Below are 57100 nucleotides of genomic sequence, written 5' to 3' on the forward strand. Positions count from 1 at the left end.
GAGGTACGCTGACCTGGAATATCGCGTCGAACGCAGATCATGAAAAGCCCAGTGATCTGCTCCCTCTCCTCGGGGAGAGGGCTGGGGTGAGGGGTGGGCTCACCTCGGTGACCGGTCAGACCCGGAACTGGCGCAGCAACCCGTTGAGCTGTTCGCTCAGTTGCCCAAGGCGCAAGCTGGCTGCACTGGATTGCTCAGCCGCCAACGCGGTGCTATGGGAAAGCCCGGCCGCCTGGGTCACGTTCTGGTTGATGTCCTCAACCACCTGCGCCTGTTGCAAGGTAGCGCTGGCAATCGACGCATTCAGGCCATTGAGATTACGCAACGCCTGGCCAATTGCATTAAGGCTCGCCCCGGCCAGTCCCGCCTGCTCGATGGTCAATTGCGAGGCCTTGCTGCTGTCGCCGATCACCTTCACCGCAGCCTCCGAGTGATTCTGCAAACGCTCGATCATCGACTGAATTTCAGCGGTCGATTTCTGCGTACGCTGAGCCAGCAAGCGCACCTCATCGGCGACTACGGCAAACCCGCGACCCTGTTCCCCCGCGCGCGCCGCTTCAATGGCCGCGTTCAAGGCCAGCAGGTTGGTCTGCTCGGCAATCGAGCGAATCACTTCCAGCACGCTGCCAATCTGCGTGCTCTCCGCCGCCAGGGTGCGGATCACTTCCACCGCCTGATCGATCGTGCCGGAGAGCTTGTCGATCTGTTGCAGGCTGCCGTCAATGTTGATCTGGCCCTGTTGCGCCTGCGCTTCGGCATCACGCATTTCGACGGCGGCGTGTTCGGCGTTTTTCGCCACGTCCTGCACGCCGTAGGTGACTTCGTTGATCGCCGTGGCGACCAGTTCCATCTGCTGCGATTGCTGCTGACTGCGCTGCTGCGCTTGCGAGGCATCGTTGCCCAGCTCACTGGACGACTGACCCAAAGCGCTGGCCGAGACCTGCAGATCACCAATCACTCGGCGCAATTTGGCGGTGAAGGCATTGAAGTGATGGGCCAGTTCAGTGACCTCATCCTTGCCGTGGGTATCAAGGCTGCGGGTCAGGTCGCTCTCGCCGCTGGCGATGTTGGCCATCGCATTCACGGTCTCCTGCAACGGACGGACGATGCTGCGTGCGATCAGGATCACCAGCAGCGCCATGATCAGCGCAATCGCCAGGCCGATCGCCGACGCCTTGATCATTTGTCCCTGAAATTCCGCCTGAACATCGTCGACGTACACACCGGAACCGATCACCCAGCCCCACGGCTCAAACAGCTTCACATACGAGGTCTTGGCAACGGGATCAGTCGCCCCCGGTTTCGGCCAGCGATAATTGACCATGCCCGCGCCTTTGGCCTTGGCGATGGCGACCATCTCGTTGAACACCGCAAAGCCGTCCGGGTCGCGGATCGCCGAAAGATTCTGGCCTTCGAGCTTGGGATTGGTCGGGTGCATGACCATCACGGGCGTGAGGTCGTTGATCCAGAAGTAGTCGCTCTGGTCGTAGCGCAGGCCACGGATCGCGGTCAGCGCCTGCTTTTGCGCGGCATCCCTGGTCAGGGTGCCGGCGGTTTCCAGGCCGTGGTAATAAGTCAGCAGGCCACTGGCGGTCTGCACCACGTGCTGGGTTTTCTGCGCCTTGGCGTGGTAGAGGTCGTCGTGGATCTGCTTGAGCATCAGCACGCCCAAGGTCAGCAACATGACCACCGCCACGATCAAGATGAGCCACAAGCGTCGGCTGATCGACACACTGCGCAAGCTGTTCATAACGCTGTCACTCCGGATTCTTGTTCTTGTAATAAACGATCGCCAGCATCCAGCCACAGCTGAGTGCCCGGGACTACCATCCAACGCGCAGAGCGCTTTTGAGGCTTGTCTGTTAGGATTTCGGCCCCGCGCGCGAAAACCTGAATCCGGTTTTGATATTTCACGGAATTTTTACCGTTTCGTGTAGATCCTGTGCGCGCGGAATCGATACAGCTTTAACCCGCTACGCTGAACGCAGTGAACGCTAAAAATACTATCGGGGCATGCCGCGCGCATCGCTCTTTGGGGGATTGATGGATCTTTGGACTGCCTTGCAGGCACTGATATTAGGCGTTGTAGAAGGGCTCACGGAGTTTTTGCCCATTTCAAGTACCGGACACCAGATCATCGTCGCCGACTTGCTGAACTTCGGCGGCGAACGGGCCATGGCGTTCAACATCATCATCCAGCTCGGCGCGATCCTCGCGGTGGTCTGGGAATTTCGGCGCAAGATCCTCGACGTGGTGATCGGCCTGCCGACCCAGCCGAGCGCCCGGCGTTTCACCGCCAACCTGCTGATCGCCTTTCTCCCGGCGGTGGTACTGGGGGTGATCTTTGCTGACCTGATTCACGAATACCTGTTCAACCCGATCACCGTGGCGGCGGCGTTGGTCATCGGCGGCATCATCATGCTGTGGGCCGAACAGCGCGAGCATGAAGTCCACGCCGAAACCGTCGATGAAATCCGCTGGACCGACGCCTTGAAAATCGGCTTCGCGCAATGCCTGGCGATGATTCCGGGCACCTCGCGTTCCGGCTCGACGATCATTGGCGGCTTGCTGTTCGGTCTGTCACGCAAGACCGCCACCGAGTTCTCGTTTTTCCTCGCCATGCCAACCATGGTCGGTGCGGCAGTGTATTCGGGCTACAAATACCGCGACCTGTTCGTGCCGGCGGATTTCCCGGTGTTCGCCATTGGTTTCGTCACGGCGTTCATCTTCGCCATGATCGCTGTACGCGGCCTGCTCAAGTTCATCGGCAGCCACAGTTATGCAGCGTTTGCCTGGTACCGGATTGCGTTCGGCCTGTTCATTCTGGCGACCTGGCAGTTCGGCTGGGTGGATTGGTCGGCAGCGAAGGCATGAATGATCCGCGCACGCCCCGCCCTGAGGGGCGGCCTTCAGGCGGGCGCGTTCAGCATCTGAAATTGAAGCTCGTGGTGTTGCTGATCGTCTGCGCGCTGCCGCTGTTCGGCTCGCTGTCGATGTGGCTCAGCGGCATCTCGCGGGTGCCGCTGGCGGCGTACGGGATTGTCAGTGTGCTGGCGTTCTTTCTGTACTGGGCCGACAAACGCAAGGCCCGCGCCGATGCCTGGCGCACCCCGGAAAACATCCTGCATGCGGTAGAACTGGCGGGCGGCTGGCCAGGAGCTTTGATTGCGCAGCAGGTGTTTCGGCACAAGACGCGCAAGGTGTCGTTTCAGATTCTGTTCTGGGCGATCGTGTTGTTGCATCAGGTGTTCTGGATTGACCAGATTTTTCTCGGATCGAACTTGCTGTCGCTGATTTAACGTCCATCGAAAATCCCCTGTGGGAGCGAGCCTGCTCGCGAAAGCAATCTCATCCTCGCTGATGAGTCGCCTGACAAACCGCCTTCGCGAGCAGGCTCGCTCCCACAGGATTTGCGTGCTTACAAAAGCAGGCCGATTTGAGTCTTCTTGGGCGACTTGCTCACCACCAGTTGATGCGATCGCTGCAACAAACCCTGCAATTCCTCGGCTCTCAGCGGGTAGGGCGGGTGCATGATGATCCACTGCGCCCGCGCCAGATACGGCGCCGGATGAATCCCCGGGCGGTCGCAATGGCCGAGGAACAGATCCTTGTCGACCTTGAACGCCAGCGAATCCCCACGTAATCCCTGCAAGGCAAACATCTTGTTGCCGGCAATCGAGAACACCCGCACGCCGCCCCATTTGTAATCTTCCCGGGCGCCGGGCAGGGCCAGACAAAACTCGGCGACCTCGGCTTCGCTCATTCTTCCCTGTTTCATAGAAATCTATCCCCGCAGGCATTGAACGATTCGACCAAGTGATCGATCCATGCGCGCACCGCCGGCATTACCCCGCGCCGGTGCGGATACACCGCTTGCAACCAGCCGCCGGGCAATGACCATTCCGGCAGCACTTGCACCAGCGTGCCGTTACGCAATTCGGTTTCGCAGAACATCATCGGCAGCACGGTAAAACCCTGACCGGCCAGGACGCAGGCCTTGCGCACCACGAAGTCATCAATGCCCAGCCGCGCTTCCATGCTCAGATCAACACTCTTGCCCTGCTGATCGAGCAGGCGCACATGCACCATGCGATCGGCTTCCAGCGCGCCCAGTACCGGCAGGGTTTTCAGGTCCTGCGGATGATTGATGGTCTTGCCTTGCATGAACGCCGGGCTGGCGATCACCACCGCCTGGGCCTGACGCAAGCGGCGGGTGACCAGCAACGGGTCTTCATCACCGTGATCGCGCACACGCAAAGCGACATCGATGCCTTCGGTGACCAGATCGACCCGGCGATTGAGCAGCACGACCTCCAGCTGCACCTGCGGAAACTTGCCGAGAAAATCGCTGATCACCGTCGGCAGCATTTCATGGGCAAGCCCGGTCGGGCACGACACCCGCAAGCGCCCGCGCGGTTCGCTGGACATGCTCGCCACCGCTTCGTCAGCCATTTCCGCTTCCAGCAACATCGCCTGACAGTGGCGCAAATAGCGTTCGCCAACGGCGGTGAGATTGAGTTGGCGGGTGGTGCGTTGCAGCAGACGTGCGCCGAGTCGGTCTTCCAGTTCGGCAATTCTTCTCGAAAGCCGTGACTTGGGAATACCGAGCAAGCGCCCGGCGGCGGCAAATCCGCCGGCTTCAACCACTTTGGCGAAATAGTAGAGATCGTTGAGGTCCTGCATGCGCGTTTCCAGTCGTTCTATCAATGGGACGAACTATCGCATTGTCGGCGACTAATCAGCCATTGGTTTGTTGCGTAGGATTGTCCCCATTCCGTCGCCGCCGGCGATTCTTTCAGGAGAACCCACATGAAACTGTTGCACATCGATTCGAGCATTCTCGGCGACAACTCGGCTTCCCGTCAGTTGAGCCGTCAAGTCGTCGACGCCTGGCAAGCCGCCGAGCCGAGCGCCGTAGTCACCTACCGCGACCTGGCCGCCGACGCGATCAGCCACTTCTCGTCGACCACACTGGTTGCCGCCGGCACCACCGCCGAACTGCGCGACGCTGCGCAACAGCACGAAGCCGAGCTGAGCGCTTCGACCCTGGCCGAATTCATCGCTGCCGACGCCGTGGTGATTGCCGCGCCGATGTACAACTTCACCGTTCCAACCCAACTGAAAGCGTGGATCGACCGCGTCGCCGTCGCTGGCCAGACGTTCCGCTACACCGAAGCCGGCCCTGAAGGCCTCTGCGGTGGCAAGAAAGTGGTGATCGTGTCGACTTCCGGTGGCATCCACGCCGGTCAGGCCAGCGGCATCGCTCATGAAGAATATCTGAAGCTGGTACTGGGCTTCCTCGGCATCACCGATATCGAAATCGTCCGCGCTGAAGGTCTGGCCTATGGCGAAGAAGTGCGCAACAACGCCATGAGCGCTGCGCAAGCGCAGATCAGCGAGCAACTGTTCGCCGCCGCATAAGGCTTGCGTAAAGAACAGCTGATGTTCAGGTAATCCCCCAAAAACTCTGTATTCTGGTTCCGCAAGGGCCGAATACGGAGTTTTTTGTTTCTGGCTGTTACATAATCTGGCCCGGGTTATGCAGTTTCAGCACATCCGACGATGTGGTCCGACAGGGTAGGGCATTCATGAGGCATCTTTGTGCACTGTTGCTGATTTGCCTGCTGGGCAGCCTGAATTCAGTGCAGGCCGCACCGGGGCGCCACCCTGTCTGGAGCGTCGGTTATCACGAGATGACCTTTCTCGACCCGCTCGATCTGCAACCGATGCGCGCCATCGCTTTTTACCCGTCCAGTGACCGCGAGCACATGAGCTTGCTTGAGGGCTATTCGGTCGAGGCTGGGGAAGACACCAAAGTCGCGATCGGCCGCTTTCCGATGTTGATGCTGTCCCACGGCAACACCGGTACGCCGCTGGCTCTGCATGATCTGGCCACTTCACTGGCGCGCAAAGGCTTTGTCGTGGTTGCGGTGATTCATCCCGGCGACAACTGGCGCGACCATAGCCGACTTGGCACTTTGAGCAATCTCTACGGCCGGCCAATCCAGATTTCCCAAGCGATCACCGCCACCCTCGCCGACAACATGCTGGCGCCGTTCGTCAACGCTGAACAGGTCGGTGTGATCGGTTATTCGGCCGGTGGCGAGACCGCGTTGATTCTTTCCGGGGCGCAACCGGATCTGGATCGTCTGCGCCGCTATTGTCAGGAACGCCCGGACGATCACGACGCCTGTAACACCCAGGGCGAGCTGATTGTCGATCGCGATGACTTGCAGCCGGTGGCCGATCCACGGGTTCACGCGTTATTGCTGATGGCCCCGCTGAGCCTCAAGTTCGGCCGCCACACCCTCGCCGATGTGCACGTACCGGTGCTGCTCTATAGCGGCGACGGCGACAAACTGGTGGCCTTCGATAAAAACGCTGCGGCCCTGGCGCGCAAACTGCCCACCGCGCCGGACTTCAAACTGCTGGCCGGAGCAGGGCACTTCGTGTTCATGGCGCCGTGCACCGAAGAGCAGATCCGCGCCATGCCTGCGTTGTGCACCGATGCCGACGGGGTAGATCGCGAGGATATACACCGCAACCTGATCTCCGAGGCCGGACGTTTTTTTGCTCATGCACTAGGCAGATCGACACGGGCCGGGATGCAGACGGCGGATCAATAACTCAAACACCGCTCCCACGGGAAATTGAATTGTCTGCTTTCAGGAAAGTGCGCGGCGCTTGAGCAACAAGGTCAGGCCCAACCCGGTCACCGATAACAATGCCGCGCTGAAGAAAATCCACGAATAGCCCAGATTCAACGCCACCGCGCCCATCAATGGCCCGGCAATCGCCAGTGCCAGATCGAAGAACACCGCATAAGCCCCCAACCCTGAACCACGGCTGGAACTCGGCACCTGTTTGATCGCTTCCACCCCCAGAGACGGATACACCAGTGACAGCCCGAACCCGGCCAGCCCTGCGCCAATCAACGCATACGCAGTGGAGGGCGCCAGCCACAACATCACCAGGCCGACGGTTTCAACCGACATGCAAACGATGGCGGAGGCAAACCCGCCAAAGCGGGCGATGGCCGAAATAAACAGCAATCGCGACAGAATGAAACACACGCCAAACACGGTCAGGCAGTACGCCGCGCCGGTCCAGCCTCGGTTGAGGTAATAAAGGGTGATGAACGTGGTCAGCGTGCCGTAGCCGATCGAGGCCAGCGTCAGGCTGGTGCCGTACGGCGCAATCTTGCCGAACACCGCCCAGAACGACAGGCGCTCGCCACGAATCACCGGCACCGAAGGCTTGTTGCGGATCAACCACAGCGCACCGGCCGCCAACGCCGACAGCGCGAGGCCAAGGCTGACAAAACCATATTCGGCAACCATCACCACGCCTAACGGCGCGCCAATGGCAATTGCGCCGTAAGAGGCGATGCCGTTCCAGCCAATGGATTTCGCGGTGTGCTCGACACCGACCTGGCCCATGCACCAACTGATGGTGCCGACGCCGATCAGGCCTTGGGCGATACCGAGCAACAAGCGCCCGGCAATCAGGATCAACAGGCTGGTCAGCGGAAAGCTTTGCAGCAAGGTCGACAGCAACGTCAGCGCGCCACTGAGGACAATCCCCCACAAGCCATAAATGATCGCCCGTTTGGTGCCGAGCGTGTCCGACATGCGCCCGGCCATTGGCCGACTGAGCAGGGTGGCGAGGTACTGCGAGCCGATCACCAGGCCGGCAATGATCGCGCTGAAACCCAGTTGCTCATGGACGTAACCGGGTAACACCGCAATCGGTAACCCGATGCAGAGGAAGGCAATGAAAGTGTAGAAAACGATGGAGACGATCTGCAGGGTGATCGCCAAGGAGCTTTGCGGTGGCAGTGGCTGCGCAGACATGAGCACTCGTTCGCGGGCGGCGGTGGAAGAGTTGCCGACATCATGGCGCGGGGCCGGGATAAAAGAAAGCAGGCTAACTACTTCGCCTTATTGATCGTTCCCACGCTCCGCGTGGTAACGCCGCCATGGACGCTCTGCGTCCGCTGTTGGGACGCGGAGCGTCCCGGGCTGCATTCCCACGCGGAGCGTGGGAACGATCAATGTGGGAGCGAGCCTGCTCGCGAATATCTGCGCACCCACCATTCCCAAACGCCGAATGCAAAAAGCCCCGTCACACGGACAGGGCTTTTAACTTGCAGCTTGCAGCTTGCAGCTTGAAACTAAAAGCTGCTCTTAGAAAACGACGCCCTGGCTACGCAGGTAGTCGTCATAAGTGCCGCTGAAGTCGGTCACGCCGTTCGGGCTCAGCTCGATGATGCGTGTGGCCAGGGACGATACGAACTCACGGTCGTGGCTGACGAAAATCAGCGTGCCCGGGTAGTTTTCCAGCGCCAGGTTCAGCGCCTCGATCGATTCCATGTCCAAGTGGTTGGTCGGTTCGTCCATGATCAGCACGTTCGGCTTTTGCAGGATCAGCTTGCCGAACAGCATGCGGCCTTGCTCACCACCGGAGATGACCTTGACCGACTTGAGGATCTCGTCGTTGGAGAACAGCATCCGGCCCAAAGTACCGCGAATCATCTGCTCGCCCTGGGTCCACTGACCCATCCAGTCGAACAGGGTGACGTCGTCTTCGAAGTCGTGAGCGTGGTCCTGAGCGTAGTAGCCCAGCTCGGCGGCGTCGGTCCATTTCACGCTACCGGCGTCCGGGGTCAGTTCGTTGACCAGGGTGCGCAGCAGGGTGGTCTTGCCGATACCGTTCGGGCCGATGATCGCAACGCGCTCGCCGGCTTCAACCTGGAAGCTGAAGTCCTTGAACAGTGGCTTGCCATCGAAACCCTTGGCCATTTTCTCGACCATGACCGCCTGACGGTGCAGCTTCTTGTTCTGCTCGAAACGAATGAACGGGCTGACGCGGCTGGAAGGCTTGACCTCGGCCAGCTGGATCTTGTCGATCGCCTTGGCGCGGGAGGTGGCCTGCTTGGCTTTCGAGGCGTTCGCCGAGAAGCGGCTGACGAACGATTGCAGCTCGGAGATCTGCGCTTTCTTCTTGGCGTTGTCCGACAGCAGTTGCTCGCGGGACTGGGTCGCCACGGTCATGTACTCGTCGTAGTTGCCCGGGAACAGACGCAGCTCGCCGTAATCCAGGTCAGCCATGTGCGTGCACACGCTGTTCAGGAAGTGACGGTCGTGGGAGATGATGATCATCAGGCTGTTGCGCTGGGTGAGGATGTTTTCCAGCCAGCGAATGGTGTTGATGTCCAGGTGGTTGGTCGGTTCGTCGAGCAACAGCACTTCCGGATCGGAAAACAGTGCCTGCGCCAGCAATACGCGCAGTTTCCAGCCTGGCGAAACTTCGCTCATCGGGCCGAAATGCTGTTCCAGCGGAATGCCCAGACCCAGCAACAGTTCGCCGGCGCGGGATTCGGCGGTGTAGCCGTCCATCTCGGCGAACTCGGTTTCCAGCTCGGCAACGGCCATGCCGTCTTCTTCGGACATTTCCGCCAGCGAATAGATGCGATCGCGCTCGGCCTTGACCTTCCACAGCTCTTCGTGACCCATGATCACGGTGTCGATCACGGTGAATTCTTCGTAGGCGAACTGATCCTGGCGCAGCTTACCCAGACGCACGTTCGGCTCGAGCATGACCTGGCCACCGGACGGATCGAGATCGCCGCCGAGGATTTTCATGAAGGTCGACTTGCCGCAACCGTTGGCACCGATCAGGCCGTAGCGATTGCCTGCGCCGAATTTGACCGAAACGTTTTCGAACAGCGGCTTGGCGCCAAACTGCATCGTGATGTTAGCTGTGGAGATCAATTACCTTACCTATCAATGGGTTAGAGCTGGTCTGTGGTGCCTGGTACCGGACTTGAATACCAATCTGGAGCTTTTCCAGCTCCCCCCAGTCTGTGCTTGAGTTGAGCCAACGCGCATAAGCCGTCCGCAACTGGGGCCGTTGAAGGCAAGCTGCTGAGCGACGAGTACGGGGTTCTTGTTGGACATTGGCGCGCATTGTCGCATAACTCAGACGGCAGTTATATGGCAGGCAAACGGGCGTACGCATCGGCTCGTCCGAGAAGTCACCGATATCCGCTGATCAAAATCTCGAAAACCCGAATGAACTCACTCGGCCATTTTCACTTCGGAAAGTGGAGCAGTAGCCATTTTCGTTCAAACGAGTGAGGACCAAGCCATGCGAGCAATGACCTATCACGGCGCCCATGACGTGCGCGTCGAAACCGTACCGGACCCGAAACTTGAAGCCGCCGACGACATCATCCTGCGCGTCACCGCTACCGCCATCTGCGGATCGGACCTGCACCTGTACCGAGGCAAAATACCCACCGTCGAGCACGGCGATATCTTTGGCCATGAGTTCATGGGCATCGTCGAAGAAACCGGCCCAGCCGTCACGGCCGTGCAGCGCGGCGACCGCGTGGTAATTCCGTTCGTGATCGCCTGTGGCGATTGCTTCTTCTGCCAGCAAGAGCTTTACGCCGCCTGCGAGACCACCAATGAAGGTCCCGGCGCGGCGCTGAACAAGAAAATGATTCCGCCGCCAGCAGCGCTGTTCGGCTACAGCCGTCTGTATGGCGGAATTCCCGGTGGCCAGGCGGAACTGGTGCGGGTACCGAAAGCCAATACCGGGCCGTTCAAGGTGCCGGGCACGCTGTCGGACGAGAAAGTACTGTTTCTCTCTGACATCCTGCCGACTGCCTGGCAAGCCGTGATCAACGCCGGCGTCAAACAGGGCTCGAGTCTGGCCATCTATGGCGCCGGGCCGGTCGGTTTGCTCACCGCAGCCTGCGCCAGAATGCTCGGTGCTGAGCTGATCTTCATGGTTGATCACCATCAGTACCGCCTCGATTATGCCCAGCGCACCTACGGCGTGATTCCGATCAACTTCGATGAAGACGATGACCCGGCCGACACCATTACCAGCCAGACTCCCGGCCATCGCGGCGTCGATGCCGTGGTCGATGCCGTCGGCCTTGAAGCCAAGGGCAGCACCACCGAAACGGTCATGGCTACACTCAAGCTTGAAGGCAGCAGCGGCAAGGCCTTGCGCCAGTGCATCGCCGCTGTACGCCGTGGCGGCGTGGTCAGCGTTCCGGGGGTGTATGCCGGGTTTATCCATGGCTTTATGTTCGGCGACGCTTTTGACAAGGGCCTGACCTTCAAAATGGGCCAGACTCACGTACAGCGTTTTCTGCCGGAGCTGCTTGGCTACATTGAAACCGGCAAGTTGCAGCCCGAAGCGATCATCACTCACAGGCTGTCGCTGGAGCAGGCGGCCGAGGGCTACAAGATCTTCAATAAGAAGCAGGAAGAATGCCGCAAGGTGATTCTGACCCCGGGTGGCAGCGATGTTCCGCTGGCGCAGCTGGATGAAACCACGCCGTTCGCACCGGCCACCTGAAATTGAGGAGTTTTCATGGCGCTACCGTCATCTTCGTTCGCCGCCCCCGTGCGCGCATGGCTCGTCAGCCTTTCGCGTACGGGCTGGGGAGGGCGCATTTTCTGGCTGACCCTGGTCGGTGTAACCGTGTTGCTCTTGATCAGTGGCTACACCGGTCTGGTCAGTACGGGCCGCGACACCTTGCGCCTCGCCACACTTGGCGGGCTGTCGGGTTTCGCGGCCACGGCAGTCGGTGCGTTATTGGCCCTGGCGCTGCGGGCGATTACTTCGCGAACCCAGGACACCATGCTCGGTTTCGCGGCGGGGATGATGCTGGCTGCCAGTTCCTTTTCATTGATCCTGCCGGGCATTGCGGCGGCGAAGGAGGCGGTGAGCAGTCCCATGCTCGCCGCTGCCGTCGTTGTGGCAGGCATGGCCTTGGGCGTGGCGTTGATGGTCGGCCTCGACCGCTTCGTTCCCCACGAACATGAAAAGAGCGGCCGGCGCGGCCCGGAAGCCAAGCGCTTCAATCGGGTCTGGCTGTTCGTGCTGGCGATCACCCTGCACAACCTGCCGGAAGGCATGGCGATCGGCGTCAGCTTCGCCACCGGCGACATGAAAATCGGCTTGCCGCTGACCACTGCGATCGCCATTCAGGACATTCCAGAAGGACTGGCTGTGGCGTTGGCGCTGCGGGTAACCGGCATTTCTGCAGTGCGTGCGGCATTGATTGCCGCCGCTTCAGGATTGATGGAGCCGTTGGGCGCGATCATCGGTTTGGGCATCACCAACAGCTTCGCGCTGGGCTTCCCGGTGGCGATGGGCCTGGCTGCGGGTGCGATGATCTTCGTGGTATCCCACGAAGTGATTCCGGAAACTCACCGCAACGGCCACGAAACACCGGCCACGCTCGGGCTCATGCTCGGCTTCGGCGTGATGATGTTTCTCGACACGGCTTTGGGTTAGCCAACCGACGCACACCACTGAGCGCATCGCCCCGCACAAAAAAGGAATTTTTTTCAGCGCCAATCACTCTTTCGTTTATAGGCAATGCCAATAACGCAGGGGAATGAGTCATGTCGCTGATCGAAATCCCGACCAGGAAGTCTTCGGGTAAAACATCCACGCCGGCGGATACCGAGCGCCGGCTCTACGACCGATTGCTGGCGGAAGACCCAACGGTTGATCGTGCGGCACTGGACTTTCTGCGCCGGCAACTGAGCAAGGCGGCTGCGCTGTCTGACGATTTGCCGGCCAGCGCCGAAGAGCTGCTGCAATGGTCGGAAACCCGCTGCGCCAGCGTGGCGGCCGAGTACGCCGATTACCTTGAGCAACGTCAGCAGGGCGCGCCGCGCCGCTATTTCCGCAACAAATCCCACGCGCTGTATTTCATTCTGCATGTGGCACCGACCAAAGAGGTCGATGGCGCCTGGTTGGCCGGGCTGTTGCCGCAGTGGCAGGACCCGCGTTTCGACGATTTACTCGATACCTATCTTGAAGAGCTGGGCGAGGGCGTGCCACGGCAGAATCATGTGGTGATCTATCGCAAGCTGCTCGCCGAGCATGACTGCTCCGATCTGAGCGGTCTTGCTGACGAGTACTTTTTGCAGGGCGCGGTGCAGTTGGCACTGGGACGTTTCGGCGGGCAGTTTTTGCCTGAAGTTATCGGTTTCAATCTCGGCTACGAACAACTGCCTCTGCATCTGCTGATCAGTGCTTATGAATTGGCAGAGCTGGGCATCGATCCGCACTATTTCCGCCTGCATGTGACCATCGACAACGCCAGTACCGGGCACGCGCGCAAGGCTGTGCAATCGATGCTCGAGCTGATGCCGTTGGGAGAAGAGCGCGATGAGTTCTACCGGCGCATGGCTGTTGGTTATCGCCTCAATGATGTCGGCAAGGGCACCACCGCCGTGATCACAGAGTTCGATCTGGACCATGAAGTCATCGCCATGCTTGAGCGCAAAGCTGTTTTTGGCCGGCACATGCATTCCGATTACTGCCGTATCGAAAACCGCACCATCAACCAATGGCTGGCCACGCCGGGGCAAATGGGCGAATTCCTCGCAGCTCTGGAGCGCAAGAGCTGGATCAAGCGCGGCGAGGCGGTGGAAGAAAGTCGTTTCTGGCGTTTGATCGACGGCAGCGATGCGGCGATGTTCGGTGTGTTCAACGGCTATGAAAAACAGCTGCTGCGCGACTGGATCACTCAGGATTGCCCGGCATCCCGGCCTCGGCCTTATGTGCGCCGGGAAGCTGCCGTCGAAGAAAACTTTGACGATGACGCCGATCTGCTCAATCTGGAAGCGGCCCTGGCTGACAAACCTGCCGCCGAGCAAATGGCGATGTTGATGCCGTGGCTGCAACCGCAGCGGCATTGGCGCCCGGCCGGACTTTTCGCGACGCGTCGCTTCATCCAACTGCGCGCCCGCTTGCGTTGAAACAAGGAGGCTTCATGTCGGCACAAGAAACATCGGACAGAGCGCTGCTCGAGCTGGGCAATCGTCTGCTCGACAGCGGTTATCACTTCATTACCCCAACGCCATTGACTCACGAACGATTTCTGCAGCGCTTTGCCACGCCTTTGGCCAAGGATCTGCGCGATGTGTTTGGTTGGTCGATGCCGTTTCCTTCAGAGCTATTTCGCGCAGAGGAACTGGCCACGCTGGAGCAGGCCGGCGTAGTCGAACGCGATGGCGCGGTGTGGCGCAGCCATGTGCGCTGGTCGACCTTGAATGACCGGTTGTTCGCCCACTCGGCGTTCCCGACGACGGCGAGTGACGCGGTGTTCTTCGGCCCCGACACTTATCGCTTCGCCCAGGCCATCGAAGCGCAATTGCAGCAACGCTTTTCGCCGATCAGACGCGCAGTGGACATCGGCTGTGGCAGTGGCGCCGGTGCGGTGGTCATGGCCAAGGCTCGTCCTGATGCCGACGTGCTGGCGGTCGACATCAATCCGCGCGCGCTGCGCATGAGTGCGGTTAACGCCGAGCTGGCGGGCGCAAACAATGTGTCGGTGTATCACAGCGACCTGCTCGCCAGTGTCGAAGGGCAGTTCGATCTGATCATAGCCAATCCGCCGTACATGAACGACGAACAACAGCGCGCCTATCGCCACGGCGGCGGGGCGCTGGGTGAGGGTTTGTCGGTGCGGATCGTGCGTGAGGCGTTACCGCGTCTGGAAGTCGGCGGCACGTTGCTGGTGTACACCGGCGTGGCGATCGTCGCCGGGCAGGATCCGTTCCGCGAGGCCGTGGCACCTCTGCTCAAGGGCGAACGTTTCGGCTGGACTTATCGCGAACTCGATCCGGATGTGTTCAGTGAGGAACTGCTCAAGCCGGAATACGAGCGCGCCGAGCGCATCGCCGTGGTCGCACTGACGGTAACCCGCGAGCAGTGACCGATAGTTGGGCCACTGCTCGCGCGGTGGCCTTCAGCGATTTCTGATGCGCGAGATCGTCAGCAGGCAAACCCCTACCAGCATCGCAGCCCCGGCTACCAATAGCGGCGAAGGGCGTATCGGCTGCCGCGAGATACGCTCGATGCGCCCGGCGACGGAAGCGCGCACTGGCGCAGCAGGTTCCGCCAGATAAGGCGCTTCTTCGATCTCCAGCCGTAAGCCGTCCGGCATCACCAGCGTCAGCCCTTCTATCGTGCCGGCAATTCTGCCCGGATAAACCGGCTCACCGGTCGGGTCGAGCTGGTCGTAGAAGAATATTTGCCCTTCAAGCCAGCCGATGGCCGTCTGCAACTCAGGTCCCAGGTAATACTTTCCATCGAGAAAAAAGCCAGAGAATTGCGGCGCGCGCTCGACGCTTTCAATTCGATAGCGCTGACCTGGTTTCATACCGGTTTCTGGGGCGATCATGGGGGTTCCTCCGTTATTGGTAAGCGATAGAGGAGCGCGTGCCAAGCGTGGTTCCATCGAAATGAGCAACGGGCGTTTGTATGGATTCAAGTGTGCTGGAGCTTCACACGCAAACGCGCAAGACAGTTTTTCACAGTTGAGGGTTCACTATCGGTTACGAACTGTGGCTAAAATGCCACCCTTTCACCGAGCGCCCGGAAACGGCGCGGGCCAAGGACGCGCCCTGTGCATCAAGACCGCTGCATAAGACGCTGGGCCTCAGGTCGCCACGCGCGCAGTTTGTTCACTTTTGACGTGTGACCCTTTTCCGTGAAACTCATCATTGCCGCTGTTTATGCCATCTCCATTGCTTACGTTCACTTGCGTGGGCGCGTGCGCCACAAACTGGGGCGGCAATTGAGTGACCACTCGACGTTCCTCGCGCCGATCAACTGCTTCCTCTATCTGTTTTCCAGGATGCCGAACAAGCCGTATCTGAACCCGGCAGACTTTCCCGATCTGAGCCCGTTGCAGGCGCATTGGGAAGAGATTCGCGAGGAAGGCCAGAATCTGTTGCGTGCCGGCGAGATCAAGCGCTCGAATCAGTATGACGATGTCGGCTTCAATTCTTTCTTCAAGACTGGCTGGAAGCGCTTTTATCTGAAGTGGTACGGCGACAGCCATCCATCGGCGATGAAGCTGTGCCCGCGCACCACCGAACTGGTGCAAAGCATCGGCTCGATCAAAGCGGCGATGTTTGCCGAGCTGCCACCGGGCTCGAAACTGGTGCGCCATCGCGATCCGTATGCGGGTTCCTACCGTTATCACCTGGGCCTGGATACGCCGAACGATCCTGACTGCTACATCAACGTCGACGGCGAGAACTATCACTGGCGCGATGGCGAAGCGGTGATGTTCGACGAGACGTTTATTCATTACGCCGAAAACACCACGGACCAGAATCGCATCATTCTGTTCTGTGACATTGAGCGGCCGCTGAAATACCGCTGGGCCGCCGCGTTCAACCGCTGGTTCAGCCGCACCGTGATGTCAGCGGCAGGCGCGCCGAATGATGCGGGGGACAAGACTGGTGGCATCAACCGCTTGTTTACCAAGATCTACAAGATCCGTTTGCGCGGCAAAGAGCTGAAGAAGCGCAACCGTACGCGGTATTACCTCGAGAAATGGGCGATTTTTGCGGCACTGCTGGCGATCTTTATTCTGATCTGAAGATTTAAGGTGTCAGTACCGGGCTCTTCGCGAGCAGGCTCGCTCCCACAATTTGGAATGCGTACCCCTGTGGGAGCGAGCCTGCTCGCGAAGGCGGTTTCACTTCCAACATACCTCTATCTGGCCCAACGCTTACTCCCCAGACGCCTTCCGAGCCTTCTTCGCCGGCGCCGCCTTACTGGTTGATTTGGCTTTGGACTTGGCCGGTGCCTTGCCACCGAGGCTGCGTTTAAGCAGTTCGGTCAAGTCGATAACATCGGCAGTCTTGCGTTCTTCCTCGCCAGTGGCGGTCTCGACGTCCTCGATCTTGCCTTCGTGGGCTTTCTTCTCGACCAGCGCCATGATCTTGTCTTCGAACTCGTCCTTGTAGTCCTCAGGCGACCACTCTGAGGTCATGTCTTCAACCAGACGTTTGGCCATGTCCAGCTCGCCCTTGGCCAGTTGCGGCTTGGTCACTTCGCTGCCCAGCGCCAGTTCATCAAGGCTGCGCACTTCCTGCGGCCAGCGCAGTTTGACCAGAACCAGCGCCGACTCCAGCGGCATCAACGCAGCCAGGTATTGACGGGTATGCAGGACAACGCGGGCGAGGGCGACCTTGTTGGTTTTGCTCAGGGTTTCGCGCAGCAACGCGTAGACCTTGCCGCCGCGCTTGTCTGGCGCCAAATAGTAGGGCGTATCGATGTTCTGCAGCGGAATCTGTTCGGCGTCGACGAACGAAAAAATGTCGATGGTCTGCGTGGAAACCGGGTGCGCCGAGCGGATTTCTTCCTCGCTGAGCACCACATATCGGCCCTTTTCGTAGGCCACGCCTTTGACGATGTTCTCTTTGGTGACTTCCTTGCCGGTGACCTTGTTGATGCGTTTATAGCCCACTGGGTCCATGCTGCGGCTGTCGAGCCAATCGAAGTCCACGCCTTGGGACGACGTCGCTGAAACCAGCGCCACGGGGATGTGTACCAGTCCAAAACTGATTGCGCCTTTCCAGATTGCCCGAGCCATGACCTGTCCTCCGAGTGATGATCAGGTGACCCGTGGCGCGGTGAGAAAGTTTCCAGTGATTGCGCGGCGTCCAGCGGTACGGTCAAGCCGTGTTACATGTTGTTTAAGGCGCGAGGGTTAACAAATCCGAACCCACGGCGTAGCGTGGGCTCCAAGGCTCTAGTCCACGCACATCGAGAGGTATTTCCCATGAACCGGTTTCTGATTGGCATCGCCGTCCTCGCCCTCAGTGGTGGCCTGGTTCATGCCGATGTCGTGCTGGCGCAAAGCCCTACCGGCAACAGCAACAATCCCTACAACAGCCCGATCCGCCGGGCCAATCCCAACAGCATGCAGGGCACCCAGCCCAGCGCTCCGCCCCTTCGCGGGCCGAACACCGTTCCCGTGCCACGTCAGCCGACCGTTGAAAATCGCGGCATCGGCAATGGCCAGCCAATTCGCTCGGTGCCGAGCAATCCGCCAACCTTCATTCCCAACCCGCCCCCACGGGGCACCGGCAGCAACCGTTGAACGGCAGGACTGATGTTCTGTCAGCCTTTCACACGAACAAAAGGAATCGTGCATGTTGCTTAAAACCCTACTAGCCACCTGCTGCGCCGCCGCGCTGATCAGTGCCCCGGCATTCGCCGCCGCGCCCAAGGAGCTGAAAAGCGAACAGGGCATTCTTGAAGTCACCACCATTGCCCAAGGCCTGGAACATCCGTGGGCGCTGGCATTTCTGCCTGATCAGAAGGGCATGCTGGTGACTGAACGCCCGGGTCATCTGCGCGTCGTCAGCAAGGACGGCAAACTGTCGGAGCCGATCAGTGGCGTGCCGCAGGTCTGGGCCAAAGGGCAGGGCGGTTTGCTTGATGTGGCGCTGTCGCCGGACTTCAAGCAGGACCGCATGGTCTACCTGTCGTACGCAGAAGGCGGCGGTGAGGGCGGCAAGGCTGGTACGGCGGTAGGGCGCGGACGGCTTTCCGATGACCTGAAGACGTTGAAGGACTTCAACGTGATCTTCCGTCAGGAACCGAAACTCTCAGTGAGCAACCACTTCGGTTCGCGGCTGGTGTTCGACCGCGACGGGTATCTGTTCATCACCCTCGGTGAAAACAACGATCGGCCGACTGCGCAGGATCTCGACAAGTTGCAAGGCAAAGTCGTACGCATCTTCCCGGATGGCAAGGTGCCGGACGATAACCCTTTCGTCGGCCAATCCGGTGTCAGGCCTGAAATCTGGTCCTATGGCCTGCGCAACCCGCAGGGCGCGGCGCTCAATCCGTGGACCGGCACGCTGTGGGAGAACGAACACGGGCCACGTGGGGGCGATGAAGTGAACATCATCGAGCGCGGCAAAAACTACGGCTGGCCGTTGGCGACCCATGGCATCAATTACTCGATGCAGCCGATTCCAGAGGCCAAGGGCAAAACTGCTGAAGGCACCGTGGCGCCGCATCATGTCTGGGAAAAATCCCCCGGGGTTACCGGCATGGCGTTCTACGACGCCGATCGCTTCACCCCGTGGCAGCACAACGCGTTTATCGGCGCACTGGTGTCCCAGGAGCTGATTCGACTGCAGTTCGATGGCGACAAGGTCGTGCATGAAGAGCGTCTGCTGGGTGAGTTGAACAAGCGGATACGCGATGTGCGCCAAGGGCCGGATGGCTATCTGTATGTGCTGACGGATGAAGAGAATGGCTCGCTGTACAGGCTGGGGCTGAAATAAGCCAATCGATCGTTCCCACGCTCTGCGTGGGAATGCAGCCCGGGACGCTCTGCGTCCCAAAAGATCGCAGCCTTCGGCTGCTCCCCAATGAGCCGCGCCAGTCAGTCCCGCATTTGGCCGAACCGCCGCCCCGTTGCCTTGTTATAGTTCGGGCCTTATTTCCCAGCCCGGTAAAGGATCACTGCCATGACTCAATACTCCGCCTTCAGCGTCGAACTGGTCGATAACATCGCGCATGTGCAGATCAATCGCCCGGAAAAGATCAACGCGATGAACGCGGCGTTCTGGAGCGAGATTGTCGAGATCTTCCAATGGATCGACGATACCGACGAAGTCCGCGTGGTAGTCCTCAGCGGTAACGGCAAGCATTTTTCTTCCGGCATCGACCTGATGATGCTTGCCGGCGTCGCCAATGAGCTGGGCAAGGACGTGGGCCGCAATGCGCGCCTGCTGCGGCGCAAGATCCTCAATCTGCAAGCCTCGTTCAACGCCGTCGACAACTGCCGCAAACCGGTACTCGCTGCGATTCAGGGCTATTGCCTGGGCGGGGCGATCGATCTGATCTCGGCTTGTGATATGCGTTATGCCGCCGAGGACGCGCAATTTTCCATCAAGGAAATTGACATCGGCATGGCCGCTGACGTCGGTACGCTGCAACGGTTGCCGCGAATCATCGGAGACGGCATGCTGCGTGAACTGGCTTACACCGGTCGCACCTTTGGCGCCGAGGAAGCGCGCAGCATGGGCCTGGTCAATCGCGTCTACAGCGACAAGGACACGCTGCTCGAAGGCGTGTTCGGCATTGCCCGCGACATCGCGGCGAAGTCGCCGATTGCCGTGACCGGCACCAAGGAAATGATCAGCTACATGCGCGACCATCGCATCGACGATGGTCTCGAATACGTTGCCACCTGGAACGCCGCCATGCTGCAATCCACCGATCTGCGCGTGGCCATGGCCGCCCACATGAGCAAACAGAAACCCGAATTTCTGGATTAAGTTAACCATGACCTCTCGCTGGACCACTGCAGTACTCGACACCGATCAACCCGGCGGCTGGGCCGTAGCGCGCAGCCCGGAAGGCTTTCTGTTCGATGACAACGGCGCGCTGTTCCCGCGCGAATGGCTCAAGCGCCAGGACCTTTCAGTCCTCGCCGAGCATGGGATTGGTCATCTGGATGGCGAGCCGGTGTATCTGCTCGAGTTGCGCAGCGTCAGCGAAGTGCCCGGATGCGGCTGGAAAGGCTTACGAGCGTTCATGCTCGAAGGCGATCACACGCTGTACAAAGTGCTCGGTTATGCCGCACAGATCGGCACTTGGGCTCGCGAGCATCGCTTCTGCGGCAACTGTGGCCAGCCGATGACACAAGTACCGCGTGAACGAGCGATGTATTGCCAGCCGTGCGAGCTGCGCAGTTATCCGCGCATTTCACCGAGCATGATCGTGCTGATCACCCGTGGCGACGAAATCCTTCTGGCGCGCTCGCCGCGTTTCGTCACCGGGGTTTACAGCACGCTGGCCGGCTTCGCCGAGCCGGGGGAATCGGCCGAGGAGTGCCTGATTCGCGAAGTTCGCGAGGAAGTGCAGATTGAAGTGAAGAACATCCAGTACATCGGCAGCCAGTGCTGGCCGTTCCCGCATTCGATGATGCTCGGCTTCCATGCCGAATATGCCGGTGGCGAAATTGTCTGTCAGGAAGACGAGATCGAAGACGCCCAGTGGTTCAACGTGCATGACCTGCCGCCGTTGCCGGCATCGCGTTCGATTGCCCGTTATCTGATCGACGTCTATGTGGCGCGGCGCTTAGGCCACGCTGAACCAGTGTTGCCAGGCTAAGCGCACAGTCAGCCCGAGCACGACGGTGATGAACACTGGACGAATGAATTTGGCGCCGCCGCTGATCGCGGTGCGCGCGCCAAAGAAAGCCCCGACCATCACCGACAGGCCCATGCACAAGCCAATGATCCAGTCGACTTGTCCGGAGAAGATGAACACCGACAGCGCCGCGATGTTGCTGACAAAGTTCATGCTTCGCGCCACGCCGCTGGCCTTGACCAGATCGATCGGGTACAGCAGCAGACTGCTGACTGTCCAGAACGCGCCCGTGCCGGGGCCGGCCACGCCATCGTAGAAGCCGAGGCTGAAGCCTTGGGTCGATTGCCATTTCTTTTTGATCGGCGCGTCGCTGTCCAGCGGCGCTTTCGGCGTGCCGCCAAACAGCAAATACAGGCCACAGGCGAAAACGATCACCGGCAGCATCTTGTTCAGCCATTCGGCCGGCAGGTAATGCGCAACCACCGCGCCAGTCAGCGCGCCGACCAAGGTGCCGACAATGGCGTGGGTCCACTGACGTGGGTGGAACAGTTTGCGCTTGTAGAAGGTGAAGCTGGCGGTCGCCGAACCGAAGGTCGAGCTCAGCTTGTTGGTGCCCAGCACCAGATGCGGCGGCAGGCCCGCCGTCAGCAGCGCTGGCGTGGTCAACAGACCGCCACCGCCAGCGATGGCATCGATGAAACCGGCAAGGAAAGCAACAGCAGCCAGAATGGCCAGGGTGGTGAGGTCAACGCTGAGTTCGAAAGGCATGGAGTCGGCTTATTCGGCAAGGCGCAGAACGTGGGCTGCGGGGAGGGCGGTTATGTTACCTGTATCGAACTGTTGCGGCGAGCCAGAGCATGCCGTCGTCAATTACAGTGTGGAATACATTCCTGTGTAGGAGCTGCCGAAGGCTGCGATCTTCCGGGACGCAGAGCGTTCCGGCTGCTGCGCATGGGAACGATCAAATCAAGATCAAAAGATCGCAGCCTTCGGCAGCTCCTACACAGGGGTGGGTTGGCTTTAGAGACCGAGTTCACTCAGCCCCGGATGATCATCCGGCCGGCGGCCCAGCGGCCAGTGGAATTTGCGCTCGCTTTCCTTGATCGGCATGTCGTTGATGCAGGCATAGCGCTGGAACATCAGGCCGTTGTCATCGAACTCCCAGTTCTCGTTACCGTACGAGCGGAACCAGTTGCCCGAATCGTCGTGCCATTCATAGGCGTAACGCACCGCGATACGCGTATCGGAGTAAGCCCAGAGTTCTTTGATCAAGCGATAATCGAGTTCCTTCGCCCATTTGCGCGTCAGAAACGCCTTGGCCTCTTCGCGGTTGTTGGCGAACTCGGCGCGATTGCGCCACTTGGTATCGAGGGTGTAAGCGAGCGACACCTTCTCCGGATCGCGGCTGTTCCAGCCATCCTCGGCCAGACGCACCTTCTCGATCGCTGACGCATGGTTGAATGGCGGCAATGGCGGACGTACCTGGGCTGCAGTCGACATGTTCAATCTCCTGATTCATTTGATGTATGAACAACAAGTCCGGCTTATTAAGAGTTACAGGCCCAATAACTTTCGCGCCATGCATTGCGCATTATCGGCGGCACTGTGATCACCCATCACAAGCGCTACGGTAATGGCGCCTTCAATCAGGATCAGCAACTGCCTGGCCAATAGTTGCGGATCCTCGGCACCATATTCGGTACACAGCTTGCTCACGTAGTCGAGCAGCTTCTGTTTATGTTCTTTGGCCACCAGCCGCACCGGATCCTGCGGATCACCGGTTTCGCCGCTAGTGTTGATAAAGGCACAGCCGCGAAAGCCTTCCGAGTCGAACCAGCCCTTGAGCACGGTAAACAGGTTGAGCAGGCGATCAACCGGGGTTTCGGCCTGATCGACAGCATGTGTGAACCAGTGCATCCAGCGAACATCGCGTCGCTGAAGCGCTGCGACAACCAGTGCGTCCTTGTCGGCAAAGTAACGGTAAATGCTTTTTCTGGAGACGCCGGCGGTCTTCACCAGAAGATCCATGCTGGTGGCAGCGATGCCACTTTTGTAGATCAACTTTTCGGTGACATCCAGAATGATGTCGCGTGTCTCATTGCTGATTGATTCGTTCATGTGGCGAACAGTAGAACGAGTGTTCTCCTTGGTCAAGCAAATTTCTTCAGCGTGTGTGAAAACGCTTTCGCGAGCAGGCTCGCTCCCACAGGGAAATGCATTTCAACGGTGGGAGCGAGCCTGCTCGCGAAGGGGCCATTACGGACACTGACAAGACCCGGCGCAGACGATGGTGTAAGCTCTCAAACTCTTCGGAATCGAACCTTGCGAGCCTTATGCCGTTGCTTTTCAAACGTTCTCTGCTGCCTAAACTGCGCAGCTTCGCGCTGACCGCCGAGGCGGTGAGCATTCTGTCCAGTGCTGCCGAATTCCGACGCTGCCTGCTCGAGCAAATCGCCGCAGCGACCCAGCGCATCTACATCGTCGCGCTGTATTTGCAGCAGGACGAAGCCGGTCAGGAAATCCTCGATGCCCTGCACGCGGCCAAGCTCAAGCGTCCCGAGCTGGAAATCGCCGTGGTGGTCGACTGGTTGCGCGCCCAGCGCGGTTTGATTGGCGCCGGTAAGCAGCCGGGCAACGCCGCCTGGTATCAGGACATGACCCGCACGCACCAGAGCGAAGTACCGATCTACGGCGTGCCGGTGCAGACCCGCGAGCTGTTCGGCGTGCTGCACCTCAAAGGCTTCGTGATTGACGACAAGGTGGTCTACAGCGGCGCCAGCCTCAACAACGTCTATCTGCACAAACTTGACAAGTACCGTTTCGACCGTTACCACGTGCTGCACAGTCGCGAGCTGGCGGATTCGATGCATCACCTGGTCAAGCATGGCCTGATCGAATCGAAAGCCGTGCACCGTCTCGACCTGCCCAACCTGCCGACTACCCGCAGCCTGCGCAACGACATCGGCGACCTGCGCAGCCGTCTCAAATACGCGACTTACGACACCGGCGCCGGCAGCACCAGCCGAGAAGGTCTGTCGGTCACGCCACTGCTCGGCGTCGGCAAGAACAACCCGCTGAACCGGGCGATTCTCGAACTGATCGCCAGCGCGCAAAAGCAGCTGACCATCTGTACGCCATACTTCAACCTGCCACTGGGCGTGATCCGTGAGATCAACCGCGCGCTGGCCCGTGGCGTGAAGATCGATATCGTGGTCGGCGACAAGACTGCCAACGATTTCTACATTCCGCCGAGCGAGCCGTTCAAGGTGATCGCCGCGCTGCCGTATCTGTACGAGATCAGCCTGCGCCGCTTCGCCAAACGCCATCAGCACAGCATCGACAGCGGCCAATTGAACCTGCACTTGTGGCGCGACGGTGACAACACCTATCACCTCAAAGGCATGTGGATCGATCAGCGCTACACCTTGCTGACCGGCAACAACCTCAATCCGCGCGCGTTCCGCCTGGATCTGGAAAACGCGCTGCTGATCGAAGACCCGAAAGGCGAATGGCTGGAGCCACGGGCGAAAGAGCTGGAAAACATCTTCCGCCATACCACGCGGATCGACAGTTTCCAGACCCTGGAGACACTGCCAGATTACCCGGCAGGGGTTGCGAAGTTTCTCAAGCGGGTGAGTCGGGTGAGGATTGAGCGGTTGCTCTACCGGATTCTCTAGCGCTGCTGAAATCGCTATCGCGGGCAAGCCCGCTCCCACAGTGTTCGATGTCGTTCACAAAGCCTGTGCACACCTAGATACCTGTGGGAGCGGGCTTGCCCGCGATGAGGCGCTGAAGATTTAATTCAGACCCAACTTCCCGCGCATCATCGAAAGATCCTCCGCCAGCGTATTCACCGGCCCGACCAGCGCTTTGCGGTCGTTGTCCTTGACCTTGTCATAGGTCTCAAACCCGCCATCCGCAGTCTTGTACTTGGCCAGAATCCTGTCGACCGTGGCGAAGTTCTTGTCGACCTTCGCTACGAACGTCTTGTCCTGCTGTTCGATCTGCGGGCGGAACAGATCGACGATCTTCTTCGCGCCGTCGATATTGCCCTGGAAGTCATACAGATCGGTGTGGCTGTAGCGGTCTTCCTCGCCGGAAATCTTCGTCGCCGCCACTTCTTCCAACAGCGCAGCAGCGCCGCCAACGACTTTCTCCGGCGGGAAGGTCAGACCGGCCACACGGGTTTGCAGATCCTGCACGTCTTTGTTCAAACCGTCGGCCAATGCGTCCAGGCCTTGGGTGGATTTCTCCGCGAACAACGAATATTCGATCCGGTGAAAGCCAGTGAAGTCCTCGGCCTTTACGCCTTTTTCGTGATCGTCGACACGCGAGTCGATGGACGCATCGAGATCGCTGAACAGCTCGGCAATCGGCTCGATCGACTCGTAATACACCCGCGTCGGCGCGTAGAGCTTCTGCGCGGTGGCCAAGTCGCCTTTCTTCACTGCGTCGGTGAACTGCTGGGTGTGGCTGGCCAGTTCATCGAGCTTTTCGGTGACGTAAATCTTGTAGTCCGACACCGGTCCCACCAGATCCAGCGGTGCAGTCGCGGCAAACGCCGCCAGCGGGGTGTTGAGCAAACCAAGGGTCAGCAATAACGCGAGTGGCGTCTTTTTCATGGGGCGGCTCCAGTGTCGGTTGGGTGTCATGCGGTTTTGTTTTGAGAGGTCGCAGCGAGTAACGAGCGACCGATGAAATCGTCATCGCCGGTCACGCCGGGCAGGGTGAAGAAGTAACCGCCGCCGACCGGTTTGAGATATTCCTCAAGCGGCTCGCCATTGAGTCGGGTTTGCACGGTGATAAAGCCTTTTTCCAGATCGGCCTGATAGCAGATGAACAGCAGGCCCATGTCGAGCTGGCCGTTCTTGTTGACGCCGTTGGAGTAGTTGAACGGCCGGCGCAGGATCAGATTGGCCTGGGTCGCGGCGGTGCGCGGGTTGGCCAGACGAATGTGCGCGTCGAGCCTGGTCAGCTTGCCGGCCGGGTCTTTGCTGTAATCCGGCACTTCGCTTTCCTTGTGGCCGCCGATGGGCGCGCCGCTGCTCTTGACCCGGCCGAGAATGCTTTCCTGTTCCTGCAACGGCGTGCGATCCCAGCGCTCGACGAAGTTGCGGATGATGCGCACCGCTTGATAACTGCCGTGGGCAGCCCAGGCCGGTTCGTCACTGTCCGGTTGTACCCAGACAATCCGCTCCATGGCCTTGGCGTCGTTGGAATCGGGGTTGGCCGAGCCATCGCGAAAACCGAGAAAGTTGCGCGCCGACTGCGCCGGTACACCGGGTTTGGCCGGGGCTTGCGGCGGGACGCTGCCTTCCTGTTTCCAGCGCACCAGCAACAGATCAGGAAGATTCTTGACGATGTCGCGCAGGGCGTGAATGTTGGTGTCGGCGGTGTTGGCGCAGAACTGCAGACTGAGGTCGCCATGGCAGCAATCGGCGTCCAGCGCATCATTGGGAAAGCCGACCATGCGTTGCAGACGCCTGGGCTTTGCCGCCGCCAGACCGAAGCGCTCGTCGAACAGCGAATCGCCGACGGAAACGGTGATGGTCAGGTTGTCCGGGGTGACCACCGGGCCGAGGATGCCGGAGTCCAGCGGTGGCAGTTTCGGGTCGACCTGCGCGACCGGGCCGCCCTTCATCAAAAACGCGATGCGTTCGTTGAGGGTGCGGAACAGCCGCTCGAGGTCTTCGCGATCGCTGGCCAGCACATCGAACGCCACCAGCATCCCGGAGGCCGGGCGCGGGGTGACGATGCCGGCCTGGTGCAGACCGTGGAAATCGTGGCGGTCTTCGGTCTTGTCGCTGCTGGGTGCTTCGGTGACTTGTGCAGGCTGCGCGGCCATGGCCGGGCAGCTCAGCGCCGATCCGGCAAGGGCGACACCGGCGGCGCCCATGCCCATCAGCACGCGACGTCGTTGCAGGTTGAGAGGTTCTGAATCGTTCATCTGTCGTGGTCTTCTGCTTACAGGCCGGAAAGGCCGAGGGCGGGGTCGATGCCATCCATTGCCGCGGCCAGAGCCTTGGCTTTGGCGGCGATCTGCTGGCGTTGCGCGGCGGTCACGGCGTCGTAACTGACGTAGCCATCGGCGGATTTGAACGCGTTGAGCTGGTTGTCGAAGTCACTCATGGCCTGGTCGACATTCGCCAACACGTCAGCGGCGGATTTGCTCAGCATCGGCCGCAGCAGGTCGACGACCTTGCGCGCAGTCTGCGTGTTGGCGGCGAAACCGTTGAGATCGCTGTGGCTGTAGCGTTCCTCTTCGCCGCTGCCGGCGCGCACATCGGCGAGGCTGTTGAGGTTGCGCACGAGGATGCTGACCAATTGCTCCGGCGGCAGCGACTGCGCGAGCAACTGTTGCTTGAGGACGGTGACGTCAGCGAGCAAGCGCTGGGCAATCGGCGCGACATCGTCGAGTTTGCGTTGCTGGAACAGCGCGTATTCGAGGCGATGGAAACCGACAAAGGCCGGATCCTGCTCGCGCTTTTCGAAATAATCGGCGCGGGCATTGATTCGATTGTCGAGCTCGGCCAGGCGCTGCGCCGCCGGCGCCAGGCGCTGATAAGCGGCACGCGCCGGCAGGTACAACGCTTGCGCCTGCGCCAGATCACCACTGGCGATCGCCTGGTTCAGCGCCGTCGCCGCTTTGATCAACGCGCTGCCCTGAACGGCCAGATACACGCGAAATTCCGACAGCGGCCCGACGAACGCCACCATCGAGGGCTTGGCCTTGGCGGCGGCATCGGAAGCGGCCGTCGGTGTGACGTGCAAGGTGCCGCGCGGGTTGCTGAGCAAGCCGCAGGTGATCGCATAGTCGCCCGGTTGCAGGTTGGCGTTGATCACTTGGCTCAGGCCCGGCGCGATGTTTTCCCGCTCTTCGACCACCAGCACGCCGTCGAGAATTTCCCACTCGACCGCACGCTCGGAGCGGTTGACGATGCGGAAACTGGCGCGGCCGGCCGGCACCGTCAGGGCATTCGGCTCGCAACTGTGCGGGTGGATGTTGACGACGATTTCGTCATGGTTGTGCTGACGCTTGGCGGCGGCCATGTTCGAGGCGTACCAGAACAGCCCGCCGGCGGCGATCATCAGCAGCACCGAGCCGGCCAGCGCCCAACGCAGGGCCGGAGGGGTTTGGGTAGTAGACATGAAGGGCCTTATTGGCTGGAAACGGAAGTGGTTGGCGTCGCCTGGCGAGGCGCGGGCATGAAGAACATCACCAGTGCCAGCAGCAGATAAATCAGGTACGCGCCCAAGGTGCTGACGGTCGGCGCATCCTGATAACCGAACATGCCGGCCAGCACCGAGCCCAGCGGGCCGTCCATCGGCAGCGTCGCGCTGAAGTCGAACAACACCGTTTGCAGGTGATTCCACAGCCCGGCTTCATGCAGCGCCTGCACCGAGTTGGCGAGAATCCCGGCGGCGACCACGAGGATGAACAATCCGGTCCACTTGAAGAACGCCGAGAGATTGAGGCGCATGCTGCCGCTGTAGATCAGGAAACCGACAATCACCGCCAGAATCAGGCCGAGCAGGGCGCCAATCGGCGCGCCCGGGCCTTCGCTTTGCTGGAACACGGCGAGCAGGAAGAACACCGTCTCCAGGCCTTCGCGAGCGACGGCGAAGAAAACCATGGCGATCAATGCAATCACTTGATGCCTGGATTGCGTCAGCGCTTGATCCAGTGAGGCTTGCAGCGAGTGCTTGATCGACCGCGCGACCTTGCGCATCCAGAACACCATCGAACTGAGAATGCCCACGGCGACCAGACCGACCACGCCTTCGAACAACTCCTGCTGCTTTTGCGGGAATTCAGCGCTGACCAGCTCCAGACCACCACCGACCAGCAGGGCAAGGGCGGCGGCGAGGAAGACGCCGATCCATACCGCTGGCATCCATTGGCCACGGCCGGTCTGCTGCAAATAACTGGCAATGATGCCGACGATGAGCGCGGCCTCGATGCCTTCGCGCAACATGATCAAAAAGGGAACGAGCATTGGCTAGCCACAGCGATTTAGATAGGAGGCTAAGTTGTAACATAATGACACTCATTCCCAAATGGCATTCATTGACATTTAGCTGAACCTTAGCTGAACAACTGTGATTCCTGTGGGAGCGAGCCTGCTCGCGAATGAGGTATGCCTGTGACATTTGTTTATCTGACACACCGCGTTCGCGAGCAGGCTCGCTCCCACATTGGCCCTGCGGTGACTTCAGCCGCTGGGTTAAGATGCCCACCACCCAAAAAACAACAAGGCTCACCTCGCTCCATGGCAGAAAAAGACACCATTGCCATTCAACTGGTGCGCGAAGCGCTGCTGCAAAGTTGTGCCCCGGGCGCGGCGACGGATGAGGCGTTGAGCAAGGTCGGCATCGATCCGGCTTTGGTGGCGGCCGATGAGGGCAGGGTGCCGGCCTCGCAATACGCCAGACTCTGGCGCCTGCTGGCACGACGCGGTGATGACGAGTTCTTCGGCATGGACCCACGCGCGCTCAAGTCCGGCAGCCTGGCGTTTCTGTGTCGCAGCGCAATGGCGCAACCGACGCTGGCGGCGGCGCTGGATACCGGTCTGACGTTCCTGTCGCTGATGCTGGAAAAACTGCCGGCGCAACTGGTGCATCAGCAGAGCCTGGCGGAAATCGTCCTGCTCGAAGACGACGCCGAACCGCGCCGCGCCTTCACCTATTTCACTTACTGGATGATCGTGCACGGCGTCGCGTGCTGGCTGGCCGGGCGGCGGATTCCGATTCTCGCCATTGAACTGCGCTGCGCCGAACCGGATTTCACTGATGACTATCGGGTGATGTTTTCGGAAAACCTGCGTTTCGAACGTCCGCGAACACGAATGATCTTTTCCGCCGATTGTCTCGATCTGCCGATCAAGCGCAGTGCCGAAGAACTCAAGCGCTTCCTGGCCCAGGCGCCGGCGAACATTCTGGTCAAGTACCGCGACCCCGACAGCCTCGCCAGCCGAATCAAGCAGGATCTGCGGCAAGTGCCCGCCGAGCACTGGCCGGAAACCGAGGCGCTGGCCCAGCAACTGTGCATGTCCGCGTCGACATTACGCCGGCGTCTGGCCGAGGAAGGGCAGACTTATCAGGGTCTCAAGGACAGCGTGCGAAAGGAATTGGCAATCACCTGGCTGGCAGAGCCCTCGATCAGTTTCGTCGAGATTGCTGCACGGCTGGGCTTTGCGGATGCCAGTTCGTTCTACAAGGCGTTTCGCAAATGGTCCGGGTCGAACCCGGGGCATTACCGCACGCTGATCCTCAATGAGGTGGTCTGACCCGACGCCTTCGCGAGCAGGCTCGCTCCCACCCAGGGCCGCGTGACCATTCCCTTAAAAGGCTTGGCCAAACCAGTCAGCCACTTTGATAACTTTGACCATTGCCCCGAGCCCCGCGCGGCGCGACTATCCCTGTGTTGTTTACGGTTCCCAGCCTAATAAAAACACCGAGGGATTCTGGCAATGCGCGATTACTTGTCTGCCACCGAACAGTTCGATTATCAGCACACCGTCGATGCGTCGCTCAGCGGCACGCTCGCGGCACTCAACGCCTGCATCGAATGTTGCGACCGCCATGCGTTGCCCGGGCGCATTGCGTTGTTCTGGGAAGGTCGCGACGGCTCAAGTGCGAGTTACACCTTCACTGATCTGCAAGACAAAGCCGCGCGTTTCGCCAATTTCCTCCTCGCCCAGGGCGTGCAGAAGGGCGACAAGGTCGCCGGCCTGCTGCCGCGCAACGTCGAATTACTCATCACCGTGCTCGCCACCTGGCGCATCGGCGCGGTGTATCAGCCGCTATTCACCGCGTTCGGCCCCAAAGCCCTCGAACATCGCCTGAACAGTTCCGGGGCGAAAGTCGTGGTCACCGACGCGGTCAATCGGCCCAAGCTCAATGAAGTCAGCGCATGCCCGACCATCGTCACCGTTGGTGGCGCCAAAGGTCAGGGCATTGTTCGTGGTGATTTCAGTTTCTGGGCTGAGTTGGCCAACTATTCCAGCGTCTGCGAACCGGTGCTACTGACCGGCGAAGACCCGTTCCTGCTGATGTTCACCTCGGGCACCACGGGGCCGGCGAAAGCGCTGTCAGTGCCGCTCAAAGCCATCGTCGCTTTCCAGAGCTACACCCGCGATGCGGTGGACCTGCGCACTGAAGACGCGTTCTGGAATGTCGCCGATCCGGGCTGGGCGTACGGGATTTATTTCGGCGTGACCGGGCCGTTGGCGCTGGGCCACCCCATTACCTTCTACGATGGCCCGTTCACCCTCGAAAGCACCTGCCGGGTGATCAACAAATACGGCATTACCAATCTCACCGGCTCGCCCACTGCCTATCGCCTGCTGATAGCCGGGGGAGAGGAGTTCGCCAGATCGATCAAGGGCAAACTGCGCATCGTCAGCAGCGCCGGTGAGCCGCTGAACCCGGAAGTGATCCGCTGGTTCGCCGATAACCTCGGCGTGGTCATTCACGATCATTACGGCCAGACCGAACTGGGCATGGTGCTGTGCAACCACCACGGCCTCGAGCACCCGGTGCATGTCGGCGCCGCCGGTTTCGCTTCGCCGGGCCATCGCATCGTCGTGCTCGATGAGCAATACAACGAACTCGGCGTCGGTCAGCCGGGCATCCTCGCCATCGACCGCCCGCAGTCGCCGATGTGCTGGTTCGGCGGCTACGAAGGCGCGCCGACCAAGGCCTTTGTTGGCAACTACTACCTGAGCGGCGACACCGTGGAGTGGAACCCGGACGGCAGCATCAGCTTCGTCGGCCGCAGTGATGATGTGATCACTACTTCGGGCTACCGCGTCGGCCCGTTCGACGTGGAAAGTGCCCTGATCGAACACCCGGCCGTGGTCGAGGCGGCGGTCGTCGGCAAACCCGACCCGGAACGCACCGAACTGGTCAAAGCCTTTGTCGTGCTGAGCGCGCAGTACCGCGCCGCGCCGGAGCTGGCCGAAGAACTGCGCCAACACGTGCGCAAGCGTCTGGCCGCGCATTCGTACCCACGTGAAATCGAATTTGTCAGCGAATTGCCCAAAACCCCGAGTGGCAAGTTGCAGCGCTTTATCTTGCGCAACCAGGAAATCGCCAAGGCTCAAGAGGCCGCGGCGCACAACGTTTCAGCTTGAATCCAAGGAAACACCGTCATGCAGATCGAGAACAAGGTTTTTATCGTCACCGGCGGCGCGTCAGGCCTCGGTGCCGCCAGCGCTGAATTGCTGGTCAGTGCCGGCGCCAAAGTCATGCTGGTCGACATGAACGCCGAAGCCGTCGCCGCGCAGGCCCAGCGCCTCGGTGCGCAAAGTGTGGTTGCCGACATCAGCAATGAAGCTGCCGCCGAAGCCGCTGTGCAGGCGACCGTTGCCGCATTTGGCAGCCTCAACGGCCTGATCAACTGCGCCGGCATCGTGCGTGGCGAGAAGATCCTCGGCAAAAACGGCCCGCACGCCCTGAGCAGCTTCGCGCAAGTGATCAACGTCAACCTGATCGGCAGTTTCAACATGCTGCGCCTGGCCGCTGCGGCCATTGCCGAGAGCGAAGCCAATGCTGACGGCGAGCGTGGTGTGATCATCAACACCGCCTCGGTCGCAGCGTTCGACGGCCAGATTGGCCAGGCCGCGTACTCGGCATCCAAAGGCGCAATCGCCAGCCTGACCCTGCCGGCCGCCCGCGAACTGGCGCGCTTCGGCATCCGCGTGATGACCATCGCACCGGGCATTTTCGAAACGCCGATGATGGCCGGCATGACCCCGGAAGTGCGCGACTCGCTGGCCGCCGGCGTGCCATTCCCGCCGCGTCTGGGCAAGCCCGCCGAATACGCCGCGCTCGTGCGCCATATCATCGAAAACAGCATGCTCAACGGCGAGGTGATCCGTCTCGACGGCGCCTTGCGCATGGCCGCCAAGTAAGGAGGATAGTCATGACTATGTCCAATGATCCGATTGTTATCGTCAGCGCCGTCCGCACACCGATGGGCGGTTTTCAGGGCGAGCTGAAAAGCCTCAGCGCACCGCAACTCGGCGCGGCGGCGATCAAGGCTGCGGTCGAACGCGCCGGTGTCGCCAGTGATGCGGTTGATGAAGTGCTGTTCGGTTGCGTACTGCCTGCCGGCCTCGGCCAGGCGCCGGCACGACAGGCTGCGCTGGGCGCCGGGCTGGACAAATCGACGCGCTGCACCACGGTCAACAAGATGTGCGGCTCGGGCATGCAGACCACCATCATGGCCCACGACATGCTGCTTGCCGGCAGTGCCGACGTGGTGATCGCCGGCGGCATGGAAAGCATGTCCAACTCGCCGTACCTGCTCGATCGCGCCCGCGCCGGCTATCGCATGGGCCATGGCCGCGTGCTCGATTCGATGTTCCTCGACGGCCTCGAAGACGCCTACGACAAGGGCCGCCTGATGGGCACCTTCGCCGAGGATTGCGCCGAGGCCAACAGCTTCAGCCGCGAGGCGCAGGACGCTTTCGCCATTGCCTCGACCACCCGCGCGCAACAGGCGATCAAGGATGGCAGCTTCAAGGACGAAATCGTCCCGCTGACGGTGACCGTCGGCAAAGAGCAGGTAGTGATCAGCAACGATGAACAGCCGCCAAAAGCCAAACTCGACAAAGTCGCCTCGCTGAAACCGGCGTTCCGCGAGGGCGGCACGGTCACCGCGGCCAACTCCAGCTCGATTTCCGACGGCGCGGCCGCGCTGGTGCTGACGCGCCAGTCCCACGCGCAGCAACTGGGCCTCAAGCCGCTGGCGGTGATTCATGGCCACGCTGCGTTCGCTGATACCCCTGGGCTGTTTCCCACCGCACCGATTGGCGCGATCAAGAAACTGGTGAAGAAGACCGGTTGGGCGCTGGATCAAGTGGATCTGTTTGAAGTGAACGAAGCGTTTGCCGTGGTCGGCATGGCGGCGATGACGCACCTGGAGATTCCCCACGACAAGCTCAACGTGCACGGCGGCGCCTGCGCGCTGGGCCATCCGATCGGTGCATCGGGGGCGCGGATTCTGGTGACGTTGCTCGCGGCGCTGCGGCAGAAACAGCTCAAGCGCGGCATTGCAGCGATCTGCATTGGCGGCGGCGAAGCCACGGCCATGGCTGTGGAATGCGTTTACTGAAGGCATCGCCGATCAACTGTGGGAGCGAGCCTGCTCGCGAAGACGTCGTTTCAGCCGGCACATGCGTGACTGAGACACCGCTTTCGCGAGCAGGCTCGCTCCCACAGGGTTCTATGTCGTACTCAGATTTGAAGGAATCACCATGATCCCCAACGAAGACCAAACCCAGATCCGCGACATGGCCCGGCAGTTTGCCGAGGAGCGGCTCAAGCCGTTCGCCGCCGAGTGGGATCGCGAGCACCGTTTCCCCAAGGAAGCCATCGCCGAGATGGCCGAGCTGGGCTTCTTCGGCATGCTCGTGCCGGAGCAGTGGGGCGGCTGTGACACCGGCTACCTGGCCTACGCCATGGCCCTGGAAGAAATCGCTGCCGGCGACGGTGCCTGTTCGACGATCATGAGCGTGCACAACTCGGTCGGCTGCGTGCCGATTCTCAAGTTCGGCAATGACGACCAGCGCGAGCGCTTCCTCAAACCGCTGGCCAGCGGCGCCATGCTCGGCGCCTTCGCGCTGACCGAACCGCAGGCCGGTTCCGATGCCAGCAGCCTGAAAACCCGTGCGCGGCTGGACGGCGATCACTACGTGCTCAACGGCTGCAAACAGTTCATCACCTCCGGGCAGAACGCCGGCATCGTGATCGTGTTTGCCGTGACTGACCCGAGCGCCGGCAAACGCGGGATCAGCGCGTTTATCGTGCCGACCGACTCGCCCGGCTACAAAGTCGCGCGAGTCGAAGACAAACTCGGCCAGCACGCCTCCGACACCTGCCAGATCCTCTTCGAAGATGTGAAAGTGCCGGTGGCCAACCGCCTTGGCGAGGAGGGCGAGGGCTACAAGATTGCCTTGGCCAACCTTGAAGGCGGCCGCGTCGGTATCGCCTCACAAGCCGTCGGCATGGCCCGCGCCGCATTCGAAGCCGCCCGTGATTACGCCCGCGAGCGAGACACCTTCGGCAAGCCGATCATCGAGCATCAGGCCGTGGCGTTCCGCCTGGCGGACATGGCCACGCAAATTGCCGTCGCCCGGCAGATGGTGCATTACGCCGCAGCCTTGCGTGACAGCGGCCAACCGGCGCTGGTCGAGGCGTCGATGGCCAAGCTGTTCGCCTCGGAAATGGCCGAGAAGGTCTGTTCCATGGCCTTGCAAACCCTCGGCGGTTACGGTTACCTCAACGACTTCCCGCTGGAACGCATCTACCGCGACGTGCGCGTCTGCCAGATCTACGAAGGCACCAGCGACATTCAGCGCATGGTCATTTCGCGCAATCTCTGACAAGGAATTTTTATTCATGACTTACGAAACGATTCTGCTGGAAACCCGCGACCGTGTTGGCCTGATCACCCTCAATCGGCCACAGGCATTGAACGCGCTGAACGCGCAACTGGTCAGCGAAGTGAACCACGCGCTCGATACGCTGGAAGCCGATGCGCACATTGGCTGCATCGTCCTCACCGGTTCGAAAAAAGCTTTCGCCGCCGGCGCCGACATCAAGGAAATGGCTGAGCTGACCTATCCGCAGATCTACATGGACGATCTGTTCAGCGACAGCGATCGAGTGGCCAACCGACGCAAGCCGATCATCGCAGCGGTCAACGGCTTTGCCCTTGGCGGCGGCTGTGAACTGGCGCTGATGTGCGACTTCATTCTGGCTGGCGACAACGCCAGATTCGGCCAGCCGGAAATCAACCTCGGCGTGCTGCCGGGCATGGGCGGCACCCAGCGCCTGACCCGCGCCGTGGGCAAAGCCAAAGCCATGGAAATGTGCCTGAGCGGGCGCATGATCGACGCGGTAGAAGCCGAGCGTTGCGGCATCGTCGCGCGCATCGTGCCGAGCGATGAGCTGCTTGATGAAGCGCTGAAAGTCGCAGCGGTGATCGCCGGCAAGTCATTGCCGATTGCGATGATGATCAAGGAGAGCGTCAACCGCGCGTTCGAGGTCAACCTGAGCGAAGGCGTGCGCTTTGAGCGACGGGTGTTCCATGCCGCGTTTGCGACGCAGGATCAGAAGGAAGGGATGGCGGCGTTTATTGCAAAGCGTGAGGCTGCATTCCAAGGCAAATAGTGTGTGAGCTTCAAAAGCCCCTCACCCTAGCCCTCTCCCCAAGGAGAGGGGACTGACCGCCTGATATGGGCAAATTACGCCGACCTGAAAGGTTGCCGCTGAATCCGTAACCGACTCGGTCGGCTCCCTCTCCCTGGGGAGAGGGCTGGGGTGAGGGGAAGGGCCAACGCCATTACAACTGATAGTTCTTCAAATCCCGCGCAATCACCATCCGCTGTATCTCGCTCGACCCTTCATAGATCTGAGTAATCCGCGCGTCGCGGTAGTACTTCTCGACCGGGTAATCCTCCAGATAGCCATAGCCGCCATGAATCTGGATCGCCGACGAACAGACCTTCTCGGCCATTTCCGAAGCAAACAGCTTGGCCTGCGAAGCCTCGGACAAGCATGGTTTGCCCGCCGTCCTCAGCCGCGCCGCATGGAGGATCAGCAACCGCGCGGCGTTGATCTGCATGTGCATGTCAGCCAGCAGATTGGCGATGGTCTGGTGCTCGATGATCGGCTTGTCGAATTGAACCCGGTCTTTCGAGTAGGCCAGCGCCGCTTCAAATGCTGCCCGGGCGATACCCAATGCCTGCGCGGCGATGCCAATGCGTCCGCCTTCAAGGTTGGACAGGGCAATCGCCAGACCTTTGCCGCGCTCGCCGAGCAGATTGGTCTCGGGGATGCTGCAGTTGTTCAGCGTCACCGCGCAGGTGTCGGAAGCACGGATGCCCATCTTGTGTTCGGTGCGATCGACGATGAAACCCGGTGTGTCGGTCGGTACCAGAAACGCTGACAGGCCTTTTTTGCCGAGATCCGGATCGGTCACAGCGAAGACGATCGCCAGTTTCGCCCGCTTGCCATTGCTGACAAATTGCTTGGCACCGTTGATCACCCATTGGCCGTCGCGCAGTTCGGCGCGGGTGCGCAGGTTGTGCGCTTCGGAACCGGCCTGGGGTTCGGTCAGGCAGAAGCAACCGATGGTCTGTCCACTGGCCAGATCAGCCAGCCAGGTTTGTTTCTGTTCGTCGCTGCCGTAGTTGAGCACCGGCCCGCAGCCGACCGAGTTGTGGATGCTCATGAACGCGCCGGTTGCGCCGTCACCGGCAGAGATTTCCTCAACCGCCAGGGCATAGGCGACGAAATCGACGTAGGTGCCGCCCCATTCTTCCGGCACAACCATGCCGAGCAGGCCCAGCTCACCCATCTTCGCCACCAGGGCGTCGTCGATCCAGCCAGCCTTTTCCCAGGCCTGGGCGTGGGGCGCGATTTCGCCACGGGCAAAATCCCGGGCCATGTCGCGGATCATCACTTGTTCTTCAGTCAGTTCGAGATCGTGCATGACTCAGCTCCCGCTCTCATCAAAACCATGGAAGAAGCTCGCAACCTGCGCAGCGTCCAGCTCAGCGACGGTTGGCGGGTTCCAGCGCGGTGACTTGTCCTTGTCGATCAACAGGGCGCGCACGCCTTCGATCAGGTCGCCACGGGCAAACCACTGGCGGTCCAGATGCAGCTCCAGCGCAAAGCAATTCTCCAGACTCAGGTGCCTGCCGCGACGGAGCATTTCCAGGGTTACGGCCATGGCCAGCGGCGAGCGGGTTTCCAGCAGATCCGCCGTGGTGACCGCCCATTCGTGGCTGTCGGCGACGGTGACGGCGCGCAATTGCTCGATCATGCTCGGCACGTCGGGCAGGGCGAAGAAGTGGTCGATGGCCGGGCGCAGCGCCTCAAGTGGGGCATCCGGCAGGGTTTGTACGGCGTGCTTGGCCAGCAGGTTCTGCAGCGACTTCAGCGGCGTGTCCTGCCACTCCATCTGATCGAGTTTCTCGTCGAGCAGGGCCAGTTTGCTGCTGTCCAGATACCAGTCGGCGAGGCCGCAGTACAGCGCATCGGCAGCGCGAATCTGCACGCCGCTGACGCCCAGATAAATCCCCAGTTCACCGGGAATGCGTGGCAGGAAATAACTGCCGCCGACGTCGGGGAAATAACCGATGGCCACTTCCGGCATCGCCAGTCGGCTCTTATCGGTGACCACGCGCAGATCGGCGCCTTGTACCAGGCCCATGCCACCGCCGAGGACGAAACCGTCCATCAGGGCCAGCACCGGTTTGCGGTAGTGATGAATCGTCAGGTCGAGGGCGTATTCCTCGACAAAGAAATCTTCGTGCAGCGTGTCGCCGCTCTTGTAGCTGTCGTACAGCGAACGAATATCACCGCCGGCGCAGAAAGCCTTTTCGCCGGCACCGCGCAATACCACGGCGTGCACATCGGCGTCAGACGCCCAGGCATCGAGCTGCTGTTGCAGCAGACGCACCATGTCCAGGGTGATTGCATTGAGGCCCGCAGGGCGGTTGAGGGTCAGGTGGCCGATATGATTGCGCACCTCGGCCAGCACGTCGTTTGGTATGGCATCCATGGACGGGGTCCGCCGGGATGAAGCCTGAGCTGTCATCTGTAACTCCCTGCTTTTTATTGTCTTTATTCGAAAAGCCCGCGCGCGGGCGTTAGCGGATCGTAACAGTGCAAATTTGTCGTGTACAACGGGGATATGTGCAGGGGGAATCTGCGTTTTTACATGCCTCGAAATTGCGTGGTTATCGGAAGGTTTCGCTGATGCTGCGGCGCTTGGCGTGCAGTTCGCTGGCGTGGATCAGGCGTTCGAGGTCTTCGGGGGTGACGTCGATGAAGGCTTCCATGTCGGCCAGCGCCAGTTTCAAGTCTTCGGCGGTAATCGCCTGGCGGTCGACCGGGACCACTGGCGGTGCCGGGTCGGCAGCGCGTTTCGGATAGCGGATGCGGGTCAGGTTGTTATAGGCCAGCGCGCTGATGAGCATGCACAGGGCGCCTAGCATGACCGGCTCCATGGCTTTCCAGTCCATGGCGATGGTTGCAGGGTCGGCGAGCACCAGGGTCAACGCCAATGCGCCGGCCGGCGGGTGCAGGCAACGCAGCCAGCACATCAGAATCACCGCCATGCCGGCGGCGAGGCAGGCGCTGCCCAGCGTGCGGCCAAGCACATGGGCCACCAGCAAGGCGACCACGCCAGCACACAGGTAGCCGCCGAGAATCGACCATGGCTGGGCGAGGGCGCCGGAGGACACGGCGAACAGCAGCACCGCCGAAGCGCCGAGCGGGCCGACCAGGTGAAAGGCTACGTCATGGCCGAACACCTGCGCGCACATCCACACGCTGAACAGCGTGCCCAAGGCCATGCCGATCGCGGCACGGCTCCATTCAGTGGGGCGGGTGTTGATGGCAGCGGGCAACCAGCGAGCAAGCATGTAGAACTGATCCTTTACAAAAATCCGGGGCAAAAAAAAGGACTTGTCCGGCATATCCGGAAAGCCCTCGAAGCGTTCCAACATTGGGGGAGGAACGCGCGTAGTTTGCCGATCAAACTCGATGCTGACAAATTCATATAAATGCAGTTTTAGTGCACTATTTTTGCATTGAACGGGTGCGCCGCGCGCTGACGAAGCATAGATAACCGCCCAGCGCCGCCAAGCCGCTCAGGGCGTAGAACATGCTCGGCGCCGGTGTATGCATCAGCAGAAACCCGCACAGCACCGGGCTCGCCCCACCGCCGAGTGCCGCCAGGTTCTGCGCGCCGTAGTAGCTGCCGCGCAGTGCCTCCGGGGCGAGGGTATCCACGAAGAGGAAGTCTGCCGGGTAAATGATCATTTCGCCCAAGGTGAAGATGAACATCGCCACGCACCAGCCGAGCAGGCTGTCCGCCACACTGAAGCCAATCAACCCGACGATGAACAGCGCAGTGCCGCCAGCAATCCAGTGACGCAGGTGTTCGCGGCTGAGCCAGCGACCGACCTGGTATTGCAGCAGGATTACTGTGATTGCGTTGCAGGCGAGCAGGGCGGCCATGGTGTCCAGGGTCTGTTGCTGGGTGTGGGTGACCAGCAGGTATTGCGACAGGTACAGGGTGAAGCGTCCGTGCACCAACGTGCTGAGCAGGCAGCCAAGGGTGAACAGCACCATCGTTCTGTCGTTTTTCAGGATCATCAGCGTGTTGAGAAAACTCTGCGGCGCGCTGGCGGCTGTTATCGGACGGACATCGCGGACTGCGCCGAGCAGCAGAAAAATACTGCCAATGGCGATCGCACCGGCAACGATGAACGGCGCGGACGGCTGCACCCCGGCAATCACCACGCCAATCATCGGTCCGACGGCGTAGCCGATATTGGTCAGCGTGTAATTGAGGGAAAACGCCTTGACCCGCTGGCCCACCGGCAGGTTTTCACTGAGGATCGCCTTGGAGCCGATCAGGAACAGCGCCGACGCGGTTTCGCTGATGATCAGCACCAGGGTGACCAGATACAGGTTCTGCGCGAAGGTCAGCAGGATCAGGCCGATACCGCTGGAGAGCATGGCCACAATCAGCAACTGGCGCTTGTCCAGCTTGTCGATGATGTAGCCGCCGTACAGCGACAGCAGCGTGGCGCTGAACACGGCGATGCCGAGCAGCAAGCCGACATCCTGCGGATTGAGGCCAAGCTTGTTGCTCAGGAACAGTGTCAGCAACGGGCTGACCAGGGCGCGGCTGATGACCACGGTCAGCGAGCTGATCATCAACCGGCGAATGAACGGCGAATACATGGCCACGGAAGGGGAATGTCCTTATTCGGGAAGCCTGGGCGAACGCCATCCTCTCTGGGCAGCCGCCACCGGTCAAGCTGATACACCAGCGTCCCTCGGAGCACATGATTTCCCTGTGGGAGCGAGCCTGCTCGCGAAGGCGGCGGATCAGTCACCTCTAATGTCGCTGACATACCGTATTCGCGAGCAGGCTCGCTCCCACAGGGTCTGTGTAGCTCACAATTTGCAATGACTCCCACAGGGCCGGTTCAAGCCACATCCGACTCCGCCGGCCTCTGCCGCAAGGTGATCGGCAACTTGCACGATTCACCGCGCCCTATCGGGAAATACTGGAAACCATTGCGCGCCAGGCGTCCGGCGTCGTACAGGTTGCGGCCGTCGAAGATGACCGGGCTGTTGAGGCGCTGTTTGATCAGCTCGAAATCCGGGGCTTTGAACTGTTGCCATTCGGTGCAGATGATCAGCGCATCGGCGCCGGCCAGTACCGATTCCGGCGTGCCCATCAGCATCAGTTTTGATTCGTTTGGATAGAGATTCTGGGTTTCCACCATGGCTTCCGGATCAAACGCGCGCACGCTGGCCCCGGCAGCCCATAAATCTTCGAGCAGAACCCGGCTCGGTGCGTCGCGCATGTCGTCGGTGTTGGGTTTGAACGCCAGGCCCCACAGGGCAAAGGTCCTGCCGCGCAAATCGCCCCGGTAGAACGCGTTGATGCGTTCAAACAGCTTGTGCTTCTGCCGCTGGTTGACCGCCTCAACCGCTTGCAGCAGATCACTGGAGCAATGCGCCTGTTCGGCACTGTGAATCAAGGCGCGCATGTCTTTGGGAAAACACGAACCGCCGTAGCCGCAACCCGGATAGATAAAGTGATAGCCAATCCGCGTATCGGCACCGATGCCCTGGCGCACTGATTCGATGTCCGCGCCGAGGTGCTCGGCGAGTTCGGCGATCTGGTTGATGAAACTGATCTTGGTCGCCAGCATGCAGTTGGCGGCGTATTTGGTCAGCTCGGCGCTGCGCAGGTCCATGAACAGGATGCGGTCATGGTTGCGGTTGAATGGCGCGTACAGATCGCGCATCACATCGCGCACTTCCGCGCCTTCGCAACCGATGACGATACGATCCGGCCGCCGGCAATCAGCAACCGCTGAACCTTCCTTGAGAAATTCCGGGTTGGAGACGATATCAAACTGCAGCAGGCGGCCAATCTTGATCAGGGCCTTTTCGATGTGGCTGCTCAAAGCGTCACCCGTGCCCACCGGCACCGTGGATTTTTCCACCACGATCAACGGCTGCTGGCGATGCCGGGCAATCGCGTCGCCGACCGACAACACGTAGCGCAGGTCCGCCGAGCCGTCCTCGCGTGACGGCGTGCCCACCGCGATGAACGCAACCCGCCCATGCAACACCGCAAACCGCTCATCAGTGGTGAATTGCAGGCGCTGCGAATCCAGGCCCTCACGCACCAGGCTAGCCAGCCCCGGCTCGAAAATACTGACGTGGCCCTGGCGTAACTGCTCGATCTTCTGCGCGTCGACATCCATGCACACCACGTCGTGACCGACCTCGGCCAGCACCGCCGCTTGCACCAGACCGACGTAACCACTGCCAAACACCGTGATCTTCATGCCGCACTCCTGTTCGCAGTCCCTGCATTGAACATAAGAGCGCGATGTTTCAGTTCGCCTACCGTGCAGATAAAGCCGCAAACAGACCGTTCGGGGAATGCCCGATTGACTTTTACGGCCTCGAACGGCAGGTTGTCGGCCTTTCGCGGCAACCCCTGTCATTGAGTCACGCCGTTTTTTTGCGTTTCATTTCATGCATTTATTGTTTTTGTTGAATCGTTTTTTATTTCAAGGCCGTTTCGTTTGAGTGATTTGTCGAGTACCCAACCTGCACCGTCCACCAGCAATCCGCTGACCGTTTACCTGGCACGACTGGCACCTTCCAGCCAGTTGACCATGCGCTATGTGCTGCAAGATGCCGCTGACCGCCTCGGTTTCGAGGACGTCGATATCGAAGAAATCCCTTGGCACGGCCTGCAACCGGAAGACGTGGTGGCGCTGGTCGCCGCTTTGCGTGCCGACGGTTATGCACCGAACACCTCTTCGCTGTACGTCAACGCCGTGCGCGGGGTGATGAACGAGGCGTGGCGCATGAGCCTGATCAGCCAGGATCACCTGTTGAAGATGCGTTCGGTCAAGGGCATAGCCGGCACACGGCTGTCCCAGGGGCGCAACCTCAAGCGCACGCTGATTCACGAACTGATGGAAGTCTGCGCTGCCGACCCGCGCCCGCAGGGCTTGCGTGATGCGGCGGTGATAGCGTTGCTGTACGGCACCGGCATGCGCAAGTCGGAATCGGTGGATCTGGATCTGAGTCAGGTCGACTTCAACGAACGCAGCCTGACCGTTACCGGCAAGGGCAACAAACAGCTGATCAAGTACGCGCCGGCCTGGGCCTTTGCCAAGCTCGACGCCTGGCTGGAACTGCGTCGTTCACAGCTCAAGGAAGGCGAGAGCGACGATGCATTCCTGTTCAATCGCATACGCCGGGGCAGCCACATCACCCGCGAGCGCATCACCAAACACGCGATTTACTACATCGCCCGCCAGCGCGGTACGCAGGTCGGGGTGAAAATCATGCCCCACGATTTTCGGCGTTCGTTCATCACCCGGGTGATCGAAGAGCACGACCTGTCGATCGCGCAGAAACTGGCGCATCACAGCAATATCCAGACGACCGCCAACTACGATGTGCGCGATGACAACGAGCGGCGGCGGGCGGTGGATCGCTTCGATTTGTGACGCGTTTAGCCCGATGAAGGGCAATTGCGCGCGGCCGTCGCAGCCTGAGTGATTTGTGCAGCAAGCCGTTTGACGTTGTTCTGTTGCGCAGTCACCAGCTCTTCGATGCTTGGCCCTGAAGGCGTCTGCAACACCGAGCGACAGGTCAGTAGCGCCGCGTCTTCAGCACCCAGCGGGCGCATTCGCCATTTCACGTCGATCAAGGCGTACTGGCCGGGAATCGAATCGAAGCGCTGCACGTCGATACGCACCGAGGCGCGCTGCTGGCCGACACCGCTGCTTAATTGATCGACCAGCGCGCCGCGCAACTCATCAGCAAGAGTGGCGCTCCACCAATCGGTTTCCAGAATCGCCACGCCACTATTGCCCTGGCGAATCACAATCTGCGCGCGATCGACCTGTGGCGGCACGCTGATGCTTTCAATGGCGATGTCGGCACCGTTGCGGCTGGCACCCGGTTGCGCCGGGGTCAGTGTGTGAAAGCTGATCGGGTCGCTACGGCACGCAGTCAGCAGCACGAAGGCAGCGAGCACGGTGATCTTCAACGGTAAAGCCATGGATGCAGCTCCTGTGCTCAATTGCGTGGCGGTCCTTTGAGGTCCAGCGGCGCGGCGTTGTCGGGACGCCCGCGAATCAGCGACTCAGGGTGGCGACCGAGGTAATCCGACAGCTCTCGCAACGAGCGCGACATGCGCCCGAGTTCGTCTAGGGTCTCGGTGAGTTGCTCACGTTGCGGTGAGTCCTCGGCGAGGGTCGAATTGGCCGACTGCAACGTCTTGCTGACATCGGCGAGGGTGCTCTGTACACCCGGCAGAGTCCTGGCGTTGAACTGCTTCAGGCCCTTGCGCAGCTCGACCAGATTGCCGTCGAGGTTGCTGGCGATGCGTTCAACCGGCAATGCGTTGATCTTGTTGACCATCGCCTCGAGTTTTTCCTGCAACTGTTCGAGGCTGCCGGGAACGGTCGGAATGGTGACCGGCCTTGCCTTGGGGTCGAACGCGACTTTCGGCGCTTTGGGGTAGAAATCCAGCGAGATATACAACTGTCCGGTTAGCAGGTTGCCATTGCGGGCCTGGGCGCGCAGGCCATTTTCAATGAACGTGCCGATCAGGCGCGCGCCGGTGGCTTCGTCGTTTTCGTCGCCATGGTAGGTCTTGAGAATCTTCGCGTGGGCACGGCCGAGTCGCTGCGGATAAATGACAATGCCGACATTCACCGGAAAGGTGCGCTTGACCTCGTCGAAGTCGAGATTGACCGCCACCACCCGGCCGATTTCAATACCGAGAAACTCGACAGGCGCATCCACCTTGAGTCCGCGCAAGGCCTGATCAAACCGCAGCGCCAGGTATTGCGCCTTGCCGTCGGGCGGGGCGAGGGCGGCGGTCTGGTTGGCAAACAGCTCGAAACTCTTGTCGTCGCTGGCCGGCTTATCGTCGGGGCTGTAGTCCGGGGCGCGGAAAGCGATGCCGCCCACCAGCAGGGTCGACAGCGATTCGGTTTTCACCGCAAAGCCGTTGGCGCCGACATTGATGTCGATGCCACTGGCGTTCCAGAAGCGGGTGTTTTCGGTGACGTAGGCATCGTTGGGCGAATGCACGAACACTTCGATGTTGACGCCTTTGCCGTCCGGGTCCAGCGCGTAGGACACAACCTGGCCAACCGGAATCTTGCGGTAATAAACGGGGGAGCCGATGTCCAGCGAGCCAAGGTCTGCGGTGTGCAGCGTAAAGCGTTTGCCCGGTTCGCCGTAGGTGATCGGCGGCGGGTTCTCCAGACCTTTGAAGTTTTTTGAGCGGGTATTGGCCTGACCAATGTCGGCGCCGATGTAATCGCCCGACAGCAGCGTATCGATGCCCGAGACGCCGCCGGCGCCAATGCGCGGACGCACGACCCAGAATTGCGAGTCCTCGCGGGTGAAGGCTTCGGCTTGCTTGGCGAGTTTGATCGTGGCGTTGACGTGTCTATGGTCGTTGGCCAGTTCGACGTCGGAGACATGGCCGATGACTACGTTGCGGTACCGGACTTCGGTCTTGTTCGCGGTCAGGCCATCGCCGGTCTTGAAGGTAACGGTGATGACCGGGCCTTCCTGAAGGATGTTGTGAATCACCAGCGAAATCCCGACCAGCACCGCCACAATCGGCACGATCCATACCAGTGAAATCGCGAAACGGCGGGTTTTGATCGGCGCCTGACCGGGTGCTCGCGGCTCATCGCTGGCTGACGACTTCATCCATGTCCTCCTCAATTAATCGGGCCCTGAGCGTCGGGAACGCAAAAGCACTTCATCAATATAGAAGTGCTTGGCGATAGAGCAAATGTGTATAGCTGGCGTGGGACGCGATTGCGGTGCAAGGAGCTGCCGAACGCTGCGATCTTTTAATCGAGTTGGGAACGCGGAGCGTCCCGGGCTGCGTTCCCACGCAGAGCGTGGGAACGATCAGTGTAAGCGCCTGTTAACCGAGCATTTCGCGCAGGCGATACCAGAACATGCCCAGCGCCAGCAGCGGCGAACGCAAGGCCGGGCCACCGGGGAAGGTCATGTGCGGCACGCCGCTGAACACGTCCATGCCTTGGCTGTGCCCGGCATGAATGGCTTCGCCCAACAACTTCGCGCACCAGTGCGTGACGTTGAGGCCATGACCGGAATAACCCTGCGCGTAAAACACGTTCGGGTGCTGCTTGAGCCGGCCAACCTGAGGAAAACGGTTGGCGGTAATGCCGATCTTGCCGCCCCATTGGTAGTCGATTCGCACATCGGCCAGTTGCGGGAACACCTTGAGCATTTTCGGGCGCATATAGGCGGCGATGTCCGCCGGATCGCGCCCGGAATAATGACAAGCGCCGCCAAACAGCAACCGTCGATCAGCCGAGAGTCGGTAATAGTCCAGCCCGACTTTTTGATCGCACAACGCCAGGTTCTGCGGAATCAACTGCGTGGCGCGGCTTTCGTCCAGCGGCTCGGTGGCGATGATGTAACTGCCGGCGGGCAGCACCTTGCCGCTGAGTTTCGGCTCGAGGTCATCCAGATGCGCGTTGCAGCCGAGCAACAGGCTGCCGGCGCGCACTGAACCCGTGGCGCAACGGACCTCGACAGTCGGGCCATGGAGGATTTCCAGCACCGGACTCTGCTCAAAGATACGCACGCCCAGCGATGCCGCGAGACGCGCTTCGCCCTGGACCAGATCAAGCGGATGCAAGTGCCCCGAACCCATGTCGATCAATCCGCCGGCGTACACACCGGCGTCGACCACTTGCTGCCGGATCTGCTCCGTCCCGACCAGCCTCGTTGCGTGGGCATAGTCGAGTTCGGCGAGGCTGTCCTGTTCCTGCTTGAACGCGGCGAATTGCGCGGCGGTGTTGGCCAGTTCGCAAAAGCCCCAGCGCAGATCACAGTCGATGGCGTTTTCAGTGATGCGCTGGCGCACCAGCTCCACCGAATCGATGCCGGCGCGCTGCAGATAGCGCACGCCGTCCTGGCCGACGTAACGGGCGAAACCCTCGACTTCATGGCCGATACCGCGAATCAGCTGACCACCGTTGCGCCCGCTGGCGCCCCAGCCGATACGTCGCGCCTCGAGCAACACCACCGACAAACCGCGCTGCGCCAGCTCAATCGCGGTATTGACGCCAGTGAAGCCGCCACCGATTACGCAGACGTCGGCAAGCAAATCACCATCCAGGGCAGGGTAGGGCGTGCTCGCCCGCGCAGAAGCGGCGTAATAAGAGCCGGTGTGTTGTGCGCTGTGCTGATTCATTTGTTCGACTTCACTTTGCTCCACGACCGGGTCATCAGACGCATGATCGCCTGGGGCGGGGTCGAGGAAATGTAGAGTTTGTCGAGCACCGACTGCGGCGGATAAACCTCAGGGTTGTTGACCAGTTCCTCATCCATGAACGGCTTGGCCGCCGGGTTCGGATTGGCGTAGCCGACGGTGGCGCTGACCTTGGCGATCACCTGCGGATCGAGCAGGTAATTGATGAAGGCGTGCGCCTCTTTGGCGTTGCTCGCATCGGCTGGGATCGCCAGCAGATCGAACCACAGGTTGGCGCCTTCCTTGGGGATGGCGTAAGCGATATTCACACCGTTCTTGGCTTCCTTGGCGCGGTTGGCTGCCTGGAACACATCGCCGGAGTAACCGAACGCGACGCAGATGTCACCATTGGCCAGGTCCGACACGTACTTGGAAGAATGGAAATAGGTGATGTACGGGCGGATGCTCAGGAGCTTGGCTTCGGCCTTTTTGTAGTCTTCAGGGTTTTCACTGCGCGGGTCCATGCCCATGTAGTTGAGGATGGCCGGGAAGACTTCGTCGGCGGAATCCATCATCGACACGCCGCACTGGCTGAGCTTCTTCAGATTCTCGGGTTCGAACAGCACGGCCCAGGAATCGATGTGGTCGATGCCGAGCACTTGCTTGACCTTATCGACGTTATAACCGATGCCGTTGGTGCCCCATAAATAGGGAACCGAGTGCTCATTGCCTGGATCATTTTTCTCTAGCAATTCAAGCAGTTTCGGGTCCAGGTTCTTCCAGTTTGGTAACTGTGAACGGTCGAGCTTCATAAACGCGCCGGCCTTTACCTGACGGGCGAGGAAATGGTTGGACGGCACCACCACGTCGTATCCGGTGCGACCGGCGAGGAGTTTGCCTTCAAGGGTTTCGTTGGAGTCGAAGACGTCGTAGATCACCTTGATCCCGGTCTTGCTCTGGAAGTCGGCGAGGGTGGTTTCACCGATGTAGTCGGTCCAATTGTAGACACTGACCTGGGGCTCGGCGTGGGCTACGGCACTGAACAGCACGCTCAGCGCGACCGGGAGTACGGATTTCAATAAACGCATATCGACACCTCTTCTTGTAATGATCGTTCCCACGCTCTGCGTGGGAATGCCGCAACGGACGCTCCGCGTTCGGCTTTGGATGGGACGCAGAGCGTCCCGGGATGCGGTCCCACGCGGGAGCATGGGAACGATCAACTGTGCGGCCGTCTTCGCGAGCAGGCTCGCTCCCGCAGGGACGGGGGCGCTGTCAGACGCTCAGCAGCAGGAACTCACGCTCCCACGAGCTGATCACGCGCTTGAAGTTTTCATGCTCGGCGCGTTTGACCGCGACGTAGCCGCGGACGAATTTACTGCCCAGGTACTCGGCCACCTTCGGGCACTCTTCCATCTGCGTCAGGGCTTCTTCGATGGTGATGGGCAGGCGCAGATTGCGCCGTTCGTAGGCCCGGCCTTCGACCGCCGCGCTCGGCTCGATCTTCTCGACCATGCCGATGTAGCCGCACAGCAGGCTTGCGGCAATCGCCAGATACGGGTTGGCGTCGGCGCCGGGCAAGCGGTTCTCCACGCGCATCGATTCCGGCCCCGATGTCGGCACTCGCAGGCCGACCGTGCGGTTCTCTTCGCCCCATTCGACGTTGACCGGCGCCGAGGTGTCCGGCAGGAAGCGGCGGAACGAATTGACGTTCGGCGCGAACATCGGCAGGACTTTCGGGATGTATTTCTGCAAGCCACCGATGTGATGACGGAACAGCTCGCTCATGTTGCCCTCGGCATCGGCGAAAATCGGCTGACCCGTCGCGATCTCGACCACGCTCTGGTGCAGATGCATGGCGCTGCCAGGCTCGTCGCCGATCGGCTTGGCCATGAACGTCGCGGTGACGTTGTGCTTGAGCGCCGCTTCGCGCAGGGTGCGCTTGAACACGGTGATCTGGTCGGCCAGATCCAGCGCATCGCCATGACGGAAGTTGATTTCCATCTGCGCCGGGCCGTCTTCGTGGATCAGCGTGTCGAGATCCAGGCCTTGCAGTTCGCACCAGTCGTAGACGTCTTCGAACAGCGGATCGAATTCGTTGGCGGCATCGATCGAGAACGACTGGCGCCCGCTTTCCGCACGGCCCGAACGACCCAGTGGTGCCTTGAGCGGCAGGTCCGGATCTTCACAGCGCTGGGTCAGGTAGAACTCCATTTCCGGCGCGACAATCGGCTTCCAGCCCTTATCGGTGTAGAGCTGCAGAACTTTTTTCAGCACGTTGCGCGGCGACAGTTCGATCGGATTGCCAAACTTGTCGAAGGTGTCGTGGATGACGATGGCGGTCGGCTCGATGGCCCACGGAATGACGTACACGGCGTCGGAAACCGGTTTGCACACCATGTCGATGTCGGCCGGGTCGAGCAGGTCGTAGTAGATGTCGTCGTCGACAAAATCCCCGGTTACCGTTTGCAGCAGCACGCTCTCCGGCAGGCGCATGCCGCGCTCATGCAGGAACTTGTTGGTCGGTGCAATCTTGCCGCGGGCGATGCCGGTCAGGTCGCTGACCACGCATTCGACTTCGGTAATCTTGTGATCTTTCAGCCAGGTGAACAGCTGATCGAAAGGGGCGTTCATAAAGACCTCGTTATTGGTTTTGTAGACGCCGGGGAGGGCGGGTTTCATCTTCCGCCCCTTCCCCTGTGGCGCGTTGGCGACTATCTTGGGCGCGGCTTGCGATTCCATCTATCCACTTTCAGCAGCACCAAAGTGCACCAAAAGAGTGCGCAAGGTCACCCCATGACAACGTGCAATCCGCTTCAGGTACAAGCGTTCAACACCGCCGACGTGGCCGAGCAAATCCGCGCTACACCGGGCTGGGTCCAGCATTACCAGCAGATGTCGCCGGGACATTTCGCCGGGCAGATTCGCTATCTCGATCTGCAGGGCGTCGAGGTTTACGAAGAACAGATGAACACCCGGGTCGAGCAGAATTTCAGTGCGCCATCCGGGGCTCTGGCGTTCTGCTTTGATCGCAGCGACAACGCGCTGTACCTGCTCAACGAAGAGAGCCGCAACATCTGGATCACCCCAGAGAACTACCGGGAAATCGCCGTGGTATTTGGTCCGGACTTCGTCCGCGTGCACGGTTTGCAAGTGGCGAAACTCGAAGGGTTGTTCATGGCACCGCTGAACTGCGGACAGAACGCTTTGTTCAGCGGCTGGTTAAGCTCGATTCTCACGAAGTTGTCGCAAGCTGCTGATCCACTTGATAAAGATCGCCTGACTCAACAGTTGCTTGAGGACTGCCTGTTCATCCTCGACAACGCTCACACCAGCCTTGATCGCAGCGGATTGCAGCGGCGCAACAACGAACGCCAAATCATCAAAAGAGTGGGGGAGTGGGCGGCTGATTCGCCGGAAGACACGGTTAATCTGCTCGAACTTTCTCACGTCGCCGGCGTGCCGCTGCGCCAGTTGCAACAGGCTTTCAAGGCCTACACCGGGATGACCCCGAGCCACTGGTTACGGCTGAGGCGGCTGAACAGTGCGCACCGTGAATTGCTCAAGCGCAGGCCCACGGAAACCACCGTTGCCGAAGTGGCGATGCGTTGGTCGTTCTGGCATCTGGGGCGGTTTTCCAGCAGTTACCGCGCGCTGTTCAAGGAGCTGCCGAGCGAAACGCTCAAGCGCTGAGCAGAAAAAGGCTTTGTGTCCTTCGAGAAGTTAAATAGAATCAGTCTCATTTGAATCTACCTTCGCGCAGGGTCTCTTGAGATGATTGAAGCTACGTCACCGTCGGAGCAGAGCCTGCAGCAGTTGTATCGCGAGCACCGTGGCTGGCTGGAAACCTGGCTGCGCCGGCGCATGGGCAATGCGTGGGATGCGGCGGACCTCAGTCAGGACACCTTTCTGCGCGTCCTGTGCAACGCGCCGCCACTGGCCGAGTTGCGCGAGCCGCGCGCGTATTTGCTCACCGTCGGCAAACGCCTGCTGAGCAATTTCTACACGCGGCGCCATCTGGAAAAAGCCTACCTCGACGCCTTGGCGCATTTGCCGGAAGCGTGCGCACCGTCGCCGGAACAGCGCTGGTTGCTGCTGGAAACCTTGCAGGCGCTGGATGAATTGCTCGATGGCTTGCCGCGTGCGGTGCGTCGGGCATTTCTTTGGAGCCAACTCGAGGGCCTTGGCTACCGCGAGATTGCCGAACGCTTGCAGGTTTCCGAGCGCACGGTGAAACGTTACATGGCCCAAGCGTACGAGCATTGCTTGCTGGTGGATCTGTGATGCGCGTTGCCCCCAGCGAGGAAACGCGGGAAGTGGCGCGGGCGGCGGCGCAATGGCTGGCACTGCTCGAGTCAGGCGCTGCCAGTGATGAAGATCACGCCCGATTGCAGCATTGGCGCGCCAGTGACAGTCGCCACGAGAACGCTTGGCAGAAAATCCAGCAGCTTCGCCAGCGTTTCGCAGGTTTGCCGCCGACACTGGCCATGGCCACCCTGGATCGGCCGGATCCGGCGCGGCGCGCGGCACTCAAGCGTGCCTTGGGCGTGGCGGCGCTGGTGCCGGCGGCGTGGTTGATCAGTCGGGAGCTGCCGCTGGAGGTCTGGCGCGCCGATTTGCACACCAGCACTGGCGAGCGGCGCAAAGTGCAGTTGGCCCAGGATTCTTCATTGCAACTCAACACCGACAGCGCGGTGAATGTCGATCTGCCTGCACGTCAGCTGACAATGATTCGTGGCGAGATGGCGCTCAACGTGGCGGGCGATTCAGCCTTTATCGTCAACGCGCCTTATGGGCGGATGATCGTCAATCACAGCGACATCTCGGTGCGCCTCAATGCGCGCGATTGCCAGGTCTGCGTGTTGCGCGGTTCGGTGCAATTGCAGCCGCTGCACGGCCCGGCGCTGGTATTGCAGCAGGGCCAGCAAGTCAGCCTGCAAGCTTCGGGCGCGGGGGCGGTGACGGCGTTCGATGCGATGATGCCCGGTTGGCGCGACGGTGTGCTGATGGCGCAAAACCAGCCGCTGGGTGATTTCCTTCGCGAGCTGAGTCGCTACCGCTCGGGCGTGCTGCGCTGGGATCCGGCGCTGGAATCGCTGCGCATCACCGGCAGTTTCCGCCTCGACGATACCGATCAAGTGCTGGCACTGCTGGCAGCCAGTTTGCCCGTCGACGTGCACACGCGAACTCGATTTTGGGTGTCACTGGTACCGCGCGCAGAAAAAACTGGCTGAAGCCTGTCCCTTTTTTTCGCCTCACTGGTCATTCCAGGCAAGTGAACAAAATCGAGAGCTTCTTCCAATGCCCGCAGTATTTCCAGGTCGTTTGCGTCCGTTGTTGCAGTTGAGCCTTTTGCTGAGCCTGAGCGCCAGCCCCTTGTTGATTCAATCGAGCTGGGCCGACGACGGCAGTCGCCGCAGTTATCAGGTCCCGGCCGGTAGCCTGAGTGCCGCGCTGACGCGTTTCGCAGGTCTCGCTGGAGTCAATCTTTCGGTGGATCCGGCGCTGGTCAGCGGCCGCAACAGTAATGGATTGTCCGGCGAGTTCGGTGTGGAGGAGGGGTTCAGCCGGCTGTTGCTGGGCTCCGGTTTGCAGCTGCAACCGGTCGGTGATCAGGCTTATACGCTGGTGCCCGCAGCGCAAGGCAGCACCTTGCAACTGGCACCGACATCGATTCTCGGCGCGAGCGGTTCAGCGGATGCCGATGTATTCGCCGGCGGTCAGGTCGCGCGGCGGGGTTCGCAAGGGCTGTTGGGCTCCAGGGATTTCATGGAAACCCCGTTCAGCATGACCACCTACACCAGCGAAACGGTGAAAAACCAACAGGCGCGCACGCTCGGCGACCTGATCGGCAGCGACCCTTCGGTACGTGCAACCAACCCGGCCGGTGGCCGCTATGAGCAATTCACCATCCGTGGTTTCAGCCTGTTCAACAGTGATGTTGCCTACAACGGCCTCTACGGTGTGTTGCCGACTTACACCATCGACATGGAAATGGCCGATCGCGTCGACATCCTCAAAGGGCCGAGCCAATTGATCAACGGGATTTCGCCACGGGGCAGTGTAGGAGGGGGGATCAACGTTGTGCCGAAGCGGGCGACCGACAAGCCGATCACCTCGCTGACAGCCAATTACGCCTCGAACAACCAAGTGGGCGGCGCGGTGGATGTCGGACGGCGTTTTGGTGACGAAAACCAATTCGGTCTGCGCTTCAACGGGGTCAAACAGTCCGGTGATACCGAATGGGATCATCAGAGTGTCGATCGCGACATGGCGGTCCTTGGTCTGGATTTCCGTGGTGAACGCTTGCGACTTTCCACCGATATTGGCCACACCGAACGCGACACCGACGCACCGCAGGAACGCGTGCAAGTCGCGGCCAATGCCAAGGTACCGAACGCCAATGATGTGCGCGATAACTATGCGCAACCCTGGAGCCGGGCGCGCACCAAAGACACTTTCGGCACGGTCAACGGCGAGTTCGATGTCAGCGATTCGGTCATGCTGTATGGCGGCGTCGGCGCACGCAAAAGCAATCACGACTTCTTGCGCCATGCCGTTTCGGTGAGCAACGACGCCGGTGATTTCAGCGTTCAGCCGCGCGACTTCACTCGCGACGAGAACGTCCGCACGGCTACCGCTGGCGTTCGTAACTGGTTCCAGACCGGGCCGGTCAGCCATGAAGTGAACCTGGCGGCCAACTACTTTTATATGGACTTCGAAAACGGCGGCGCCCGTTACGCGGCCGGGCGCAGTAATCTCTACGACCCGGTGGAGATCGCCAGACCCGGCACGCCGACCCGCAATGACGCCAAGGTCTACACAGAGAACCGCTTCAGCGGCGTGGCGCTGTCCGACACGCTCGGCTTCTTCGACGATCGTCTGTTGCTGACTTTGGGGGCGCGCTGGCAGCGAGTCAAAGTCGATGACTGGAGCGACGGAATCAAGGGCGACACGGCTTACGATGAGGAAAAAGTCTCGCCATCGGGCGGGATTCTGTTCAAGGCGACGGACAAACTTTCGCTGTACGCCAACTACATGGAAGGTCTGAGCCAAGGCAAGATCGCGCCATCGACGTCTATCAACGAAGACGAAATCTTCCCGCCATTCATCAGCCGCCAGGTCGAAGTCGGCGCCAAATACGACGCGGGCTCATACGCGCTGACGGCAGCGGTGTTCCGCATCAAACAGCCTGCCTACGAAACCAATGCGACCACACGAGTCTTCGGCCCGAACGGCAAGCGTGAGAACGACGGCGTAGAACTGAGCGTGTTCGGCGAACCGCTCAAAGGCTTCCGGTTGCTCGGCGGTGTGATGTACATCGACAGCGAACTGACCCACACCACCAACGGCACATTCGACGGCAACCGCGCACCGGCGACACCGAAATACAACGTCAACCTCGGCGCGGAGTGGGACGTGCCGAGCGTGCCGGGGCTAACTTTGACCAGCCGTGGTATTTACTCGAGTTCGCAATATCTGGACCAGTCGAACGACAAGGAAATCGACTCCTGGGAACGGTTCGACGTCGGCACACGCTATGCTTTCAAGCTGGACGAGAAGACCATTACCTTGCGCGCCAATGTCGAAAACGTGTTGGATAAACGTTATTGGAGCTCGGCGGGTGCTTCGGATGATAGTGAGCCGGGATTGACGCTTTCTACGCCGCGAACGTATCTGCTGTCGGCGACGGTAGACTTCTAATGGAGCAGGATAAGTGCGTCGATTGTCTTCGAAAATACGTTAACTATACTAAATGACCGTTTAGTTGAGCTAACAAAAATTGGTCGCGATAGCGGCCGAGGTAATGACTCAGCCCAACTCAACATGGCTTTTCGTTATGAGCAATAACGCAAACGGGCCTAAAAAACTGTTATTTCTTACAGTTTTAAAATTGCTCTGAGGCGCAAAGGATAGTCGCTGCGTAATGAGCACATTCTCTCCAAGGAGCAAACGCCATGACAACGTTCAGCGATGACCAGCTCTTGAACCTGACTCCAGAGCAATTGAAACAATTAACACCCGCGCAACTGGCACGCCGAAAGGATTTAATCCACGAACCGGCGGATCAGCGTGTTGTTACGAAGATTATTAATGTGCAAACGACCGAGCCTATAAACCCGGTGAGTGACGAGTAAATTTTCCAGAAGTGTAGACAAAGCGTTTCAACCAGCTCAGAAATCCCGTTACGGTAAGTAGCGGGATTTTTTTCAGTTGAATGCTCGAAAGGGGAAATCTGCGGCAATACCGGAGGTAGAGGTTTGGCAATATTTATCGTGGCAGTGGATTTCGATTACGCGTGGCAATCACGACAACCATGCGAAGCCCGTAACATCTTGTTACGTGTAATGTATATTATGTTAAATGATGGATGCGAATGGCCTCAGGCTTTGGATGTCAGATCCACCACTCCTAACCTCTCAGTCTAAGCAACGCCATTCGTTTGCAGCTTCAACAACCAATGTCTCTCGATAGTCCATCCGATAAAAGCCTGAGCACCTTCGCTTGCTTGGCGAGCCTCGGTCAACGGTGTGCCAGAAGCCGCTACTCGCAACCCTCTAATCGCCGGCAGGAACCTTTCACGAAATCCACCAGGTTGAATCGCGAAATGCGCTTCGATACGTTCAATCGCGTATCGCCTTTCTGTCTCATCGAGCATCGCTAGATAAAACACCATCTGCCGCCACGCGTACGCCGTATTTTTGATCATCACCAAGCTGGAGTGATAAAACCGCAACTTCATCTGCTGGCGTATGCATATCCATCTGAAGCATTCCTCGGCCATCGAAGCCAAGCGATCCTTCAACAGCGTTTTCAACCCAAGCTCACCAAATAAGAGCGCAAGGTTTTGCGTCGTCAGGATCTGTTGTTGCTCGATGATTTTCCCGTTAATCGCCGGCCGCCATGTACCCAAGCGCTCATCAGCCCTCTGAGCGCCCAATCTGGCCAATGCGTCCCTGGAACTAGCGTCAGGTCTGGAGAACCTTTTCCGCCTGGATTTCGGTTGCTCAGGAAGCATCGCCAATTGGCTTGCATCAATGTCGTAGTAATTGGCGTATAGCGTGCCACCTGTCAAAGATGCCGCCTGCCTGGCAGATCTTATGTACTTGTTCGAGAAAGTGCCCATGAAAATGTCCGAGGCGACCTCTTCCACAAAAGGCAGATCCAGCTTGGCCATCGCACCAAGCGCAGCAAATTCCTGAATGAGTTTGTTGGGCAGGATCGCTTGAGGAAAAGCGCAAAGAGTCATTGCTGCGGATTCGATCAGGAACTGTTTCGCTGCTTCAGCGACCACCGCGTCCGTTTCTCGCTGGTCTTCAACAGCCGCCACCCACGGCAATTCATTCATCCTGACCTGACTTTGCAGATCCAACAGCAACAATGATCGGCGTTGTCGAAAGGCGCGATAGGTTGCGACAGAGAGCATCCGCAGCGACGTATCGCGAAATCCTGCGCTGCAGATCTCAGCCGTAATCGCTGGCAGCAGCCGCGCCACAGTATCCCCGGATGTAATCAATTCCTTATCGATCAACTCGGCAATTGTGCCCTTTCGACACCGCTCGACGCGTCGACAAATATCAGGAGGAATGCCGCTACCTGTTAATAGCGAATATGTGCTCGCTTCTTCGCAGGTAACGGGTTGCAGCAGAGATGAAAAGTCGGAAACTCCGTCCGAACCGGGATACATGCTCAGACGTGCGGCAACCGCTTTAGCAAGTAGATGGTGACCGGGTGCGGACACGTGACTGCGTTGAGACTCTCTGTGCTTTTGATGAGATTCGGATTCGGGATGACCATGCTTGCGTA

At 60.1% G+C, this 57100-nt stretch carries 51 protein-coding genes (1 of these 51 cut by a window edge); 26 read left to right on the forward strand and 25 right to left on the reverse strand.

Going from position 1 to position 57100, the window contains the following annotated elements; genetic code table 11:
• Window positions 1-115 precede the first annotated feature (115 nt).
• Window positions 116-1750, reverse strand: coding sequence for a methyl-accepting chemotaxis protein (locus D8U61_RS15575; RefSeq protein WP_130927237.1), 1635 nt, complete (start codon window positions 1748-1750; stop codon window positions 116-118).
• Window positions 1751-2043: 293 nt separating this feature from the next.
• On the opposite strand from D8U61_RS15575, the gene D8U61_RS15580 reads away from it, so the two are divergent.
• Together D8U61_RS15580 and D8U61_RS15585 are read left to right on the forward strand one after the other, a co-directional pair.
• Window positions 2044-2874 (forward strand): undecaprenyl-diphosphate phosphatase, encoded by an 831-nt coding sequence (locus D8U61_RS15580; RefSeq protein ID WP_130927238.1) that lies wholly within the window; start codon window positions 2044-2046, stop codon window positions 2872-2874.
• On the forward strand, window positions 2871-3299 hold the full coding sequence (locus D8U61_RS15585; RefSeq protein WP_130927239.1) for a DUF1294 domain-containing protein: 429 nt from the start codon (window positions 2871-2873) through the stop codon (window positions 3297-3299). Before D8U61_RS15580 ends, D8U61_RS15585 begins: the two co-directional genes overlap by 4 nt.
• Before the next feature lie 119 nt (window positions 3300-3418).
• Here D8U61_RS15585 and D8U61_RS15590 read toward each other — a convergent pair whose 3' ends face one another.
• Window positions 3419-3778 carry an MmcQ/YjbR family DNA-binding protein gene (locus D8U61_RS15590; RefSeq protein ID WP_130927240.1) on the reverse strand — a complete coding sequence of 120 codons (360 nt, stop codon included), beginning with the start codon at window positions 3776-3778 and terminating at the stop codon, window positions 3419-3421.
• Window positions 3775-4683, reverse strand: a complete 909-nt coding sequence (locus D8U61_RS15595) for a LysR substrate-binding domain-containing protein (RefSeq protein ID WP_125916232.1) — start codon at window positions 4681-4683, stop codon at window positions 3775-3777. The genes D8U61_RS15590 and D8U61_RS15595 overlap by 4 nt, the downstream gene beginning before the upstream one ends.
• A 126-nt stretch (window positions 4684-4809) precedes the next feature.
• On the opposite strand from D8U61_RS15595, the gene D8U61_RS15600 reads away from it, so the two are divergent.
• Window positions 4810-5421, forward strand: a complete 612-nt coding sequence (locus D8U61_RS15600; RefSeq protein ID WP_130927241.1) for an FMN-dependent NADH-azoreductase — start codon at window positions 4810-4812, stop codon at window positions 5419-5421.
• Between the two features lie 167 nt (window positions 5422-5588).
• On the forward strand, window positions 5589-6626 hold the full coding sequence (locus D8U61_RS15605; protein ID WP_125926849.1) for a dienelactone hydrolase: 1038 nt from the start codon (window positions 5589-5591) through the stop codon (window positions 6624-6626).
• Window positions 6627-6665: 39 nt separating this feature from the next.
• On the opposite strand, the gene D8U61_RS15610 is transcribed toward D8U61_RS15605, so the two are convergent.
• Together D8U61_RS15610 and D8U61_RS15620 are read right to left on the reverse strand one after the other, a co-directional pair.
• Entirely contained in the window at window positions 6666-7853 is a 1188-nt protein-coding gene (locus D8U61_RS15610) for an MFS transporter (RefSeq protein ID WP_130901511.1), read from the reverse strand.
• Between the two features lie 333 nt (window positions 7854-8186).
• Window positions 8187-9773, reverse strand: a complete 1587-nt coding sequence (locus D8U61_RS15620; protein ID WP_016774693.1) for an ABC-F family ATPase — start codon at window positions 9771-9773, stop codon at window positions 8187-8189.
• A gap of 376 nt (window positions 9774-10149) precedes the next feature.
• On the opposite strand from D8U61_RS15620, the gene D8U61_RS15625 reads away from it, so the two are divergent.
• From D8U61_RS15625 to D8U61_RS15640, 4 genes are all read left to right on the forward strand, one after another.
• Complete coding sequence (locus D8U61_RS15625; protein WP_110600653.1) at window positions 10150-11376, forward strand: zinc-dependent alcohol dehydrogenase; 1227 nt, start codon at window positions 10150-10152, stop codon at window positions 11374-11376.
• A gap of 15 nt (window positions 11377-11391) precedes the next feature.
• Window positions 11392-12321, forward strand: coding sequence for a ZIP family metal transporter (locus tag D8U61_RS15630; protein WP_130927242.1), 930 nt, complete (start codon window positions 11392-11394; stop codon window positions 12319-12321).
• Between the two features lie 110 nt (window positions 12322-12431).
• Entirely contained in the window at window positions 12432-13799 is a 1368-nt protein-coding gene (locus D8U61_RS15635) for an iron-containing redox enzyme family protein (protein WP_130927243.1), read from the forward strand.
• Window positions 13800-13813: 14 nt separating this feature from the next.
• Complete coding sequence (locus D8U61_RS15640; protein WP_125926845.1) at window positions 13814-14758, forward strand: class I SAM-dependent methyltransferase; 945 nt, start codon at window positions 13814-13816, stop codon at window positions 14756-14758.
• Window positions 14759-14791: 33 nt separating this feature from the next.
• Here the strand turns inward: D8U61_RS15640 and D8U61_RS15645 are convergent, their stop codons facing one another.
• On the reverse strand, window positions 14792-15226 hold the full coding sequence (locus D8U61_RS15645; protein ID WP_024012933.1) for a hypothetical protein: 435 nt from the start codon (window positions 15224-15226) through the stop codon (window positions 14792-14794).
• A gap of 309 nt (window positions 15227-15535) precedes the next feature.
• Here D8U61_RS15645 and lpxO point away from each other — a divergent pair, with 309 nt between their 5' ends.
• Complete coding sequence (lpxO, locus tag D8U61_RS15650) at window positions 15536-16435, forward strand: lipid A hydroxylase LpxO (protein ID WP_130927244.1); 900 nt, start codon at window positions 15536-15538, stop codon at window positions 16433-16435.
• A gap of 132 nt (window positions 16436-16567) precedes the next feature.
• Here the strand turns inward: lpxO and D8U61_RS15655 are convergent, their stop codons facing one another.
• Entirely contained in the window at window positions 16568-17434 is an 867-nt protein-coding gene (locus D8U61_RS15655; protein ID WP_024012935.1) for a Ku protein, read from the reverse strand.
• A gap of 189 nt (window positions 17435-17623) precedes the next feature.
• Between D8U61_RS15655 and D8U61_RS15660 the strand changes: the two genes are divergently transcribed.
• The 4 genes from D8U61_RS15660 (at window position 17624) to nudC (ending at window position 20979) form a co-directional block, all read left to right on the forward strand.
• Window positions 17624-17944: a hypothetical protein gene (locus D8U61_RS15660; protein ID WP_041480395.1), complete on the forward strand. Its 321-nt coding sequence runs from the start codon at window positions 17624-17626 to the stop codon at window positions 17942-17944.
• Window positions 17945-17996: 52 nt separating this feature from the next.
• The gene (locus D8U61_RS15665; RefSeq protein WP_130927245.1) at window positions 17997-19142 is read left to right on the forward strand and encodes a PQQ-dependent sugar dehydrogenase; all 1146 of its coding nucleotides are present in this window, start codon (window positions 17997-17999) and stop codon (window positions 19140-19142) included.
• A 186-nt stretch (window positions 19143-19328) separates the two neighbouring features.
• Window positions 19329-20141 carry a crotonase/enoyl-CoA hydratase family protein gene (locus D8U61_RS15670; protein WP_130927246.1) on the forward strand — a complete coding sequence of 271 codons (813 nt, stop codon included), beginning with the start codon at window positions 19329-19331 and terminating at the stop codon, window positions 20139-20141.
• A 7-nt stretch (window positions 20142-20148) separates the two neighbouring features.
• Window positions 20149-20979 (forward strand): NAD(+) diphosphatase, encoded by an 831-nt coding sequence (nudC, locus tag D8U61_RS15675; protein ID WP_122507332.1) that lies wholly within the window; start codon window positions 20149-20151, stop codon window positions 20977-20979.
• Here nudC and D8U61_RS15680 read toward each other — a convergent pair.
• From D8U61_RS15680 to D8U61_RS15690, 3 genes are all read right to left on the reverse strand, one after another.
• On the reverse strand, window positions 20947-21726 hold the full coding sequence (locus D8U61_RS15680; protein ID WP_016774706.1) for a TSUP family transporter: 780 nt from the start codon (window positions 21724-21726) through the stop codon (window positions 20947-20949). The genes nudC and D8U61_RS15680 overlap by 33 nt on opposite strands.
• 252 nt (window positions 21727-21978) lie before the next feature.
• The gene (locus D8U61_RS15685) at window positions 21979-22458 is read right to left on the reverse strand and encodes a nuclear transport factor 2 family protein (protein ID WP_016774707.1); all 480 of its coding nucleotides are present in this window, start codon (window positions 22456-22458) and stop codon (window positions 21979-21981) included.
• Between the two features lie 54 nt (window positions 22459-22512).
• Complete coding sequence (locus D8U61_RS15690) at window positions 22513-23076, reverse strand: TetR family transcriptional regulator (protein WP_130927297.1); 564 nt, start codon at window positions 23074-23076, stop codon at window positions 22513-22515.
• A 215-nt stretch (window positions 23077-23291) separates the two neighbouring features.
• On the opposite strand from D8U61_RS15690, the gene pssA reads away from it, so the two are divergent.
• On the forward strand, window positions 23292-24635 hold the full coding sequence (pssA, locus tag D8U61_RS15700) for a CDP-diacylglycerol--serine O-phosphatidyltransferase (protein ID WP_123442500.1): 1344 nt from the start codon (window positions 23292-23294) through the stop codon (window positions 24633-24635).
• A 120-nt stretch (window positions 24636-24755) separates the two neighbouring features.
• Here pssA and efeO (D8U61_RS15705) read toward each other — a convergent pair whose 3' ends face one another.
• Genes efeO (D8U61_RS15705) through efeU form a run of 4 tightly spaced genes read right to left on the reverse strand, consistent with a single transcriptional unit; the run spans window position 24756 to window position 28955 of the window.
• A complete protein-coding gene (gene efeO / locus D8U61_RS15705; protein WP_130901520.1) occupies window positions 24756-25580 on the reverse strand; it encodes an iron uptake system protein EfeO in 825 nt (274 codons plus the stop codon).
• Window positions 25581-25606: 26 nt separating this feature from the next.
• Complete coding sequence (gene efeB, locus D8U61_RS15710) at window positions 25607-26905, reverse strand: iron uptake transporter deferrochelatase/peroxidase subunit (protein ID WP_130927248.1); 1299 nt, start codon at window positions 26903-26905, stop codon at window positions 25607-25609.
• A gap of 17 nt (window positions 26906-26922) precedes the next feature.
• On the reverse strand, window positions 26923-28107 hold the full coding sequence (efeO, locus tag D8U61_RS15715) for an iron uptake system protein EfeO (RefSeq protein WP_130927249.1): 1185 nt from the start codon (window positions 28105-28107) through the stop codon (window positions 26923-26925).
• Between the two features lie 8 nt (window positions 28108-28115).
• Window positions 28116-28955: an iron uptake transporter permease EfeU gene (gene efeU / locus D8U61_RS15720; protein ID WP_041480384.1), complete on the reverse strand. Its 840-nt coding sequence runs from the start codon at window positions 28953-28955 to the stop codon at window positions 28116-28118.
• 273 nt (window positions 28956-29228) lie between these two features.
• Here efeU and D8U61_RS15725 point away from each other — a divergent pair, with 273 nt between their 5' ends.
• The 6 genes from D8U61_RS15725 (at window position 29229) to D8U61_RS15750 (ending at window position 36138) form a co-directional block, all read left to right on the forward strand.
• On the forward strand, window positions 29229-30245 hold the full coding sequence (locus D8U61_RS15725; protein WP_125927029.1) for an AraC family transcriptional regulator: 1017 nt from the start codon (window positions 29229-29231) through the stop codon (window positions 30243-30245).
• 183 nt (window positions 30246-30428) lie between these two features.
• The gene (locus tag D8U61_RS15730; protein WP_130927250.1) at window positions 30429-32093 is read left to right on the forward strand and encodes an AMP-binding protein; all 1665 of its coding nucleotides are present in this window, start codon (window positions 30429-30431) and stop codon (window positions 32091-32093) included.
• Between the two features lie 18 nt (window positions 32094-32111).
• A complete protein-coding gene (locus D8U61_RS15735) occupies window positions 32112-32873 on the forward strand; it encodes an SDR family NAD(P)-dependent oxidoreductase (protein WP_041480381.1) in 762 nt (253 codons plus the stop codon).
• 11 nt (window positions 32874-32884) lie between these two features.
• Window positions 32885-34078, forward strand: coding sequence for an acetyl-CoA C-acyltransferase (locus tag D8U61_RS15740; protein WP_130927251.1), 1194 nt, complete (start codon window positions 32885-32887; stop codon window positions 34076-34078).
• A 142-nt stretch (window positions 34079-34220) separates the two neighbouring features.
• Window positions 34221-35348, forward strand: coding sequence for an acyl-CoA dehydrogenase (locus tag D8U61_RS15745; RefSeq protein WP_095180012.1), 1128 nt, complete (start codon window positions 34221-34223; stop codon window positions 35346-35348).
• Between the two features lie 16 nt (window positions 35349-35364).
• Entirely contained in the window at window positions 35365-36138 is a 774-nt protein-coding gene (locus D8U61_RS15750; RefSeq protein WP_016774718.1) for an enoyl-CoA hydratase, read from the forward strand.
• Between the two features lie 172 nt (window positions 36139-36310).
• Here the strand turns inward: D8U61_RS15750 and D8U61_RS15755 are convergent, their stop codons facing one another.
• The 5 genes from D8U61_RS15755 to D8U61_RS15775 form a co-directional block, all read right to left on the reverse strand.
• The gene (locus tag D8U61_RS15755) at window positions 36311-37462 is read right to left on the reverse strand and encodes an acyl-CoA dehydrogenase family protein (protein ID WP_130927252.1); all 1152 of its coding nucleotides are present in this window, start codon (window positions 37460-37462) and stop codon (window positions 36311-36313) included.
• Window positions 37463-37465: 3 nt separating this feature from the next.
• Window positions 37466-38572: an enoyl-CoA hydratase/isomerase family protein gene (locus D8U61_RS15760; protein WP_122610642.1), complete on the reverse strand. Its 1107-nt coding sequence runs from the start codon at window positions 38570-38572 to the stop codon at window positions 37466-37468.
• A gap of 142 nt (window positions 38573-38714) precedes the next feature.
• Window positions 38715-39401: an HPP family protein gene (locus tag D8U61_RS15765; protein ID WP_016774721.1), complete on the reverse strand. Its 687-nt coding sequence runs from the start codon at window positions 39399-39401 to the stop codon at window positions 38715-38717.
• Between the two features lie 157 nt (window positions 39402-39558).
• Window positions 39559-40737, reverse strand: a complete 1179-nt coding sequence (locus tag D8U61_RS15770) for an MFS transporter (RefSeq protein WP_130927253.1) — start codon at window positions 40735-40737, stop codon at window positions 39559-39561.
• Between the two features lie 242 nt (window positions 40738-40979).
• Window positions 40980-42359, reverse strand: a complete 1380-nt coding sequence (locus D8U61_RS15775; RefSeq protein WP_130927254.1) for a UDP-glucose/GDP-mannose dehydrogenase family protein — start codon at window positions 42357-42359, stop codon at window positions 40980-40982.
• 243 nt (window positions 42360-42602) lie between these two features.
• Here D8U61_RS15775 and D8U61_RS15780 point away from each other — a divergent pair, with 243 nt between their 5' ends.
• Window positions 42603-43541 carry a tyrosine-type recombinase/integrase gene (locus D8U61_RS15780; RefSeq protein ID WP_186569674.1) on the forward strand — a complete coding sequence of 313 codons (939 nt, stop codon included), beginning with the start codon at window positions 42603-42605 and terminating at the stop codon, window positions 43539-43541.
• A gap of 5 nt (window positions 43542-43546) precedes the next feature.
• On the opposite strand, the gene D8U61_RS15785 is transcribed toward D8U61_RS15780, so the two are convergent.
• From D8U61_RS15785 to D8U61_RS15805, 5 genes are all read right to left on the reverse strand, one after another.
• Window positions 43547-44098 (reverse strand): PqiC family protein, encoded by a 552-nt coding sequence (locus tag D8U61_RS15785; protein WP_130927255.1) that lies wholly within the window; start codon window positions 44096-44098, stop codon window positions 43547-43549.
• Window positions 44099-44115: 17 nt separating this feature from the next.
• Window positions 44116-45771: an MlaD family protein gene (locus D8U61_RS15790; protein WP_123442487.1), complete on the reverse strand. Its 1656-nt coding sequence runs from the start codon at window positions 45769-45771 to the stop codon at window positions 44116-44118.
• Window positions 45772-45994: 223 nt separating this feature from the next.
• The gene (locus tag D8U61_RS15795) at window positions 45995-47296 is read right to left on the reverse strand and encodes an FAD-binding oxidoreductase (protein ID WP_130927256.1); all 1302 of its coding nucleotides are present in this window, start codon (window positions 47294-47296) and stop codon (window positions 45995-45997) included.
• Entirely contained in the window at window positions 47293-48381 is a 1089-nt protein-coding gene (locus D8U61_RS15800; protein WP_130927257.1) for a polyamine ABC transporter substrate-binding protein, read from the reverse strand. Before D8U61_RS15800 ends, D8U61_RS15795 begins: the two co-directional genes overlap by 4 nt.
• Window positions 48382-48568: 187 nt before the next feature.
• Window positions 48569-49927 carry a glutamine synthetase family protein gene (locus tag D8U61_RS15805; RefSeq protein ID WP_016774729.1) on the reverse strand — a complete coding sequence of 453 codons (1359 nt, stop codon included), beginning with the start codon at window positions 49925-49927 and terminating at the stop codon, window positions 48569-48571.
• 162 nt (window positions 49928-50089) lie between these two features.
• Between D8U61_RS15805 and D8U61_RS15810 the strand changes: the two genes are divergently transcribed.
• From D8U61_RS15810 to D8U61_RS15830, 5 genes are all read left to right on the forward strand, one after another.
• Window positions 50090-50986 (forward strand): helix-turn-helix domain-containing protein, encoded by an 897-nt coding sequence (locus tag D8U61_RS15810; RefSeq protein WP_130927258.1) that lies wholly within the window; start codon window positions 50090-50092, stop codon window positions 50984-50986.
• An 81-nt stretch (window positions 50987-51067) separates the two neighbouring features.
• Window positions 51068-51577, forward strand: a complete 510-nt coding sequence (locus tag D8U61_RS15815) for a sigma-70 family RNA polymerase sigma factor (RefSeq protein ID WP_130927259.1) — start codon at window positions 51068-51070, stop codon at window positions 51575-51577.
• Window positions 51577-52527 (forward strand): FecR family protein, encoded by a 951-nt coding sequence (locus tag D8U61_RS15820; protein ID WP_130927260.1) that lies wholly within the window; start codon window positions 51577-51579, stop codon window positions 52525-52527. Before D8U61_RS15815 ends, D8U61_RS15820 begins: the two co-directional genes overlap by 1 nt.
• A 67-nt stretch (window positions 52528-52594) precedes the next feature.
• Window positions 52595-54997: a TonB-dependent receptor gene (locus tag D8U61_RS15825; protein ID WP_130927261.1), complete on the forward strand. Its 2403-nt coding sequence runs from the start codon at window positions 52595-52597 to the stop codon at window positions 54995-54997.
• 254 nt (window positions 54998-55251) lie between these two features.
• Window positions 55252-55431: a hypothetical protein gene (locus tag D8U61_RS15830; RefSeq protein WP_125927040.1), complete on the forward strand. Its 180-nt coding sequence runs from the start codon at window positions 55252-55254 to the stop codon at window positions 55429-55431.
• Between the two features lie 287 nt (window positions 55432-55718).
• On the opposite strand, the gene D8U61_RS15835 is transcribed toward D8U61_RS15830, so the two are convergent.
• A protein-coding gene (locus D8U61_RS15835) for a hypothetical protein (RefSeq protein WP_130927262.1) crosses the window boundary here: on the reverse strand, window positions 55719-57100 show its 3' portion. It continues 940 nt past the right edge of the window; 1382 of the gene's 2322 nt are visible here — the last part of the coding sequence; its start codon lies beyond the right edge, outside the window — the gene reads right to left on this strand; its stop codon occupies window positions 55719-55721.

The organism is Pseudomonas sp. Sample_14 (assembly GCF_004307515.1).
Classification (GTDB): Bacteria; Pseudomonadota; Gammaproteobacteria; order Pseudomonadales; family Pseudomonadaceae; genus Aquipseudomonas; species Aquipseudomonas atacamensis.

What these genes read in the sequence shown, in the direction of transcription:
- efeO (WP_130927249.1), bottom strand. Translation starts at nt 28,107, where the DNA reads ATGTCTACTACCCAAACCCCTCCGGCCCTGCGTTGGGCGCTGGCCGGC.
- D8U61_RS15670 (WP_130927246.1), top strand. Translation starts at nt 19,329, where the DNA reads ATGACTCAATACTCCGCCTTCAGCGTCGAACTGGTCGATAACATCGCG.
- D8U61_RS15800 (WP_130927257.1), bottom strand. Translation starts at nt 48,381, where the DNA reads ATGCGTTTATTGAAATCCGTACTCCCGGTCGCGCTGAGCGTGCTGTTC.
- D8U61_RS15740 (WP_130927251.1), top strand. Translation starts at nt 32,885, where the DNA reads ATGACTATGTCCAATGATCCGATTGTTATCGTCAGCGCCGTCCGCACA.
- D8U61_RS15590 (WP_130927240.1), bottom strand. Translation starts at nt 3,778, where the DNA reads ATGAAACAGGGAAGAATGAGCGAAGCCGAGGTCGCCGAGTTTTGTCTG.
- D8U61_RS15815 (WP_130927259.1), top strand. Translation starts at nt 51,068, where the DNA reads ATGATTGAAGCTACGTCACCGTCGGAGCAGAGCCTGCAGCAGTTGTAT.
- D8U61_RS15660 (WP_041480395.1), top strand. Translation starts at nt 17,624, where the DNA reads ATGAACCGGTTTCTGATTGGCATCGCCGTCCTCGCCCTCAGTGGTGGC.
- D8U61_RS15790 (WP_123442487.1), bottom strand. Translation starts at nt 45,771, where the DNA reads ATGAAGTCGTCAGCCAGCGATGAGCCGCGAGCACCCGGTCAGGCGCCG.
- D8U61_RS15640 (WP_125926845.1), top strand. Translation starts at nt 13,814, where the DNA reads ATGTCGGCACAAGAAACATCGGACAGAGCGCTGCTCGAGCTGGGCAAT.
- D8U61_RS15665 (WP_130927245.1), top strand. Translation starts at nt 17,997, where the DNA reads ATGTTGCTTAAAACCCTACTAGCCACCTGCTGCGCCGCCGCGCTGATC.
- D8U61_RS15775 (WP_130927254.1), bottom strand. Translation starts at nt 42,359, where the DNA reads ATGAAGATCACGGTGTTTGGCAGTGGTTACGTCGGTCTGGTGCAAGCG.
- D8U61_RS15805 (WP_016774729.1), bottom strand. Translation starts at nt 49,927, where the DNA reads ATGAACGCCCCTTTCGATCAGCTGTTCACCTGGCTGAAAGATCACAAG.
- D8U61_RS15605 (WP_125926849.1), top strand. Translation starts at nt 5,589, where the DNA reads ATGAGGCATCTTTGTGCACTGTTGCTGATTTGCCTGCTGGGCAGCCTG.
- D8U61_RS15745 (WP_095180012.1), top strand. Translation starts at nt 34,221, where the DNA reads ATGATCCCCAACGAAGACCAAACCCAGATCCGCGACATGGCCCGGCAG.
- D8U61_RS15750 (WP_016774718.1), top strand. Translation starts at nt 35,365, where the DNA reads ATGACTTACGAAACGATTCTGCTGGAAACCCGCGACCGTGTTGGCCTG.
- D8U61_RS15635 (WP_130927243.1), top strand. Translation starts at nt 12,432, where the DNA reads ATGTCGCTGATCGAAATCCCGACCAGGAAGTCTTCGGGTAAAACATCC.
- D8U61_RS15585 (WP_130927239.1), top strand. Translation starts at nt 2,871, where the DNA reads ATGAATGATCCGCGCACGCCCCGCCCTGAGGGGCGGCCTTCAGGCGGG.
- D8U61_RS15735 (WP_041480381.1), top strand. Translation starts at nt 32,112, where the DNA reads ATGCAGATCGAGAACAAGGTTTTTATCGTCACCGGCGGCGCGTCAGGC.
- D8U61_RS15755 (WP_130927252.1), bottom strand. Translation starts at nt 37,462, where the DNA reads ATGCACGATCTCGAACTGACTGAAGAACAAGTGATGATCCGCGACATG.
- pssA (WP_123442500.1), top strand. Translation starts at nt 23,292, where the DNA reads ATGCCGTTGCTTTTCAAACGTTCTCTGCTGCCTAAACTGCGCAGCTTC.
- efeU (WP_041480384.1), bottom strand. Translation starts at nt 28,955, where the DNA reads ATGCTCGTTCCCTTTTTGATCATGTTGCGCGAAGGCATCGAGGCCGCG.
- D8U61_RS15820 (WP_130927260.1), top strand. Translation starts at nt 51,577, where the DNA reads ATGCGCGTTGCCCCCAGCGAGGAAACGCGGGAAGTGGCGCGGGCGGCG.
- D8U61_RS15610 (WP_130901511.1), bottom strand. Translation starts at nt 7,853, where the DNA reads ATGTCTGCGCAGCCACTGCCACCGCAAAGCTCCTTGGCGATCACCCTG.
- D8U61_RS15690 (WP_130927297.1), bottom strand. Translation starts at nt 23,076, where the DNA reads ATGAACGAATCAATCAGCAATGAGACACGCGACATCATTCTGGATGTC.
- D8U61_RS15810 (WP_130927258.1), top strand. Translation starts at nt 50,090, where the DNA reads ATGACAACGTGCAATCCGCTTCAGGTACAAGCGTTCAACACCGCCGAC.
- efeB (WP_130927248.1), bottom strand. Translation starts at nt 26,905, where the DNA reads ATGAACGATTCAGAACCTCTCAACCTGCAACGACGTCGCGTGCTGATG.
- D8U61_RS15575 (WP_130927237.1), bottom strand. Translation starts at nt 1,750, where the DNA reads ATGAACAGCTTGCGCAGTGTGTCGATCAGCCGACGCTTGTGGCTCATC.
- D8U61_RS15830 (WP_125927040.1), top strand. Translation starts at nt 55,252, where the DNA reads ATGACAACGTTCAGCGATGACCAGCTCTTGAACCTGACTCCAGAGCAA.
- D8U61_RS15725 (WP_125927029.1), top strand. Translation starts at nt 29,229, where the DNA reads ATGGCAGAAAAAGACACCATTGCCATTCAACTGGTGCGCGAAGCGCTG.
- D8U61_RS15655 (WP_024012935.1), bottom strand. Translation starts at nt 17,434, where the DNA reads ATGGCTCGGGCAATCTGGAAAGGCGCAATCAGTTTTGGACTGGTACAC.
- D8U61_RS15765 (WP_016774721.1), bottom strand. Translation starts at nt 39,401, where the DNA reads ATGCTTGCTCGCTGGTTGCCCGCTGCCATCAACACCCGCCCCACTGAA.
- D8U61_RS15580 (WP_130927238.1), top strand. Translation starts at nt 2,044, where the DNA reads ATGGATCTTTGGACTGCCTTGCAGGCACTGATATTAGGCGTTGTAGAA.
- D8U61_RS15685 (WP_016774707.1), bottom strand. Translation starts at nt 22,458, where the DNA reads ATGTCGACTGCAGCCCAGGTACGTCCGCCATTGCCGCCATTCAACCAT.
- D8U61_RS15625 (WP_110600653.1), top strand. Translation starts at nt 10,150, where the DNA reads ATGCGAGCAATGACCTATCACGGCGCCCATGACGTGCGCGTCGAAACC.
- D8U61_RS15760 (WP_122610642.1), bottom strand. Translation starts at nt 38,572, where the DNA reads ATGACAGCTCAGGCTTCATCCCGGCGGACCCCGTCCATGGATGCCATA.
- efeO (WP_130901520.1), bottom strand. Translation starts at nt 25,580, where the DNA reads ATGAAAAAGACGCCACTCGCGTTATTGCTGACCCTTGGTTTGCTCAAC.
- D8U61_RS15680 (WP_016774706.1), bottom strand. Translation starts at nt 21,726, where the DNA reads ATGCCTTTCGAACTCAGCGTTGACCTCACCACCCTGGCCATTCTGGCT.
- D8U61_RS15595 (WP_125916232.1), bottom strand. Translation starts at nt 4,683, where the DNA reads ATGCAGGACCTCAACGATCTCTACTATTTCGCCAAAGTGGTTGAAGCC.
- D8U61_RS15795 (WP_130927256.1), bottom strand. Translation starts at nt 47,296, where the DNA reads ATGAATCAGCACAGCGCACAACACACCGGCTCTTATTACGCCGCTTCT.
- D8U61_RS15730 (WP_130927250.1), top strand. Translation starts at nt 30,429, where the DNA reads ATGCGCGATTACTTGTCTGCCACCGAACAGTTCGATTATCAGCACACC.
- D8U61_RS15630 (WP_130927242.1), top strand. Translation starts at nt 11,392, where the DNA reads ATGGCGCTACCGTCATCTTCGTTCGCCGCCCCCGTGCGCGCATGGCTC.
- D8U61_RS15600 (WP_130927241.1), top strand. Translation starts at nt 4,810, where the DNA reads ATGAAACTGTTGCACATCGATTCGAGCATTCTCGGCGACAACTCGGCT.
- nudC (WP_122507332.1), top strand. Translation starts at nt 20,149, where the DNA reads ATGACCTCTCGCTGGACCACTGCAGTACTCGACACCGATCAACCCGGC.
- D8U61_RS15825 (WP_130927261.1), top strand. Translation starts at nt 52,595, where the DNA reads ATGCCCGCAGTATTTCCAGGTCGTTTGCGTCCGTTGTTGCAGTTGAGC.
- D8U61_RS15645 (WP_024012933.1), bottom strand. Translation starts at nt 15,226, where the DNA reads ATGATCGCCCCAGAAACCGGTATGAAACCAGGTCAGCGCTATCGAATT.
- D8U61_RS15785 (WP_130927255.1), bottom strand. Translation starts at nt 44,098, where the DNA reads ATGGCTTTACCGTTGAAGATCACCGTGCTCGCTGCCTTCGTGCTGCTG.